Below are 57671 nucleotides of genomic sequence, written 5' to 3' on the forward strand. Positions count from 1 at the left end.
CATACGGGTGATATTATCACAGCTTTTTTCTTCAAGTACCTATTCTTTTAAACAGATCATTGAAGCCAATCTCTTTTCCCAATTGACCATTGAGCAGCTTGCGGAACAGAATAATCTGAGTGTTTCTTCATTTAAAAGAGAGTTTGCCAAATTATATCAGGATACACCTGCCAGTTATATCAAAAATAAGAAGCTCGAAAAGGCGGCAGAGCTCCTTTTAGTTTCCGATCAGCGTGTTTCCGAAATTGCCTTTAACTGTGGATTTAACGACCTCGCAACATTTACAAAGAGTTTTAGTGACAAATACCACATATCGCCAACAAATTATCGTCGACAGCTTAAAAGCAACTAAAAACCAATGGTGACTTGTATATAGTATTCCATTTTGATCGAGGGGACCAAGTTTTCTCCAATAAGATTGTAGTCCTGTTTTTTGAACTAAAACATCAAATCTTTGAACGAAATCAAAAAACCATTTTCCTTATTCTATTGCAACTTTGTAGTGTTTCATTAAAGGGTAGTTATTCCATGGACTGTACCGTGAAAGCGTGACAACGACCTTACATTACAGGAACATTTATTTGAAATTATCAACGTTAAAAATAGAAAAAATGAATTTATCAGGTTTAGGAGTTTTCCACACAGTTATTGGTCTTACAGCACTTTTAGGCGCTGTATTAGGATTTATCAGCTATGGTAAGATCAATCTTACAATATTATCGGGGAAGTTATATTTTTATGCGACAGCCATCACTTCTCTTACGGCATTAGGAATTTCGAAACAGGGCGGCTTCAATGCTGGACATGTTTTTTCACTCTTCATCTTGGTTCTTGTCACGGTAGCCTATTGGCTACACGCAACGAAGAAAAGTAGTACGAAGTCTCAGTATTTTGAGAATTTTCTATGGTCATTTAGTTTCTTCTTGTCGCTGGTGCCTACTGTTAATGAGACCTTTACCAGAGTTCCGGTCGGACATCCCTTGGCAAAGGATATAAATGATCCAATTATTGGACAGACCCTTCTTGTCCTCTTTGTGCTTTTTATTATTGCGGTCATTTTTCAATACTTCAAACAAAAGAAAATTAACACTGAATTGGGGTCAGAACTAAAAAATCGAATCCAGTAGATCTATTTGATCCGGGCCGTTCCCGAACGATCATCTTTAGCGCCTTTCGATTCATGTGATGCTGTAATCTAGTTGTACACTATTTAAAATATGACAAACTAATCTTTTGCTTTTATTGTTAGATCTTGTAGAAGTTTAACAACATAATCATTTTGAAATATATGCTTAATTACGATTGTCTAAAGAATTTAAAGATGTGCAATGGAAAAAATAATTCAACGGGATTACTTCTCGCAATGGTGGCGGGTGCAGCAGTTGGTACATTGGTCGGTCTATTAGTGGCACCGAATAGTGGAAAAAAAACGCGGAAAAAAATCAAGGAAAAAACAAGAGACCTCAATGAACAGGCAAAACACACATTCGAAGAAGTAGCCGATAAAGTGAAAGAAGAGTATGATCATGTGTCATCCTCGATTAGCGAAACAGCAGGCCATGTGGCTGATAAGGTCTCAAATGAATTTGATAAGTATAAAGATCAAATAAGTGAAAAGACCGCCGAAGAAACGAAAGCGATTAAAGATACAATTAAAGATCATAAAGAAAAATAAGCTTTGTTGATTCAAACAGCAGACCGGATAATACTATTGCTTGGTCTGCTGTTTATTTTTTGATCTCCGCCCCTAAAATTATAATGTCCATACCTAGATGGACCGTTTTACTGAATCCAACGGCCATTCGATGGTCACGGTTAGCTTTCACTAACTTAGTGAAAGCCCGCTCGAAATTCCAGGGGCGAAAGTTTGGTTTTTGTTTTAAACAAGATCGCCACGGATTACCTGAGCACCTAAATTGGTGATTATTTCTGCTGATTTTTCTGAGCGTGCTAAACCAAATACTTGATGTCCCGCATCGATCATTTCTTGAACAACTGCTGAACCTATGAAGCCCGAAGCTCCAGTTATAAATACTTTCATAATCTTTTTTTTCTTGAGACAAAGTTCTGTGTAAAGTTGACGGCAGATGTATCCAAATGTCAGAATGTTGTAGCCATCTTTCAGAAAATCGATGATCTCGTATTTTGCAAGCCGCTGTACCGTTCAAAAAAGATCCTCTGCCACGAAATAAATACAGTATTCACGAAATAAGTAGGGTGTTAAAGCTTCGGGATGATCAGTCAAACTGTCCCATATACAAACGATAGTATTTACCTTTTTGCTTTAGCAATTCTGTATGCGAACCGAACTCTGCGATTCTCCCTTTTTCGATCAGACAGATGACGTCGGCATTCTTGATGGTCGAGAGTCTATGGGCAATGACGAAGCTTGTTTTGTCTTGCATTAACCGGTCAATACCTTCCTGAATAGCGATTTCAGTTCGTGTATCGATCGAGCTGGTCGCTTCATCCAATATTAAGATTGGCGTATTGGCTATAGTTGCTCGGGCGATGTTAATTAACTGCCGTTGTCCCTGACTCAGATTGGCTCCATCATTGGTCAATTCGGTTTTATATCCTTGTGGCAATTGCATGATAAAGCTATCCGCTGCGGCAAGCTTCGCTGCCGCTATCACTTCATCGTCTGTTGAGCTGAGCCGGCCATACCGGATGTTTTCCATAACCGTATCGGTAAACAAATGGGTGTCCTGAAATACAATAGATAGTTTTTTACGCAGTTCATTGCGATCCAGCTTAAAAATCGATGTCTTATCTAGCAGAATATCCCCGGATAGCAAAGGGTAGAAGCGAGGCAGCAAATTGATAATTGTCGACTTGCCGGCACCAGTTTTACCCACAAAAGCGATCTTTTGACCTGGTTTTACGTCGATGTCGATATCAAATAAAACCTGTTTTTCGGGTACATAACCAAAATTTACATGCGATAGTGTCACTTGGCCCTGCACCGGTGCCGGCATTGGCTGCGGATCGACGGTTTCACTTTCAGGAGCCGTGTCAATAACGGCAAAAATACGTTCTGCGCCCGCCAACGCTGCCTGTAGACTATTGTATTGACTGGAAATCTCATTGACAGGCCGTCCAAATTGCCGTGCATACTGTAAAAATGCAGTTAATCCACCTAAATCGAATCCACGTGTGATCACTAGAATACCACCTGCGATGGTAGTCAGCGCGTAGTTAATGGTGCTCATATTCGCCATCAAAGGCATCATCATGCCAGAATAAAACTGTGCCTTTGTTGCTTTTTCCCGGAGCACTTGATTAAGCTGTTCAAATTGTTCGATGGCGGCGTTTTCGTGCCCGAAGACCTTCACCACTTTTTGTCCGCTGATCATTTCCTCTACATAGCCATTGGCATTGCCGAGTGCAGCTTGGTTGGCGGCAAAAAAACGCTTGCTTTTGTTGATGATCAGTTTCGCCAGATATAACATAAGGGGGATCATGATCAATGCAATAATAGATAGGATAGGGCTGATATACAGCATGAGGGCGAGTGTCCCCAACAAGGTAATTGAGCTGATTAAAAGTTGTGTAATGCTATTATTTAGGGCGTCGCTTACGGTATCCATGTCATTGGTGAAGCGACTCATCAGATCACCATGTTGATGGGTATCGTAAAACTGCAAAGGTAGGTACTGCATGCGGTCGAACAGCTCATTTCGGAGGTTGGAAATCGTTTTCTGTGCAACTTTTATGGTCAGCCGGTATTGCAACATGTTGAAAATTCCTGTAGCGATATAAATTCCGATCATGACGAGGGCGATATGTCCTAGACCAACAATATCTTTTTTAAGTACATAATTGTTGATTGCAGGCCGTAAAAGGTAGTTGCCCGCTAGTGTTCCCGCAGTTCCCAGCAAAAGTGAAATTAAAATCAGCAGGAGCATCAGCCGTTGCGAAGACAGGTAGCGCATCAATCGCCATAGAGCCCTAAATCCCTGTTGAGGCTTTTCATTTTTAATGCGTCTTGAACTTCCGGGACCGGGTAAACTCACGGGGATGGATTTGTTTGAGGTACTCATTAGGCTTCTTCTTTTTGCAGGTGTTGGGACTGATAAATTTCCTGATAGATGGTATTTGTTTGCAGAAGTACCTCGTGTGATCCGGAACCGACAATGCGGCCTTCTTCCATGACCAATATCTGGTCGGCGTGCATGACGCTTGAAATACGCTGTGCAATAATCAATTGTGTGGTATCCTGCAGATAATTTTTTAAACCTTCACGTATTTTCCGGTCGGTGTAGATGTCCACAGCACTTGTGCTGTCGTCCATAATTAAGATTTTAGGTTTCTTCAATAAAGCCCTGGCAATACATATGCGTTGTTTTTGTCCTCCCGAAACATTGACGCCTCCTTGTCCTAGTAGCGTGTGATATCCGGCGGGGAAGGAGCGTATAAAATCGTCTGCACAGGCATTCCTGGCAGCAGCATAAATATCCTCATCCGTTGCCTGCTCATTTCCCCATTTGAGATTTTCTAAAATAGTTCCTGAAAAAAGTTGATTTTGCTGCAAGACAATCGCAATCTCGCCGCGCAGTTCCTGTAGTTGGTAATTTCTGACATCGATGCCATCGACCAACACGCTACCTTCAGACACATCATACAGTCGTGGGATTAATTGTACCAACGTGCTCTTTCCGGAACCTGTGCCACCTATGATAGCTAAGGTACGCGCAGGCCTCACGTCGAAGCTAATCGTGTCGAGGTTGGGTTTTTCGCTTTGCTTGTTGTACCGGAAAGTGACTTGCTGAAATGCGATTCGTCCTGCTGTGATAGCGTATTTGTTTTGGAAACCTTCCACCGTATCCGATAAGGAAGGCTGTTTCTCTAAAACTTCTTCAATTCTATCACCCGAAGCGATTGCCCTTGAAATCATCATGAAAGTCAATGAGAGCAACATCAAAGAAATAAGGATCTGCGTGATATAACTTAGAAAGGACATCAGTCCACCAAGCGCAAGCGTTCCGGTCATTACTTTCTGTCCGCCAAACCAGGTCACGGCAACAAGCGACAAGCCCATCACCAATTGCATAACAGGCATAATAAGGACAACGATGCTTGAAGCTTTGGTCGCAACATCCATCAGGTCGAAATTGACTTTGTCGAATTTCTTTTTCTCAAAATCCTGGCGGACAAAAGCTTTTACCACCCGCACATTGAGTAGATTTTCCTGCACAACACTATTGACACGATCGACCGCCTGCTGCATCTTGATAAAAAAGGGGAGCCCTTTGCGTAATAATATGAAAATGCTTAAGGCTAATATAGGCAACGCAATGGCCATCACGATGGACAGATCCTTATTTATAGAAACCGCAAAGATAATGGCAAAAACCATCATAAGAGGTGCCCTTAGGAGCATACGCAGGCACATCATCATGACTTGCTGCATCATATTGGTGTCGTTGGTGAGCCGCGTAGTAAGCGACGCCGAACTGAAATAATCGGTATCCGCAAAAGCAAAAGATTGTATTTTTCGAAACAGGGCAGTCCGGAGATTCGTCGTAAAACCCACAGATGCATGTGCAGAGTAATAGATGTTGCACAAATTGGCAACGATGGCAACGATGGCTAACCCGATCATGGCCAATCCAATTTTCAAAATGTAGTTTATATCTTTATGCAAGATTCCGTCATCGACAATAATAGACATTAGACGAGGTTGTACAATTTCGCAAAACACATCAATTACAACGAAAAAGGGAATAATCAAAAAAGCCTTTCTAAATGACTTGGTATAAGGGGTAAACGTGGAAAGCTTCATCTACTTGTATATCCATTAAATCATTTAGTCCAGTTTGTATGCCTGAACGCTGTTACTCCTAACGGTAGGCACATAAAGCATACCCGAAGATTTGTCGTAACCGATATCGGCAGCATTTATCTTCTTGTCCCGTGTATCAAGCAATACCGTATTGGAGCCGTCAGGTTTGACATGATAGATCAGTCCTTGCCAGCCCGAAATTACAAATTCGTGGGATTTAATTTGTACGACACCGTCCAATCCACCTTCCATACCTTTCGATATTACAGTGGTTTTTTTATCCTGATCTATCTTAACAAGAGCACCATCCGATAACACATACAAGTCTTTGCCGACAGCCAGCAGTCCGTTTGCACCTTTGAGATTTTCGGCATATAGCATAGGAGCTTCATTTTCAATGCGATATACTTTTCCAAGTCGCGTATCACTCACATAAACAATACCCTTTGAGTCAACTGTAATGTCATTGAGCAGCTCAGCACCATCGATGGTAATTCTTTTAACGATGCTTGCTTTATCTATATCGATGACGGCAATCGATTTAGCGAATGCTTCCGCTGCATAGAGCCGGTTTTTGTAGATTCCTATGCCCAAAACAGCATTTAATCCTGTCACCCAATCTTTTTTGATAAATTTTCCGTCCATATCCAGTTTACTGATGAATGCCGTTGTGTTAGGTTCGAAGGCAATCGTATTTGAAACATAGAGTACTTTGTTTTTGGCATCTACCCAAACGGACTCTGGAGATCTTAGGGTAGTGTCCGATTGCCATTGAGGCGTTAAAGACTTCTGTCCAAACAGGACTTGTACAAACATGATAAGGGTTAATGTTAACGTAATTTTCATAAAAAATCGGATTGGTGTTTATATTAGTTTAATTTATTCGAGTTAAAAAACGACTACTCAAATGAACTTTTGGTCTTCTGTTAAAGAATAAATAGTTGTAGTCAAAAAAACCGACCATTGAGCTCCTTTAATATACAGCATTTAGATCTGATTGGGTTTTCTTTTTTCGAAAGAAAACCCAATCAGATCGCTTAGATCAATACTTCTTTATAGATAAATTGCTGTAATATTTCTTTTCAATATACGGCAAAATTGCTTTAGGCCCACCAATATATTTATAAATAATTTTTCGTTTCATACCGATTTATAGAAGCTATTAATTTCTTGTTAATAGTTCATTAATGGTACCTCATAACTTTGATTTCGAGAATAAGCCCAATAAAATTTTTGGCCTTTCAAAACAGCGAAGCAGTATGGGCACCAGCATTGAAATAAACCAATATGTATAAACCAGTTTCAACCATTTATAAAAAAAATCACTTGATTATGAGTATTAAAAAGCAAACAAAATTATGTGCGGTCTTCTTGTTGGCAACTTTGCTGGCGTCCTGTTCGAAGAGCGAAAAGATGATGGAGCAACCGCTCCCGAAAGAGGAGGCCAAAAAGGCAAATGGCAATAATGGAGTTTCCGCGACAGGCGATGTTGTTGGCCAGATTACTGTGGGATACCAGGGCTGGTTTTCCTGCGCTGGCGACAATTCTCCCATGGGAACACATTGGTGGCACTGGACCGAGGCCTGGCAACAGACGCCGTCCCAGGGTAATTTCCATATTCCTTCTTGGCCCGACAATAGTGAATACCAAAAAAAATACAACAGCAATTTACCGGCGTTGGGCAATGGTTCACCTGCGTCTTTGTTTTCTTCATTTGACGATCAGACAGTCAATGTCCAGGTTAAATGGATGAAGGATTATGGTATCCACACGGCGGCATTGCAGCGATTTAATCCCACAGGGATAGAAGGTCCCATTCGCAATGCCATTACCGCTAAAGTTAAAACTGCCGCCGAGCAACACGGTGTCAAATTTTATATCATGTATGATGTGTCGGCCTGGGTTAATATGCAGGCTGAGATAAAAAATGATTGGCTAAATCTAATGAAACAATATACTCAGTCTCCAGCCTATGCCAAACAGAATGGCAAGCCTGTGGTCGGTATTTGGGGATTTGGTTTTAATGACAACAACCACCCCTGGTCGGCGGCCGTCTGTCTGGATGTGATCCAGTGGTTTCGCGACCAAGGCTGTTATGTCATGGGCGGCACGCCAACACATTGGAGGCTGGCACAAGCAGGGGGAGATTCGAGGCAGGGCTACATCGACGTTTACAAAGCATTTGATATGTTGTCGCCTTGGATGGTAGGACGTATCGGAACCATTGCAGACGTGGATCATTATGCACAGCATATCCAAAATGCTGATCTACAGTTTTGTAATTTAAATAACATAGACTATCAGCCCTGTGTATTGCCGGGCTCACTGCAGGAGGGGCAAAGAAAACATGGTGATTTTATGTGGCGACAATTCTATAATCTGACTTCGCTCGGTGTCAAGAGTATGTATGTGTCTATGTTTGATGAGTACAACGAATCCAATCAGATCGCGAAGACTGCTGCAACCCAACAGGATGTTCCGGTTGGGCTGGGGATTAAATCCATGGATGAAGATGGGACTGCTTGTTCTTCGGATTACTATCTCCGGATCACAATGGACGGTGGAAAGATGCTAAAGGGACAGATACCGCTGAACCCAAATAGACCAACCTCCCCACAATAAGTCAACTTTTAACGAACACAATTGGTTTATATAGTTTAATAGTGCGGCCGAATCTTCGTTATGAAGATTCGGTTTTTTATAGGGTTTTATTATCCGATCAGAAAAGCACTTTTCATTTTCAATTCAGACTTTCTTTAGTAACTTTAATCTATGATGAACGTTGCGCTTACCGTTTATAAAACTTCGCAGCATACGTTTTGTCTTGTACAGCGTTGGTCGGCAAGGTTGTCATGTACCATCCTTGGTCCTAGGTCCAAGGGTATTCATCGACCTAAATTCAGACGATGTTGGGGTGGTTTCGTGTAGCTATAGATTGTCATGTTTCAAAAAAAAATAAAAAAAATGCTCTTTATAATTTTATTCATCGTGGCGGTAGTCGCCGCAGGTGTAGCCTATTATTTATTCACCAATGGTAATGTTAAAGTAGATATGGCCTTGAAGTCAGCTACGCTATATGATTTTAAAGTGAAGGGGTTGGATGGCTCGTCCATCGATTTTGCGCAGTTTAAAGGTAAAAAGATACTTGTTGTAAACACCGCTTCTAAATGTGGATTTACACCACAGTACGAGGGACTCGAACGCTTGTATAAAAGATTTAGTGATAAGTTGGTCATTGTAGGTTTTCCATCAAATGATTTTTTAGACCAAGAACCTGGTAAAGATGCCGAAATAGCTGCTTTTTGTCAACGGAATTACGGCGTAACTTTTCCGATGGCAGCAAAGATTGATGTTAAAGGAAAGCGGCAAGCGCCTATTTATCAGTGGTTAACAAATAGAAGCTTGAACGGCGTAGAAAGTTCTGCTGTCCTGTGGAATTTTCAGAAATATCTGATCGATGAAAATGGAAGGCTTATCAAGCATTTTCCTCCAAAAACAGATCCCGAAGATCCAGCAATTGTAGCGCTGATCGATTAGTTAGACAGCGTTCATTCAACTTTCTTTAAACAGTTGAAAGTCCGCGGTAGTGGCTGGCTGCAGAATGGGAGAAATTCTTTTTTAACTTATTTCTTCACCGCCACTTGCTTACCTGCAGTACTTTTTCATCCAGCTGCGCAGCCAATGATTTCACCCGCGCTTTTAAGATCAATTTTCTACCAGCAATTGTTCGGGTAAAAATTAATTCACAATTCCCTACATGTGCTTCCCACTGCACGGTATCCGATTGAAGAAAAAGTTCACAAAACCGTTGTATCCATTGGTTACGGATTGCACGTGTCGGTGCGAGAATTAGCGTTGGTTTATTGATGCGTATAGCAACTTCAAGTCCCAGGACCGTCTTACCTGAGCCGGGAGGCGCCACGACATGTAAATGACAATCTTTAAGATGCTCCTGTAATTTCTCAAGTACCCGCAATTGGTACTTACTCCATGGATATTTGAATTTAATTGGTTTAGGGTACTCAGTCAATAGATTCGGATAATTTAAAATTTACACCATATTGCAGCGCAATATACCAATTTAGTTGCAAATACGATTTGGCGGAAAGGCTTGTGAAATTACCTCTATTGACCTCGAATGTAGGCGACGATATGGAGGCTTTGTTTTCTTTAAGTTAAATATTGGGTATGCTTGCCGAAGGGAAAAAACAGTGGTTTTATCCACTATAGAGATACTTTTATAGTGCGTTTAAAGCACTTTTAAGGCACTAACCCCTTGTACCCGAACAGTGAAATGTCCGTGCTTTATCTGTGCTTAGCATGTGCTTCATCTGTGCTTGATCTGTACAGCCTCCAAAAATGGGCTCTTTTTAAGCCCTTAATTCTAGCGGATGGTTAATTAAAAGTTAAAAATAAGCAAGGTGGATTTTGGCGCCGTTTTTATCTGCTGTTAGGCTTATTGGAAGGCATAATAATTACTATTCGCCGAGATTGACTTTATATTCGTGTATCAGTGCCAGAAAATAATTTGATATCTTTGTAAGCGTACTTGAAGGAGTTATCAATGCATAAACAAAACGTTATTTCGGTTATATTATTCATAAAACCAAGAAATCAGCAACAGCAATTGTAAAATACGAAGTAATATGGGAAAAATTATATTCAGATTTTGGTTGGTTAATGTATTGATAAGTGTCGCGCTATTTGTACTGTACCGACTTGTTATCGCAGAGACGGATACGGCTGCTACGGGATTTCTCGAGACAATCATCGTTATTCTGGATATTATTGTCAATTTGGGTTTTTCAACAATTTATCTTTTCGCGGTGATTTTATGTTCCTTACTATTTTTTCTAAATCATATCGAAAAAATTCGCCGTAATAAAGGATTATCGTTTTTGACATTTTCGGGAATACCGGCTGTTTGCCTGATCTTACTGATCATTTATATTTTGGTTGGATTTTATAAATATCATATGGTTCTTGACCCGTTAAAAATGCTGCTTCTGTTCTCCGTTATTTATCTAGCCAGCACCATCTTAGAATTTATCCTATTCCGGAAAATAATAGAAAAACAGCAGGCTGACCCGAAAGTTCAGCAATAAACCGCATTATTATGTTATCCCTTCCTGGCGTATCTACTGTCCTTTACAAAAAAACGCAGGGGTAGGACTGCGTGCTCCTGAGCATAAGCGATACCGATTCGTGCTGCTTTTCCGATTTGTGCTGAACTGTATTTTATTCCCTGATCTACAATCCATATGCTATCACCGGTCAATAATGCGCTATTAAATGAGGCGTCAATTCCCAAAGCTTTAGCTGTAGATCCCGGTCCGTTGGAGAAGGAGGGTTTTTCGGGTCGCACAGGTCTCCGCAATGCCATTACGTCAATGCCAACCAACGGTTCAATCCCTCTAATTAGAACGCATTGGGGATCGTCTGCTCCAGAAGTCACAATATTCAACAGATGGTGAATACCATAACAGAGGTATACATAGGCGACGCCACCTTCCTTGTACATCGGCTCGGTTCTCGATGTTCTCTTTCCGTTAAATGCATGGGATGCTTTATCCATAATGCCAAAGTAAGCTTCGGTCTCGACAATTCTACCCGCTGTTACCAGGCCATCTTTTTGCGTATAGAGAACTTTTCCTAACAAATCTTCCGCCAGGAATATGGTATTTGTATTAGTGTAATAAGATTGATGTAGTTTAACCATTTTTTATCCTTCTAACTGTCAACGATTATGTTCGTCGCATGACGGTGATTAAATATAGAGAAAATCATTTGATTCGCTATTCATTAGCCAATCAAATGATTTCAGGGCTTATATTCAGCAGCAGATGAAAAGCCTGTTTATCTTAATTTTCGTGTTTCCTTAGCAGATGTTATTGGTAAGACGGCACAGTTTGACAAACAATAAGTACAGTGTATGCTGTGTGGATTATTTTAAAAAGCTATTCAGATAACCTAAAATGCTACCAGTTTGGCCTATCAGGCTGACGTGGCTTTGTCCTGGGATAATAGCTAATTGGGATTTCGGCATTTGTCCAAAGTCACCAACTACTTCACCGCCCAATAATTGATATGTTTTTACCAGCTCGATCTTGTCTAGACCGTCGTTGTCTCCAGCAATCAAGAGTACAGGTGAAGATATTTTGGCAATATTTGCGTCTCCCAGATCATATGGTTGCTGTGCCAATGAGATCATTTGTTCCAAAAATTTTGTCCACTTTGTTTTGTCGGGAGCAACGGTTTCATAGGCTTGCTGCATCGGACTATTTTCAAATAATGCTGGTTTCATGTTCTGGAAGGCTTTGTTAATTTCCGGCATCCATCCCTTACTTTTATAGGTAGCAGAAATAATGACTAATTCATCTAAGCGCTTCGGATACTGGATGGCAAATTGGTAGACTACTGCCCCTCCAAAGCTGTAGCCAAGCACTGCAGCATGTTCAATTTTCAGATAATCCATCACTTTGGCAACATCAGCTGCAAGTATGGCGTGGTCAAATTTTCTATCAGAATAGGGTGAATGGCCATGGCCCTGCAACTCAATGGCGATGACTTTCCTGTTTTTTGACAGTTCGGGTATGAGCTGACTCCAGTTTGTGCTGATGGTCATAAAAGCGCCGTGTAATAATACAATCGGTTTTCCAGTACCATAAACTTCATAATATACCTTGCTGTCCTTAAGGTGTACTAAACCTTGAGCCGAGGGTTTAATTTGGGCATAAGATTGCATAACAGTAATCATCATAATGATATAAAGTAATGATTTAAAAATAGTATTGGTTTTGATACGTGTGTTCATAACGAATTTATTTAAAATGTACATGACAAATATCATTACGATTTCCCAGGAAAATACTGTGGAAATACGACAAATATAGGGGCGATTGCGTCAGAAACGCGAGCAGACAATTCGGTAAAAAAAAGATCGGAGCGCGATAATACCGAGGGGAGGATTTCGTATCGTTGGGGCAGTTGAGGTGTAATTAAAAAAGACAGGGACCAATATCCTATACCAGCCCCTGTGTTTTGCTATTATTTCAACTTATCTTTTACACTTTTAGCATGATCTAGGTGGTTTCTAAGTGTTGGTAGAGTTTTATCTACAAACGCTTTCAGCTCGGTATCTTTAAGATTTTTACTAGCGTCCTCAAACAGCTTGATATCCTTTTCATGGTCTTTAACCATATCTTCGATATACGATTTATCGAAGTCTCCGGGCGACTTTTTGGACAATTCATCCTTCAAATTTTGCTCATCTGTACCCAAGGTGGCTGGTAGCGTGATATTTTTTGCTTGTGCAAGTGTTGCAAGTTCATCATTTGCTTTGGAATGATCTCTAATCATCATTTCGCCGAAGGCTTTTACATCCAGATGCTGGCCTTTTTCCTTTGCCAGTTTTCCAAGTTCTACCTCAGCCATGCCACCGTTCGCTGCTTCAGTAACGAATTTTGCATCGTCTTCACTGACAGCAACAGGCGTCGTTGCCGTATTATTATCGTCTATGTTTTCTGGTGCTTTTGTTTCGTTGATACTGTCCGCTGTTTTTTTGCTGTCGTTATTTGCATTGCCGCAACTTTGGACAGCAACAATAGAAAATGCAATTGCTAGGGTCAAAAATATTCTTTTCATGATCTTATGAGTTTTGATTTCTAGATAAACAGTGGTCAAAACAGTATCGTTTCAAAAAAATGACCAACGCAACTATCTCATATTACATTCACGTGTTTTTTAGCTTCAAAAATTTAATAGTGATACCCAGCTGACCCAGGTGGTAAAAATCGTGATGGATAAGGCCTGTCAGGAGGTATTTGAGGTTATGCGGGAAATCAGGATTCGCATGTTTATAGGGTTGTTCGAGGAAGGAATCGTCTTTGCCGTTGAGAAAGTGAATAACGTGTCGCTGACTATCCCAGAAATCTTCCAACAGCTTTTTCCAGCCTGTTGTCTTCAGTTCGTCATTCGTTCGCCAATTCCTAGCTTCGTTCATTTCGAGTCCCCGTGGATTTCCCTTCAAACGGCTCAGAACCTCCTTACGCCATTCAATGAGATGCGACATCAGTTCCGCTACACTGTGCATTTCTGGGATAGGACGCTCATAAACAGATGATTCGGTCACCGTAGCTAATTTTTTTTCAAAATTTTCATCGATCCATAGATCGGCGTGCTCCACATCCTTTAATTGCTGAATGATATCTTTTATCAGAATAGTGCTCATAATGACTTAGTTTTAAAATGATTAAGTTTGAGATTTTAGAAAGTAAACCGAACTATACAGGAATTAGTTTTAACCAATTGTGTATTCGTTTAAAATGCTAACCTCGTACTGAAGAATTTCAGCTAGCAACGCTGGAATAGTTGCGGAGTGAAAAGGTTCTAGTTAGGATGTAATCAGTAGACAAACTATTATTTGCTGAATCTTGTCCTTCTATCGAGATTCCCTAGGAAAGGCAATCGCTTTATGATCCGGGCTCATACCCGCGTTTTATGGTCTCGAACAATCGTATTGAAATGGCTGATCAAAGATCCACAGCACGTCTGTCTATCAACGAATTAATGAAACAGGCTAAATTGTTAGAATCCGAAGGCAAATTGGAGGATGCTGTCAAAAACTATCATACAGTTATCGCAAAGGATAAGCTGCATACCGCTGCATATAATCGGCTCATGATTGTATATCATAGGCAGAAAATGTACAAGAAAGAGCTAAGTACCATAAAGAAGGCACTCGCTGCCTATGAAAATGATCTGTTGAAAGATCAGCGCAAATGGAAGAAGCTGAACGGTGGGTCAGCGGACTTAAGTCAGCGTTTGGCCAAAGTACTGGGATTAATGCAGGAGGATGGCCTTCCAAGATATGAAGAACCGCAAGTCATGGCCTGGAGAAAGCGTTTGGGAAGGATAGAGCAATCTATCAAAAAGGCAAAAGGTGTAAAGACCTAGACGCTTTAAATTTGTTATAAAATCGTAAACGAAATTGTAGATGCTACTGTTCACTATAAAACTCATTAGTTTTAATAAGTCGATATTGAGCCGAAACCCATTTTAGAAATGACGATGAAATACATATTCTGCACGGTTGAAACACCCAAAAATTCAAATGCTAAATACAACTATGAGCCAAAATGTGGCGGATTTGTTCTAGCAAAATACCTTCCTTTGGGCTCAGTTTTCCCCTATGATTTCGGTTTTATCCCGGGCACGGTAGGAGAGGATGGTGACCCTTTGGATATTATCGTTATTTCGGAACAAGGGACGTTTCCTGGCTGTATATTGAAATGCAGAATAATTGGTGCAATTAAGGCGATACAGCAGAATAAAGATGGCGAAACTGTAGAAAATGACCGGTTTTTGGTTGTGCCAGAGGCTTCAGCCGTCTTTGGTCACATTCATCGTGTCGCCCAATTGCCTGAAACCGTGCTCGATGAACTGCAACAGTTCTTCATAAATTATAATAAACAGGAAGGCAAAAATTTCCAGCCTTTGAAAATTCTAAGTGCTAAAGATGCATGTAAGGCAATAGAAAAAGCAAAAAGTAACAGTCAGCCCATCAAAAAAATTGAACTTTTTCTTCCACTCTACGATGCGTCGGGAACACCCTTCTCCGCTCAACTATTTCAGGATATTAGGAAGCAGCTCATTAAAGACTTTGGCGGGATAACAGCTTATACGCGTGCCCCTGCAATTGGTATATGGATCGATCCTAAAAAACAGCCAATTAAAGACGAGAATGTGGTTTATGAAATCATGGTTGCTGAAATCGACCATGCCTACTGGAAACAATTCAAGAAAAAACTCGAATTACAATTTGCCCAGAAAGAGTTAGTTATTAGACAAAGTGAGGTCGGGCTGCTCTAGTCGGTATATTAATACTGTAGATCTGCTGGAATGTAGACCTAGTAGGCTTATAGATTTATTTAGTTTGAAGCGTAGGTGAACGGAAAATCAAAATAGAAAATAGATCCCTTATCCTTGGCGCTTTGAACGTGTATCTGTGAACCATGTTTTCGCAGGATTTCTGCGACCAAATATAGGCCGATGCCAAATCCAGATATGTTAGAAGTATTTAGGTTATCCACCCGATAGAATGATTTAAAAATATTTTTTTGATGTTTGGGCTCGATTCCAATCCCTTCATCCTGAACATATATACGTACTTTTTCGCCTATTATCTGCGTGCCAATAATAATCGTTCCGCCGTGGGGAGAGTATTTTATGGCATTGTTAAGTAAGTTGGCAAAAACCTGATCCATTTTGGGCCAGTCGGCTAAAATATGAACGGTAGGATCGCAACGCAGTTCAATGCTGTGCCGATTCGTTTCCAAATCATTAATACAGTCCCGCATTAATTTGTCAAGCTGAAAAATGGTTTGGTGAAGTTGCAATTTTCCTTCGTCTACCTCCGTTATACTTAGAAAATCCGCAATCATGAGCATCATTTTTCTTACTTGGGATTCGATCTTAGTTCCTATCTGGGCACTTTTTTCACCAAATATAGTTGCATGCTGTTGCATCATCTGCGCACTCATCAAAACTGTGGTGAGCGGTGTTTTGAGTTCGTGGCTTGCTACGGATATAAACGTATTTTTTCGCTTCTCTTCCTGCTTTTTTTCGCTGATATCCCGTGCAATTTTTGATACACCAATGATCTCGCCGAGATCGTTTTTTATGGGGGATATCGTCAGCGACAAATCGACCAATTTGCCTGATTTTGTCTGCCGAACAGTTTCAAAATGCTTGATGGAATGTCCCATGCGCATTCGCCCCAGGATATAATCTTCTTCAGAATGCCTATCTCGTGGAATTAATTTTAGGATGGACTGACCGATCATTTCCGCATTTGAATAGCCAAAAAGATTCGTCGCAGCGTCGTTCCAGCTGGTTATAATACCGTCTAGTGTCTTTCCGATAATCGCATCGTAGGATGAGTTAACAATGGCTGCGAGTTCGGCACTTTTTTCTGTCGCTTTTTTCTGATCTGTCACATCCATAAGCGCTCCGATAATCCTGCGCGATTCTTTGCTGCCGCTAAAGAAAGCCGATCCCGTGATTTTTACAAAGGCAATCCCATGTGTGATAGGTCTTATAATGCGGCAGGTAAACTCAAAATGGCCGTCCATTTTATTTTCGCTCAGCCCTCTCATTTGCTGGAAAATAGCGGGTTGATCCTCCGGATGGATGAGCGTTATCATCGCTTCTTTCTTTTGGATTGGGGCAGAAAGTTCTAAAATTTCTTGAGCCTGTGGGGAAAGTTGAACTATTCCTTTCGCAGCGTCCCAATCCCAGGTCCCAAGTCCGGTAGAGGCGATGGCAAGGAGAAGTCGCTCTTCCTTCTCCTGCAGGATTGCTGTGAGTTTATCTCTTCTTTTTTCTGCAAATACGGCTTCCGTAATATCTTTGGTAAAACACATCGAATGGACAAATTCGTCATCCTTCATCAAAGCACTGGAATTTATAACAACATGCTTTATATCTCCATTTTTGCACCTCAGACTTGCTGGATAATCCTCCACACGTTGATTATTTAAAAGCATGTGTAGGATTTTCGAAATGGTATCCTGATCTGTGTGAAAGTCTGCAATGGGGAAACCAATATATTCTTCCTTACGATAACCAAGAAGGTCAAGTTCAGCTTGATTGGCCCAAATAATAACCCCTTCCTGGTTAACCCAATGTAGTGCTAGAGATGCACTGTCGATAAAGTCAGTTAGTTCAGTAATCCGGTTGTTGAGCTCGAGATTTTCAATTCGTAATTGTTCTATTTGTTCGGAGCTGTTCATAAAGATGTCGTATGGTGTTATAAAGACAATTATATGGATATAAAACTACTTTAAAAAAGGTAAAAGTACGGGTCATCTTAATGATAAATAACAAAAATCGCGCTAAACCATGTTTGAAGCTATTTAAAGCAAACAAAAATTGGGTGACGGCAGTTTGAAAATAATAGTATCGAATAATTTTAAGTATAATATTTCATGGCGGACAGCAAAAAATAGAGGCTATTATATCATGGACAATAATAAAACATCAATTTACAGTGCCCTTGCTGCCAATCTACTGATAGCGCTGACCAAATTTATCGCCGAATCTTTTACCAACAGTTCTTCTATGATTTCTGAAGGAATTCATTCCACAGTTGATACGGCTAATCAGCTGTTGATATTATATGGATTGAAACGTAGTAAAAAGGCGCCCGACCAGTCTCATCCTTTTGGTTATGGAAAAGAGCTTTATTTTTGGTCCTTTGTGGTTTCTATTCTCATATTCGGTTTGGGTGGAGCGCTGTCCATCTATCAGGGAGTGATGCATATACGGGAGCCCGAATTGATGAAAGATCCTTTCTGGAATTATATCGTCTTGATTCTCTCGCTTATTTTTGAGGGTACTTCTTTTAGCAGTGGCGGGACTATTGATTGTCATGATCCTCATGTCGCTAAGCCATTCCCTGCAGATTCCCGAATTGGATGGATTAGCTTCTGTAATTGTTGGGGTGCTGTTGGTTTTTGTTTCGTTTATTCTCGCCAGGGAAAGTCGGAGCTTGCTGTCTACCTATCAGTCTCCTGAAGACGTTATATTGATGCTTATCATTGATTTTAAGGATGATCTTGATACAGAATATATTACCGAAGCAATTACCCGCATCCGTACACCCATTAAAACCGAATTTTAATTTATCCATTATGTCATTATCCAACCAGAATAAATATTAAACGCCAATTAACCTTGATAGCTATTTTAATAGCAGCGGCTTCGTTTTGAAAGTGAGCTTTTGCAAGGACATCGCGGGGGGCTTATGCCAAGATTGCAAAGAACACAGCGTTGGCTAGCACAGTAAAATGTAGCGTTGGGCTATCTTTAGGATGGATAACCGAGTTTCGGAACTTTATCGAAAAATTATGTAAGAAGTAGAAGAATGACAATGTAAACGTGTAAGTTTGTAGATCACCAATATTAAATTTAAGGTTATGCTATATTTAGGAATTTTGGTCTTTTTTGGACTTATTACATTATTTGCTTCATTTTATACGGTAAAGCAAGAGTCTGCGGCCGTGATAGAAAGGCTGGGTAAATTTTTAAAAGTAAGTCATGCCGGTTTGCATTTAAAAATTCCATTTTTGGATCAGATCGCTAAGCGGCTGAATCTTAGGATAAAGCAATTGGATGTCATAATTGATACCAAAACATTGGATAATGTTTTCATTAAGATGAAAGTTTCTGTTCAGTATCAGGTAATCAGAGATAATGTAAAAGACGCGTATTATCGTCTGGAGAATCCCGAAAATCAGATTACATCGTATGTTTTTGATGTTGTGCGTGCTGAAGTTCCAAAAACAAAATTAGATGATGTTTTTGTAAGAAAAGACGATATTGCCATTGCTGTAAAAAGTGAATTGCAGGATGCGATGCAAAGCTACGGTTACGATATTATCAAAGCATTGGTGACAGATATTGATCCTGATGAACAGGTGAAACATGCTATGAACAGAATCAACGCTGCTGAACGCGAGAAAACTGCCGCAGAATATGAGTCTGAGGCACAAAGAATACGAATTGTTGCCGTTGCAAAAGCTGAAGCAGAATCTAAAAAATTACAGGGGCAGGGGATTGCAGACCAGCGAAGAGAGATTGCGAAGGGACTGGAAGAATCGGTAAAAATGCTGAATGCGGCCAATATCAATGCACAGGAAGCTTCTGCCTTAATTGTCGTGACGCAACATTATGATACGCTGAATGCCATTGGAGCAAATAGCAGAAGCAATTTGGTCTTGCTTCCAAATTCACCAACAGCAGCAAGCACTATGCTGAATGATTTGGTAGTTTCAATGGCCGCAGCACAAAAAATTGATGGGCATACTAGTGCGCAATTGCCTGAAATTCCTAAAGATAGCAGTCGGCAGGAATAAAACAAAGGTAGCGTGGTATAAGCGCTACCCTTGTTTTATTGTTTCATTAGTATCCCGGGTTTTGGATCAGATTGGGTTCGACTTGAAAGCTACTTTCGTGGAAAGGCCAGAGGTATTGATGTTTCAAAAATTTTCTATCTTCAATTTTAAGCACCTCAGATTTCTCGTCCGCACTTTGTCGCATATGACCTAATGCAGGTTGATTAAGAACTACTTCTGCTGTTTTCCATCGAAGAATATCACTATAGCGCAGCCCCTCACCGGCAAATTCGACTCTTCGTTCATTGCGAATTAAGTCAATCCATTCTTGTTGAGATCTCACCGTGAGATTGACATCTGCTACATTCATATCGAGTCCTGCACGTTGTCGAATCTGATTGATACAGCTTTTCGCTAATTCATCTACGTTATTCAGCATAATTTTGGCTTCGGCATAGGTCAATAACACTTCTGCGTAGCGTGCCAAAGGAAAGTACATATTACCTCCCGTCCGAAATGCATCAGCTTCATCGACAAATTTCTTAAACCAATAGCCCGATCGGCTGCTTCGTAAGTTTTGATAATAGAATAGACTCTTTGAATCATAAATATCTATTTTTTCTTTGTTGAATAGGTCGCCCTGCCCAAAAATACTTGCTGTGTAACGTGGATCGCGATTTAATTTGGGGTTGAGCTCATATTCCTGCTTGCTGTGTAAGGGGCATTTGTCAATCGAACGTCCTTGTAGTGTCCAATAACTATCAACCAAAGACTTCAAAGGAACGACATAAGATTGCCCATTTCCGGTCTTATATTGTGGGGCAAGATGCTGAAAGGAATTTGTAGCAGAATTATTGTGGCTTTCCATGTCAAATTTGATGATAAACTCCTTATTGGTCTTGTCTGCTTGATAATTGAATAGGCTAGCATATTGGGGGTGAAGTTGATATTTGCCACTGTCCATTATTTCCTTCGCAAGGGTTGCGGCAAGCTCATAGCGTCCATTGTAAAGAGCATATCGCATGACCAACGTTTTGAAGGAGTATTTGTTGAACATATAGGCGTTTGTGGTACCTTCATTTTCAGGGAGCCTGTTTGCCACATCTTGGCTCATTTCAAATAGTTTGTTCAGTATTTCAGCTTTCGGCGTTACTGGAGGTATTGCTTCTTCAAGTGTAACCGGGACTAGGACAAAAGGTACGTCACCCCAAACTTCAGTGATCCTGAAATAATGCCAGATACGTAGTGCTTCTAGGATTGCTTTATATTTTTGTCTTATCGACTCATTTTCCACATAGGGAATGTCAATATTCGCGAGGTAAGTATTGATCCGCCCCACGTGTTTATTATATAATGTCCAATAGTACTCAGCCAAACGTGCGTTGCTTGTCATATTGCCATTGGCAATGATCATATGGTGGTCTGTCTCTATTCTAGCATAGGCGTTATCGCTACGACCATCTAACATATAGAAGAGCAGGCGACGTTCTCCTGGTCCCATAAAAACATCCAAATAACTACTGTAGACTACCCGACGTAAATCTTCTTCGGTATTGAAGAACTCGTCGAAGGATGTTGCGGTAGGATCTCGTTTATCAAGAAATTTTTCGCAGCTACTTAACGTTGCTAGCGCAATTATCAAGGTTAAAATTTTCTTTTTCATTAGCATAGTTTTAAAAAATACTCGCACTCAGTCCAACACTGTAGGTTGCCATACGTGGATAATTTCCGTTCCCATCATTTGTTCCAGGACTATCGACATCAATACGTTCGGGGTCAAGACCTTCCCATTTCGTGAACGTGAATACATCCTGCGCATTAACATATATTCTAAAATTTTTGATGCTTTTGCCGATTTTAGGAAATGTATAACCAAGCTGAAGAGACTTGATACGGAAAAAGGCAGCATTGCTAAGCCAAACATCACTGAGTAGGGTATTGGGGCTTGGCCCCGTCCAAAGACGTGGAAAACGGCTATTCGGATTGTCGGGGCTCCAATGGTTTGCTACATATTCGACACGTGGTGCGCCGAGGTCGTTACTGTTTCCATCAACATACACCGGATAGGCCTCTTGGCCGATCAAGCGGCCCGTGCGCTTTCCGATCCCCTGACCCAATGCTGAGAAATCCCAGCCTTTATAGCGAAAGTCCAGATTTATAGCATAGTTATAATGGGGAAGAGGGTCTGCCAGATAGCTGCGGTCCTCATCGTTGATTATACCATCCTGATTTTTATCCACGTAGCGGATATCACCAGGTTTTGAATTTGGCATTTTAGCGGGCGTTGCGTCAACTTCCGCCTGCGTTTGGAAATAGCCATCAGACTGGAAGCCATAATAATTGTTGATTGGGACACCTTTGTACCAGATTCGGTTATTATCGCCTTTAAAGATCAATCTATCGTTTTCATTGTAGCCCGCCTTGAGCATTCGGTTGCGGTTATCAAAAAGCATTCCACCAATCGTATACGAAAAATCGTCCTTTTTGTCGGACCAGCTTGCTGACAGCTCCCAACCATTATTTTCCACGGCACCGATGTTGACCGCAGATTCCAGACTATTTGATCCCGTGAGCGGAGGCACGGCAAATTGGTCATAAATAAGATCGTATGAATTTTTATGATAAAGCTCTGCCGTAAAGGATAGTCTATTTTTTAATGCATTGACGTCTAGGCCCAGGTTCCATTGCTTCTGTTTCTCCCAGGAGAAATTTGGATTGGGAACACGTATTGTCCAGCCCCAGGTATTAACAGATTCCTGCCAGAGGTATGGCGCTACATTTTCGTTTCCGATAAGTCCATAGGAAGCTCGTATCTTAATGTTATTAACTGTTCCCGATTCGAGAATAGGTTTAAAAAAATGTTCGTTATGTAAGTTCCAGGCGAAAGCTCCCGAGGGAAAAAATCCCCAGCGATGACCGGGGGCAAACTTGCTACTCCCGTCTGAACGTCCAGTCAACTCTAAAATATAGCGGTTGTTAAAGGAATAATTTAATTTACCGAAAAAAGAAGCTTTGCTGATTTCTCTAAAATCGGTGAAGGTGTAATTCATGACTTCTGAACCTGCGGTTAGATAGATCTTGTCTTTGTGCTGGCGGAGCTCTTTGTTAAAGTTAATCAGCATCCGAGCGGTGAGCTGGCTTTCACTAACACCTTGCGAGGCATTGACATCATTTCCCCAAATTGCTGCCGGAGCACCATTTTCATCAAAGAACTTATAGGTCAACCTTTTTTGTTTATTGGCCGATTTGTTAATCATGTAGGAGACATTTCCCTCAATATTGAAATTGCTGTTGATGTTATATTTGGGACGTAAATTGATGGTACTACGATCATACATATTGTTTTTTGTACCACCGTGTTTTATTGAAGCAATTGGGTTGATGTTATTATGCAGGATATAGTGTTCGGGGAGGTCAGAATCATAAAAAATTTGTTGCGTTGGGTTCAGGCGCCAGGCCTGTTTATAAAGGCCGTGCCCATCATCGTTTGCCAAAAGACGATCTACCTGTAGACGGTGCGCATAGAAATCGGCCATTAATACAAATTTGTCGGCAATGTTGATATTTGTATTGAAACGTGCCGAAAACTTTTGAGTACCTTCAATCTTATTGAGGCCATTTTCTTTTATATGGCCAAGCATTAAATTAAAAGTACCAACCCCACCACCGCCAGATATACTTGCGTTATTATTCATTGCTGTCGACGTTCGTTCCATGACTTGATCGAGCCAATTGACTTCTTTTAATTCTCCGGAAGCATATTTGTTTATTGTTTCTTCGGGGTAGATCGCAGATTGTCCCTGTTGGATTAAGGTTTCGTTCCGCAATTTCATAAAATCAACGGCTCCGACAAATTTTGGAAGATCAATGGGTTTATTGACTGCAAACCAGTTGTTGGTAACGACTTTAAACTGTCCTGTCTGTCCGCGTTCTGTTTCGATGATGATAACGCCATTTGCGCCACGGGAACCATACATGGAAGCGGATGCGGCATCTTTTAAGACGGTAATGCTTTTAACTTGATTCGGGTCAATATCATGTATGCTCTGTTCCATACCGTCTACGATGACCAAAGGATCTGCATTTTGTAAGGTACTGATTCCGCGAATAGAGATGGTACCCGGAACACTTCCCGGCATACTGTTTCCGCGCATCATTGTGACTCCTGGGATCGTTCCTGAAAAAGCATCCTGCATTTTAAAAATTGGACGATTTTTTATTTTCTCCATATCCATTTGTGATACGGAAGATGCAACGTGCTTTTTGTCTACTTCGGAGAAGCCGACGACCACCACTTCATCAAGCCCCACTTCATCTGCATCCATAATAACATTTAGCTCCGGTTTATTGTTAATCGGGATTTCTAGCTGTTTGAATCCGACTGCACTAAAAATCAGGGTTCCTTTTTTGCCATCGGGGAGTGTCAGTTGGAACTCTCCTTTCGTATTCGACGAAGTTCCTGTATTGGAGCCTTTTAGCAGGATGCTTACAGCAGACAATAGATTTCCCTTGGTATCATGTACTTTTCCTTTTATGACTTGCTGCTGCAGATTGGATATGCCGGACGTACTTTGTTCTGGCAAAGAAATATCTTCATTTTTACGCTTGATAACAACAGTACCACGATGTAACATGTAATAGAAAGCGGTGCTTTTGAAAATTTTATCTAAAGCCTTATCGAGTGATACATCTGTGATTTCAACCGTTGCTTTTTCGTTTTTTAGTAATCCTTCTTTAAAGATAAAATGTATACCAGTCTGTTTGGTAATGCTTTCCAGGACAGTCTCAATCTTGGTATTTTGGGCATGTAAAGTTATCTGAGCGGAGCTTGAAGCGTAGGCGCCCATCATGGATGTCGCCAATAAGATTCCTGTCAGTTTCATTTTTAATAAATGGTTCAGAGTTTTCCCTTTGTCAACGGGACATAAGGTCCCTTTTGAATAAAATAAATTATTCATAAATTGGTATAGAATTAATGGTTTATGATCAGTGTTAATTCAATTTTGATGCAGGAGTATTTGCCGTACTTCTGCATTTTTATCATCTTAATTTAGGTTTTTCGCTTTTTTACATACAAAGTCCTCCTCAATAAGTTTATCTGTTTATAATTAGTTTATCTGTTTACAATTAGTTTATCATTGTCAATGGTAAATTTATAACCTGTCAAATCTTTTAGTACATTACAAAGTTCCGCCAGCGTTACATCTCTTTTCATGCTACCTTCATATCGTTCATTATTTAATGGGATCTTACAATCGACCTGAATTCCGTACCAACGGCTTAATTCATCAAGTATCTGTTGCATATCTTTATTTTTAAAATAGAAATATCCGTCTTTGAAGGCTGTGGCTTCAGCCTTACTGGCTAATGGAAAAGTCTTTAGCTTTTTATCGACAATTTCCGTTTCGCTGCCAGCATTCATATAGATTTCGTTTTCATCGTTGCTAACTTTAAGTTTTCCTTCTGTCAATGATACTCTCGTATTTGCATGATAGGAATTTACATTGAAAGCTGTTCCGATCGCCTGTATATTGATATGATTTGTTTCAACAATAAAGGGCCTATGTGCATCTTTTGCAACTTCAAAATAGGCTTCACCTTTTAGTGTCACTCTTCGCTCTTTTTTATCAAAATTTGCTTTATAGCTGAGCTCAGAGGCAGCATTTACCCACACTTTAGTCCCATCGCTAAGGGTTAATACCATGGTAGATCGTTTAGGAACTATTAAAGTATTTTTTAGGTTTTCTGCTAAGCTAGCGGGGTATATAAGCCGTCCTTCTTTTAATTCGATACCTTGCGCAAAATATTGGATTGCCTTTTTTTCGGTTAATCGTATTTCTTCTTTGCCCTCAATTTTTAAAACTGCACCTGCTCCTCCTGGAAGAACATCATTTTTATGTCCGTATATCTTGTCCGGAATTAAATAGTTTATAGGTTTTTCTTGCTGTTGTCTTTGCCATAACAGCGTTAGGACAAGTAATAGGGCGGCAGCAATCCCAATAGCCTTGTACCACGGTTTATTTAAGAAGAGATATTTCTTTCTTGATTGTAAAATTGTTTCCTTCGCCGTAAATTTACGCTGTGTGATGAGCCATTCTTGTTTTACATCAGTAGTGCGAAGATCAAAAGGAACATATATGTCGGTCTGTGATAACCGACGAGATAAGCTATCCCTTGCGCTTGGATATTTTTGTAAGAGATTTTTTAATTGGTTTTCTTTGTCGGATGGTAACTCACCATCCTTCAAAAGAAGAGCAATCAGTTCTGCTAATAGTATTTTGTCGGTTTCTATCATAATTCAGAAGCTAAATAACTTGAACGGTTGAAATGGGTGATCCGTTTATGGAAATAAGTGGAGGTTTAGTTATAAGGTACTGATTGTTAGAGTGTAAAAAATGTAAGAAGTAGGCTTAGAAATTTTCTTTTAAGCAGGTTTATCGCACGCATCCTTTGTGTTTTAACCGTGTTTACTGAAACATTGAGTTCCTGTGCGACCTCGTCATACTTCATTCCGTCCAGATAGATTAAACGGCAGATTCGTTGACAACCTTCGGGCAATTCATTGAGTTCCCGATGAAGAGCTCCAATCAGTTCGGCGTTTATTAAATTATCCAGAATATCATTGTCATCCGGCTGGTCAGGGTTAAATTGGCTCCGTACACGATCAAATACCACATTTCTTCGTTTGATATTCATCGCTATATTTTTTACAGCGCTATAAAGGAAGCTCTTAATGACGGGCTCTCCCTTTTGCAGTAAGTCCTGTCTGCCCATTAGAACGATAAATGCGTCCTGTACGATGTCTTTTGCAATTTCTTCGGAACCAACCCATGGAAATGCAAATACACTGAGTTGCAGAAAATATTTGTTAAAATAATATTCTGTGGATAACATTTCGTTTACTTTTTTTATTAAAATATAAATTTTAAAAGTGAAATAAAGAAAAATATTAGAGATTTTATGTAGGTAAAAACGTCTTAAAATTTTGAAGCTTTATAAAGCTGCTATTAAATGCTGTTTTTAGTTATAGTTTACTGTAATTTAATATAAATATGATATAACAGAGGTTTTTTTGTGTGAACATCTTGGTTTTCGGAATCTTTCATGTGTTGTTTCTATCGATTTTTTTTCAGAGGTAGGCTACTTTACAGTAAGGCTTTGTGCGTTTTTATCTCATAGCGATTTGCCCCATAATTTTAGTTATTCAGTGAACAAGCCCATTGCGAATAGTAACGGATCAGCTACGAATTCTAAGTGACCATTTACAGATATTTAATCATCATTTAAATAATTAAATGTGTCTTTATTTTTACCGTCATATACAAGGGTATGCCATCAAATCATACCATGGTTTAACAAGTAAATTTAAAAACAATGAAAAGATTAATGATGAGTTTGGTAGCAGTGGTTATGCTATCATCTGTTGCTTCGGCTAAGACAGCGACAACACCGGTCAATGGAAATGCATCTGTGAAAACAACTTCCCAGCGCCTGGCCAACAATACGCTCCGGGTAACCGAGGAAACCACGGAAACGAATGCAGCCTTTGTACGCTGTAATTTTAAGGTAAGCATATATAGCAGCGACGGCGTTTTGCTAGGCAGCGCAGTCTATACAGATTATGCTTCTTCAGCTGGCGGTTGTGCGGGTTTTTTTGCTGCAATGCATGACTGGGTTGCAAACAACTAACTTTTTATTCATTATCACAAAAAACAAAAGCGGGGCTTTGACCCCGTCTTTCTAAACTAAATTATCATGTGTAAATATTATATATTCTTTTTATTTCTGTTCCTTTCCAGATTATCTTCTGCACAGCGGCTTCATGCCGTATATGAATACATTCCATCGGCAATGGCTACTTTTAAAGAAGCGGTCTATTATGATGGAACAGTGAAGATTGCTGTTCGTGATTCGATGCCAATTCGTAAGCAAGAGCTTAACAAAGATGCCGACGATGAAGAAGTAGCATCTTCATTTTCGATAACAATCGGTTCTGGCAAGAGGTATAACAGGGTCGTGATCCATCAAAATAAGACTGACCAACAGTTAGAAACCCGTTCCATTCAAGGTGTTAACTATTTGGTGACGGACAAATTTCCGGCGCTGGTCTGGAATACGGATTACACCGATGTGGATACATTGGGCAAACATGTATGCCATAAGGCAACGGCCTCTTATCGAGGGACTACGTTGGTAGCTTATTATACGAATGATATTCCCGTGCCTGTTGGACCATCGAAATTTGGCGGCTTGCCAGGCCTTATCGTGATGCTCTATAACGAAAGTGCTAATCCGAACTATTGGTACTTGAAGGAGGTAAATTATCCCTATACTGGCGATATTCCCGTAAATGATAAATATATTCAGTCTTTACCCAAATTGAGCCTGGAAGAGTTTGTCAAGAAAGACGACCAATTCAATGAAGAGCAAATGCGCATTATGTACAGCAAAATGCCAATGATGGAAGGCGTAAGCGTTGAGAAGCAAAAAGTTAGGGGCAGTGTAGAGCAAGTGTATGAATGGGAACATCAATAAGCGGATAGCGGTCTTACTCAGCTTTTGTCTGTTGTGTATGGCCGTATATGGACAAGTTGCTATCCATGGAAGCGTCAGTACTGAAGGAAAACCTTTAGGAGGGGTGCGTATTGATTTACGGCGTGATGGCGATAACAAAATGCTGGCTTATACGTTTAGCGACGGTCAGGGGAAATATCATGTGCAAACGGCCCAAAGTGGATCATTTACGTTGCTATTCAAGGCGCTGAGCTTTAAGTCTGTTTCCCTTTCCATCACACCAATGCAGGTCGATACGCTAATTGATGTGCAGTTATCAGCTGGGGGAGTGGAACAATTGCAGGAAGTGATTGTCCACTCCAAAGGGGCTTATCGTCGGGGCAGAGATACCATTGAGCTTGCTGTGAAATCCTTTTTGCAGGGCGACGAGCGTACGGTAGAAGATCTACTTCGAAAGATCCCAGGTATTCAGGTGGGTACCGACGGCAGTATCAAAATAGGTAATAAAGAAGTGGAAAAAGTGATGGTGGAAGGGGATGATTTTTTCGAAAAGGGCTACCGCTTGCTGACGCAAAGCATGTCTGTTCGTCCCTTGGAAAAAATTCAGATATTGCAGCGGTATTCCAATAATAAGCAGCTGAAAGGTATCGAAAATTCGGACAAGATTGCACTAAATCTGCAACTTAAGGAGGAAAGTAGGGCACAGTGGCTTGGCTCTGTTGATGCGCAGGTGGTTCCCATAGGCCCCAAATATTATCAGGCGAGTGCTAACCTGATGAATTTTGGGAAGAAGAACAAATATTATCTCTTGGGTGCTGCTAACAATAACGGAGTGGATGCCGTAAGCAGCGTCAACCACCTCATTCAGTCTGGTTCTCCAGATGAACCAGGTCAGATTGGTGTAGGGGTAACAACACCCACTTTGATAGATAATACGCCAAATCTGCCTGGTTTTGATTATAAAAGAACCAATTTCAATAACGACAAGTTGTTGTCATTGAATACCATTTTAAATCCGACCCCACAGTTAAAAATCAAATGGCTGGGTTTTGCAAATCCTACTAAAAAATCATTTTACCGAAATACCGTGCAGAACTATCATTTGGAGGATATCCAATTTACCAACACGGAAGATTATCAGTTTACCAGAAACATCGACAACTACTTCACGAAACTGGAGCTGCAGTTGGAGCCCAATAAGCGTACACTGTTGAGCTATTCGGGTACACTTGGTTCTTTGAGGAAAAATGATTTGGGCGCATTATTGTTCAATGGTGTACAAAGTGAGGAACTGACCAAAAGCAAGGGGTATTTGACCAACCACAATCTGAGTTATAGCTACAAATTTTCGGAGCGGGATGTACTGGTCAGCTCTCTACGTTGGATAAACCAGCAATCGCCAGTAGATTACAGTATCGATCAATATTATTATAAAGACTTGTTTGGGGGGGAAGATATCCGTGCGGTAAAACAACATATTGAAAATAATCTACAGTATTTGGGTGCCACTACGCATTATGTAAGCCGAAAAAAAAATGGTGACTTCTTTGAGTTGGCTTTCAATATGGCCTATCAGCAGCAACAGCTTAATACCGAATTAGATTTGCTGTCAAATCCAGATGAGTTAGGGGGAAAAGCAGTCTCTCCCTCGGGATTTTCTAATGCGATGGACTTAAACGTATTCCAGACAAACTTTACTTCCAAGTACACTTTTAAACGAAATAAATGGGAATTAACACCTCGTTTGCAGGTAGGTCTCGTACAGAATAGGTTAACAGATTTTGGGAAAACCATGCCTAAAAATAACCTCTTGCTTTCGCCTGGATTATCGGGGAAATGGGTTGTCCACCCAAAAGGGCGCCTGGAAACCGACCTCTATTTTCAGCAACAGAATACCTCGCTTACCGAGCTCATTCCCCATTATTATACGACAGGAGTTCGAAACTTTATTCGAGGAATGGATAAGCTAGCCACGCTAAGCAGTTCTGGTGGCACGCTGATGTATACCTATGGCAGTATGACAGATCGTTTTTTTGCGAACCTCTCGGTCGGACATCAGATTTTGTTTGATTATGTGGGTACAGAAAGCAGTTTAGACCCCAATTTTAGCCTTGTGCAACAGGTATTGCTCAAAAATAAAAAGAGCAGCAATTACAAGGCGGATCTTAATTACTACCTGAAGGCTGTAGGAGGAAATTTTCGTTTGGACTTAGGTGCAAATACAGCAGATTACGAAACATTGGTGGTGGGCGTGGGCGATCGTCGCATCCATACAGAGACATACGATTATGGACTATCGTTTAGAAGTGCATGGAAATCCAGGTTGAATATTTACACAGGTTACGCCCTGCAGTCGGTTACTTATCGCTCAGATAGCAAAACTACACTACATAATAGTCGCGGGTTTCTGAATGTATTTTTGAATATGGGAAAAAACATACAGTGTAATCTAAAGAATGAATCCTATCGCTTTGGTAGTTTCCTTGGCCAGGATTCCAAGACCTATTATTTCTCGGATTTCTCCTTAGCTTATGAATTGCGGCAGCATAGGACAAGATTTACCATGACAGCAAAAAATATTTTCAATACTCGCTTTTTCAGAAATGCTGAATTGACAGACCTTTATAATACCAGCACCGAATATAAGCTTTTGCCTGGTTATATCAGTTTTGGGGTAGATTATAGCTTTTAAGTTTTTATTTTGAAACTAGGACAGCACTATCCCCAAAGCTGAAAATCCTATGCGGATAGCCAACACAATCGTTGCGGGTTGATTACAAGTTGATTTCGTCTGAAATTAGATCGTCAATAAAAACTCTTTGATCAATTCGGCAGTTTCGATAGGTTTTTCGGCAAGAATAAAATGGCCACAGTTTTCAATTTTTTTAAGTGTTAGATTACAGGTGATTTCCGGTAAAGAATGATGCAATAGGTCATAACCACTCGCACCAATCGCTAGGACTGGCATTTCTAATTTATCATAGCTCCCGTAATCTTTAATATCTTGTGGAATGGCCTGATACCATGCATTGGAACTACGAATGGCATCCTGGTTGTCATACGCTTTACTATACACCGATATATCAAATTGGCTTATGCTATCTTTATTAATCAGCAGGTTGTCGAATAACCAAGAGATGACGATTGACATGCGTCCCTCAAGCAACTTTTCTGGCAATTCTTTGACTTGGTTGAAAGCTAGCCACCAGGGATATAAATAACTGCTCCCTAAAATAGGTAACATCGGAAGCTGATACATGCTTGGGTCTGGATGTGGTGTATCCAGCAGTATCAATTTGCTTGTTGCTTGTGGATAATTACAAGCAAAACTAAAAGCGACATGTGCACCGATATCATGACCTGCAATACAAACGCTGTCGAAGCCTAAATGCTTGACTAATTCGTAGATATCCTTGGCCATGTTCTTTTTATCGTAACCATTTTCCGGTTTATCCGAGCTACCCATCCCTCTAATTTCAACAACAAATACTTGGTTGTCTTCTGCTAATATTGGCATGACATGATGGTAAGCCCACCATGTTTCTGGATAACCCGGAATAAGAATTATGGGGTCTCCTTTGCCCCCTTGAACATAATGGATTGATAGTCCATTTATTACAATAAAATTGTTTGTGAAGCCGGGTACAAGTTTAATAAGTTCTTTGTCGGAATATCCTATTTTCATTATAAAAGATAATTGATAGTTACCATTGATTTTCAATAGACAAATTTAAACTGTATTTTTACAACCCACAAGTATGAAGTATACTATATACTTTTATTATTTTTTTAAACTATTGATTATCAAGTGAAATTAATTAGTCAACTAGCGAAGGAAGCGAACATGCCTATTGGAACTATACGCTTTTATGAAAAGAGCGGACTCATTTCTGGCATGACAAAAAAGGAGGTAACTTCCAACAAGTACGTGTATTATGACGATGAAGTAACCGAAAAACTGAGGTTCATAAAGATGGCGAAAGCTGTAGGCTTTACCTTAGCTGAAATTAAACAGGTTATTGATGCATGGTATCAAAAAGAGCTGACTCAGGCAAGTAAAATGGAAGTGCTTGATCTTAAATTGCAACAGATACACACTAAGATAAAGGAACTTAAGCTAATGAAAAAACAAATTGTACGATGTAAAAGCAATATCGAAAATGGTTTAAGTCGATAACCTATAAAAAACTTTGCGAAAAAGAAAATGATGAAGGAATACAGCATTGCTATTGGACTGTCAATCGTATTGTGTCTAATTGCCTTTTTTATTAGAGATCGGTTTTTGGTGTTTTTTACCACCGAAATAATAGGTGAAAGCCCTTTGCTTAATAATAGTTGGCGCCTACCCGGTCAGGTTTTGCCAGCACTGATTTTTATTTTCTCTTTTGGGATTCTTCCTTTTCTGTATCTGTCAGTCAAAAATTATTGTAAAATATCTTCGGTAAGAAATCAATTGTTTACTATACTATTGATCTGCACGTCAGGATCTATATTTTGTGGAATACGCGTGATTTATTTAAAATTTAAAGTTGTTCAGATACGTGACCTATTAAAAAGGGCCGAGTTTGCTTCGGATAGTGATATACGTAGTGTTAGTTTTCAGGATATGCACCTGGAGTCTTATCTCTTGGCAGGTTTACTTGTTGGCTGGCTATTGTGTATGATTATTTTTAGAAAATCTACATATTCTAAACTTTAGCTTTTAAACCCACCCTAAATGTTTAACGAACGGGGCATTTCATACTACGAACTGCATGAAAGTGTAGAACATCCTGCGGTGTCGTCATAGCTTGAAGGACGCTTGACGGAAAATTCCGGAAATAATTCCTGGTAAGGATTTTCTAATGCTTGCGTTAGCTTCATTAACAGTGCTGTTTTTCCGGCACTAATTTCTTCAATACATTGGTAAAGAAGATAGTTCCGCAATATAAATTTGGGGTTTGTTTTTTTCATTAATTCCACGGACTCAGCTTTTGAAATAGCATTTGAATTCAGACGGGATCGATAGTTTTCCATGAAGTCTTTCAGTCTGCTGAGCTTTTCTTCATTTAAAGCGCTGTAAGCTACCGGGCTGAAATGTTCCTGTAAATCAGTTTCTGGTGTTGTTTTCTCCAGTTGATTGAAGAATAAGGTATGATCTAATGCGAGGTCCTGCATTAAGCTCTGCCAGTTATTAAAAAACACCTCATCCTCTTCTTTTAGTTCATCAAATCCGAATTTTTTGCAGAGCATTCTGTCATGAGTTTCCCAAAAATAAACGCCAAAATTATTTAGGGTGTTTTCAAGAAACTTTTCATCGTTGATGATGGGCTGGAGGGTATTTGCGAGTTTCCATAGATTCCATTGGGCAATCTGTGCCTGCTTTCCAAATGCATATCTTCTTCCCGGTAGATCCGTAGTATTCGGGGTGAAATTTAAATTATATTCATCCAGCATTGAATAGGGACCATAATCGATCGTTAGGCCTAAGATGGACATGTTGTCTGTATTCATTACCCCATGTACAAAACCTACTCTGAACCATTCTACCATTAAGTCTGCTGTGCGGATACATACATGTTCAAAAAGATCTTTGTATTTCTGCTGATCGGATGAAACAATTTCAGGGAAGTAATTTTCAATTGTAAAATCAAGCAGATCCTGTAATAACGTATGTTCACCCTGAGCAAACATCAGTTCAAAATGTCCAAAGCGAAGGAAGCTTTCGGCGGTTCTGATCACTACGGCTCCTTTTTCGTATTGTGGATTGCCGTTATACATGATATCGCGAAGAACATCTTCTCCTGTAAAGGCCAGGCTTAAAGCCCTGGTGGTAGGTATGCCTAAGTGATACATGGCTTCACTCATGAGGTATTCACGTACAGAAGACCGTAATACGGCTCTTCCGTCTGCACGCCTTGAATAGGGTGTTGCACCGGCTCCTTTCCATTGTATTTCGGTCTTCTTACCAGCAGCATTGGTAATTTCTCCCGCCAGAATGGCCCTGCCGTCGCCCAGTTGCCCGGCCCAATTACCAAATTGATGCCCGGCATAAGCTGTAGCGTAGGTCTGAATATTGTCGGGTAGGTGAGAGCCTACCAGAAAGTTAAGATCCTTTTCTTCAAATTTACCCAGCCCTATTTCCTCAGCAAGAGCTTCGTTAAAAGCAATCCGTTGAGGCTGTTCAAACCATGCAGGTTCAATCGTAGCAAATAGCACTTTTGGCGTGCCTCGCTGTGTAGGGTTATTGGAAAAATCTCCAGGGAATTTTTTGAGGAAAGGTTGTTTGATCTGTTCAATATTCATACAGCAAAGATATTAAATCTAAAAGATAAAGACCTTCCTTTTTTATACCTAGATGGTGTCTTAATAATGAGTACATAGATAGCCAAAATAAAGAGCCGATAGCTAATTATTGCAGTGAATGAACATTTTATGAAGACAAAGCCTGTCTAAAAGAATATAGCCTGCTGTTTTTATCTAGCACGATCGTAAGCCTTTTTCAAGAGATAACAGGCATAGGCAACATCTTGCTTATTGTGAAGATAAAAACTGATCCAGCCTGAATTTTTAAACACATGGTGGTCCTTAATTTTTCCCTCCATCATCAATGATTTTTTTAGCTCTTTATTTAATAAAATGTCCACTAAACCATTGCTATGGACATGTGCAAATTCCTTTCCCAAATAATTGAACGCAGTCCCACCATATTTATGTATCCCAATCGTCGTCCCGGGCATTCCTTTTACATTTTCTTCCAGGTCATCGATCCAATTTAGCAGTTCAGGCTTGGCAATGAACATCCAAAATCTCATGAGACTATCAAATAGAATGGCTAATAAGGGGATATCCTTTAAAAAGCCAACTCTTTTTACCACAAAAGAAAACATAGATTATCGCTCGCTTAAAAGTTTAATATGCTCCATGACTCGGAAATGGACATTCCTAGTGATACTTTCTGCCCAAAGGTCATAGTACCAAGTCGGGAAAACATGGAGATTATACCAACTGTTCCCAATAAGGGTAGTGGTACCATTTCCATTGTCTTTCAATATAAATTGACCTCTTTTGATATCGATATGTCCCATGATTTCAGGGTCTTTGGGTTGATCAATGATATCAAAAATTAAGTTTTCATTGACGTCAAATTTTACAATCTTCTCATCGAAAACATACCCGTTGCTAAAAATACATTTTCGGTTTGCGCCCAGTTTATGTTCACTTACCGTTGTAGCCATGGGGCTCGGCATTCCTATACTAAAAAGCCAATAGTTTTCCTTCTGAGATATGGGATCGAAGGCGACCACGTGTTGCCATACTTGCGTTGGACTCGCATGAATTAAGATCTCATCGGAGACCATATTTTCATGATGGTGATCAGTCAGGGAGTCGACAATAAAAATTCCAAGTAAGAGGCTAACAATGCTTATATTCAATTTTTGATTACTCTTTTTAAACATTGACCTTCCAATAAAGGCACCTGCGATAACAAAGCCAAAGATAAGAGGTGAAACAATTAAGAGGCAAATAATGCCCTCACCTAGGAATATAAAGCTGAGTAAGATAGCCATAAGGCCACCCAAGATAGAACATGCGGTTATTTGTTTACCTCTCATGTCAGTATCTTTCCAACACCAAGCCATGATAATACCCATCAACAGTGGAATAATCACAAACTCAGAAAAAACAAGTACCCCTGCATCCTTGGGCAGCAATGAAGATTGCATACCAATAATTAGAAATGCAAAAATGTTGGCGATTAGAATTCCCTGAACTGTTTTAGAACTTCGTACTTTATAAAACGTTTGTTTCAAACTCATGATACTTGATTTTTATGTTCATAAACCGGTTGTGCTAAAACTTTGTGTGGCTAAGGTATTAAATAATTCGCTATTTAATAAATTGTGGAATGCTGATAAATATGATGCTATTCAATTGAAGCTGATCAAAATGTTACAAATACAAAAATGCCGTTGCGTTGGATGTATCCTACTGCTGAATTCGATACAAATCGCGAAAAAGTTGATGAAGCAAGTCAACGACAATGTGTTGGAGTTGATAATGTGGATAAAATTATTTGGTTATTACAGAAATAAGTAAGAAACTCGCTTATATGATAATGGTAGAAACCGCTCTCGGCAAGAACGTTGCGGTAATACTTTCCAGTAGAAATAGACAACTCCAATGAAATTAAGAAAGATTATATTGCTTTTAGTGATAGCCCTTTTGGGGCATACACTCTTCGCTCAGGCAAAAAATGAGGTAAAAGTACTGCAGATCAACATTTGGCAGGAGGGGACTGTTGTGCCCAATGGGTTTCCTGCGATAGCAGACGAAATTATTGCCAAGCATGCAGATGTCGTTCTCTTTAGTGAAGTCCGCAATTACAAGGGAACAGATTTTATTCAGCGTATACTAACGGAACTCAAATCTAAAGGGGCAATCTATTTTGGCCAGTCCAGTGATGCAAAACTGGATGTCGGTTTTATTTCCAAATATCCGATTGAATCACAGCATGCGCTTTATGAAAAAGATAGTACCATGGGCGGTGTTTTAAAAAGTAAGATCAAGATTGGAAAGCGTTCTTTTGTATGCTATTCTTTACACTTGGACTACACAAATTACGCATGCTACTTGCCGCGTGGTTACGATGGTTTGACCTGGGAGAAGTTAGATCGTCCTGTTTCAGATGTAGGTACCATTATTGAGGCTAATCGGAAAAGCAAACGTGATGAAGCTATCCAAGATATCCTGAGCGACGTAGAAAAAGAGGATCAATCACAATCGTTTATTATTGCAGGTGATTTTAATGAGCCTTCACATTTGGATTGGACATTGGCTACAAAAGATCTTTTCGACCATCGTGGGGCAGTGGTTCCTTGGGACTGTTCGGTTTTATTAGAAAAAGCCGGATTTATAGATAGTTTCCGTCAATTATATCCCAACCCGGTCAGTCATCCTGGTTTTACCTATCCTGCTTTTAACAAGGATGTTCCCATTGGGAAATTGGCATGGGCACCCACAGCGGATGATCGAGATCGGATCGATTATGTTTATTACCGCAGCAAAAAACCGTTGAAACCAGTAAAAGCTAACATTGTCGGTCCTGTAGAAACCGTAAAGTATGGACAGAAGCAGGAAAAAGATAGTGAAGATAACTTCTTGCTGCCCGAAGGTGTGTGGCCAACCGATCATAAAGCGATGTTGGTTATGTTTAAATTCTAGAGCATTAATAGCCAAATGAAATATACCGAAAAGACTGTAAGTGCCTACGAATGATAATTTATCTGCAGCGAATTATAATTGGTTCGATTTTCAATTGGTTGTACTATTAAATTTGTGTTTAAAATGATAAGTTTATCATGAACAAATCAAGCTAATGAAAAAGATTAAAAGGTTCGTTTTAGTGGTTGTCGTTCTATGCGTAGTAGCCCTGGTTGTTGTGGTGATAACCAATAGCAATGTAACGGCTAAAACAGATTCGGTGATTTTCACTGAACTTAAGGATGTGCCAAGAACCAAGGTAGCCATCATTTTTGGCGCTGGCATCAATGGTGATCAGCCAAGTAGGTATTTGAAAGATAGACTCGATGCTGGGATTTCGTTGTACAAAAACCACAAAGTGGATAAAATATTGTTGTCGGGAGACAACGGAAGAGACGAGTACGATGAGCTTAGCGTAATGAAGTTGTACTGTCAGAAAAATGGCATCGATACCGCTAAAATTTACATTGACTATGCTGGGTTCGATAGCTACTCGACCATGTACCGGGCAAAATATATATTTAATGTTGATACGGCAATTTTGGTATCTCAAAAATATCATCTAAATAGATGTGTTTATCTGGGTGATAAATTAGGCATAAAATCATTCGGTTATAGTGCCGATCGAGGAGTTTACCCTGGATATAAATATTATGCATTTAGAGAAAAACTATCGGTAACGAAAGCGGTTTTGGATGTAATGAGAAATAGAAAACCAAAGTATTTAGGTAAGCAGGTGGATGTAAACGGAAAGTCGAATTATACGAAAGAATAATTTAGGAGATTTTACGGATTGATAGACCAATTATTATCGTAAAATTCAGCAACCTCCTAAGAACAACCAGGAATAAAAAAATTAAAGGCAATGTCTCCAGTAGCTTGCGGGAATCATGTTGAATAAGTATTTTCGTATATATTCCAATTTGATATGAAATTCCTTTTAACCTTTATTTTTTGTTCCTGGTTTTCTTTGTCACTATTTTCTCAGGTTGGGAAAGTAGGTGGGCAGAAAGATCAATTTAAAGCAATTGATTCTGTTCTCGGCCAAGTTTTAAAAGATCATCATGTGGCGGGTTTTGCCGTTGCTGTTGTAAAAGGCGATAAAATAATTTATAATAAGGGATTTGGCTATCGTGATTTCGCGAATAAAAAACCTGTTACACCGAATACGCTTTTTGCAATCGGTTCGAGCTCCAAAGCTTTTACCGCTTCATTGTTAGGTTTGTTGAGAGCGGATGGCAAACTGACATTTGAGGACAGAGCGGTATCTTTACTGCCTGCGTTACGGTTTTACAATGATGAGATGGATAATCAAATCGTGGTTAAAGACCTAATGGCGCATAGGACAGGCTTGTCCCGCTATGATTTATCTTGGTTTCTGTTCAATAGTAAAAATAGAGATAGTCTGATTTCACGGGTCAGATTTATGAAACCCAGTTCAGGCCTGCGCATGAAATGGTTCTATAATAACTTTATGTACCTTGCTCAAGGAATGATTGTGGAGCGATTGAGCGGTAAGACATGGGAACAAAATATACAGGAAAAGTTTTTTACTCCCCTAGAAATGACTCGTTCTAATACCGATCTCTTAGCATTTCAACGGGACAGCGATGCTTCTTTGCCCTATACACTTTCCAAAGATAACACGATAAAACTGATTGATTATTATAATATTAGTGGTATGGGGCCAGCAGGAAGCATAAATAGCAGTGCTAGTGACATGTCTAATTGGCTCAAGGTTTGGCTCAACCAAGGTTATTTCAATGGGAAAGAAATACTTCCTGCAAATTATATAAATGAGGCTGCGAGCTCCCAAATGGTGATGGATGCCGCTTTACCGGACAAACACAAAGATGTTTTCCTTTCCAATTATGGATTAGGCTGGATGATTGGCTCCTATAGAGGACATTATCAAGTAGAACATGGTGGAAATATTAACGGATTTTCTGCGAATGTGGCATTTTTTCCAACAGATACACTCGGAATTGTCGTATTAACCAATCAAAACGTGTCTAAGGTCCCTACGGTGGTCAGAAATTCTATAGCGGATATCCTTTTTGGCTTGGAACCAATCGATTGGAATGGTGAAAAAAAGGCTGAAATCGATTCGCTGCGTCATGTTAAAAAAGAAGAAGAAAAGTTGCCCATTCCAGCGACGAAACCTTCCCATTCCTTAAAACAGTACACTGGTTCTTTTGAGAATCCTGCATATGGAATTATTGAGGTAAGGCTTAAGGATAACAAGCTATACAGTGAACTCGGTTATGAGAAGGTTGTCCTTATCCACCGACATTATGATGTTTTTGACCCAAGGTCTGTCGATAAAAATGGTGTAGCAGATCCTGAACCAAGTAATCTTCTCTTTAACTTCTTTAGCGATGTGGACGGTCAGATTCAAGGTATAGGAATTCTGTTGGACGGTAGTGAAAAACCGGTTATGTTTGATCGTAAACACAGTCCTGTTACTGCATCGCAGTAACCGACCAATCGTATGGAGCAATAACATGAAAAGGAGGTGCCCCGATGGCACTCCTAAGCCAGCTGCCACAGAAAAGATTAGCTGTCAAATTGTATTTGACATACGAAAGCAGAAGATTGGGTGAATTTAAAAATGGGGACTTTAATGAATCTTAAGTATTTGAGATTTAATCCCTGATAATTTATAGACGCATTATGAGATATTCACCTGTAAAAATAATACTAATTGAGGTCGTACTTTTGATGGGGTGTAATTTCGATAGGGAAAAACAGTATTTTCTGGAATTCAGAGAAGAAAAGACAATAGCATCCATGCCCAATGATATTTATTTCAACGATCAAAAAATAGGAACGGTGGATCGGGTATTATTAAAATCAAAGGTTCCAACTTTCAAGGTGACCTTATCTGATCCAATACCTATACATTCAACTATTGAATTAACTGAAATGGATCTGCTTGGTAATCACAGATTATTATTGAAAAAGAGTAGTGCTGAAAGAATATATCATCATAATGACACCATTACAGGTTTTTTAAAATACATTAAACAAAAAAACATAGATCCAAAACTGCGGGATAGTATTTATAAATCAATTCGCGAGGGGAAGGGGATCCTTCAATTTGATACTGAGTAGTTTCCCCGCTTTGAATATTTAAGCTTTTATACCTATTTTTATTACTTGTATAAGGCGCTTATCTCCGTGATATCTCGGTAACCCAAGTGAAAAAATCAGATCTTATTGTAACCTAAATGACTTCTTTACCGAAGCTCTTATTGATTGGAAAATTCTTCTTATGGAGGGGAGGTCTTTATGATTATGTCCAGAACAGCATAGGCGCTCCGGATATAAAGGTAACCGAGTTAAATACTCGCAAAATCTAGCAGGATTGCTTTCGTCAAGTTATGGCTACTACGAATCAAGACAGGCACGTCTGAGCTTCAACTAATTAGGTTCATTTATGGCGCGAATAAGGATCAACGTAATCGCAAAGCGACTCTCGAAAGCGAATGCGGTCGGATACAATAAGATAGAGTCCGGCTATGTCGACTTTGTGTTTATACCTTTCGATATAAGAGCGTAATTGTGATGAGCGCTCAAATGATTAAATCCTGATCCTGGCGTATAGTTTACCAAGTGAGCGGAGAGCAATACTGTTTTTGCATTTTTTTAAAATTAATTATTATAGAGTTTTGTAAGTATAAACGGCAGATCATGAAAAAAAACACGTTTTTACTAATCGCTATATTCTTTTGGATACCCATTGTTGCTCAGGTTAGCAGCAAGGGCGAACAATATTCAATCGACAAAAAGGTAGAATATTATTTAGGGAGTATAGATATTGCAGGAATAAGCATCGGTGCCTCCTTCGATAGTCTGAGTAAAATTAGGAGCTATGCAAACAGGTTTCCCAACATAAGCAACCAAGCGCTGACTTATATCAATAATGGAAATAGGGTACAATTCAAAATTCGTACTAAACTACTTTCAGGCATAAAGAACTATCGCTTTGCTGTTGTCGATGATTTAAAAAATACGTTGTTATCCGGACGCTTAGAGGACCTGAACTTTAACAAACACGGCTTATTTGGTTATATAGCAGAATTGCCAATAACGGAGATCCGAAATAAGACCATTTCTGTAACCTTATATAACGAAAAAAATCCTTCAGAACAGGGAAGCGTGATTATATATAACACAGCGATCCCAAAAACTGATATTATCTTTCTTGGAAGGGAGCTAATTGATAGATCAAATAGATCTGCGGTTGAAATGAAAACAGATGCGTCGAAAATTATCTTGGACAATGATGTTACAGCTCTGAAGGTTGCAGTTAGAAAAAATGATTACAGTTCCATTTACTCGTTATTGGTAAAAGAAAAGGAAACTGGCAACATTGTATTTAAAAGTAATTCTTGGAATTACAGTTTTTACACTGTAGATGGAATAGAGCAACCGAATATTTCAATAGGTCGGGAGAATTTCAAAAATTCTGGAGAATATGAAATCATTATTCGACCACAATTAGAGAATATGACGGAGAAAGAGATGGAATCGTCTAGTTTTAGACAAAATGTCAAAATACAAATTGATAGAACTTTCTCTATGCAAGATATGATCATGTGGTCTCTATCATTAATTATTATCTTTAGCATTATAAGCTTTCTTCTAATTTATGTACTGCGTAGAAGAAATAGAAAAAAAATCCGAGAAGAGAGTTTAAATAAAAAAATATCGGAAACTAAACTGATCTCGATTCAGGCGCAACTCAATCCTCATTTTCTTTTCAATTCGCTCGCTAGCATTCAGAGTTTTATAAATAACAATGATGTGGACAATGCAAATAGGTATTTAAGCAAATTTGCCCGTCTCACCCGAAATGTGCTGGATAGTGAATCGGTAAATACACTCACGGATGAGCGCAATCTTTTAACCGATTATCTTCAGATGGAACAGCTACGATTTGGTTTTGAATATGCGATTGATGTTAAGGATCTTGATCCTAATAACATCGAAATACCAACAATGCTCCTACAACCATTGGTTGAAAATGCTATAAAACATGGGATATCAGAATTGAAGGAACGTGGAAAGGTTAGCTTATATTTTGAGAGGAGGGAGAGTGATATGATAATAACTATATTGGATAACGGTCGAGGGTATGATATAGCACATACACCATTCGGATTAGGAATCAGGTTAACCAATGAGCGTATACAGCTTTGGAATGAATTGCATCCAGAGACAAATATTTTCATAGATACAGAATCTAAAAGTACGGGGACATGCGTATCTTTAATTTTTAAAAACTGGTTATTATGATACGTGCTATTTTAGTGGACGATGAAATTTCAAATACCAAAAATTTAAAGGCGCTATTGGCTAAGTATTGTCCACATGTTGAAGTTGTGGCAATTGCAAATACGATTACTGAAGCAGCGAGCTTAATTAAAAATAATAGACCCAATTTGGTATTTCTTGATATAGAAATGGGGAGTCAGACAGGTTTTGACCTGCTTAAGGATTTTGAAACAATAGACTTTCAGGTGATTTTTGTTACAGCATACAACCAATATGGTATACAAGCCATAAAACATGCGGCATTAGATTATCTTCTAAAACCCATTGATATAGACGAGCTCAAATTGGCCGTTGAAAAGGCTTGCAAAAAAGTAAGTACAATAGTGCAGAATCCCGGGGTAGAATTTCTGATTCAGCAGTTGACATCGAAACAGAGGGTGCCTCAGAAGATAGCTCTTGCTTTTCAAAACGAAACTCGATACTTACTCATTAGCGATATTATACGTTGTGAAGCAGACGATACATATACCGTTTTTCACTTACTAAATGAAGAGAAAATAATTTCTTCAAAACCTTTAAGAGAATACAGCGAAATACTAATTCCACACAACTTTATTCGAACACACCAAAGTCACCTTATAAACCCTTTTTATATCCAAAGTTGGCTTAAGGAAGATGGCGGGACTTTACTATTGGCAAACCGTGAGAAAATACCAGTATCTAAACCAAACCGTGAGCGCGTAAAAAACGCTTTGGCACAATTGTAAAACAACTTGGACCTGCAAAAATGGGAAACGGGTATGCATGAATTACGCTCAGTATACGACAGTTTACCCCCGAATGAAAAAGCAAGTTGTCTTATTTGGGGCAAACATTACTCGCAGGAGGGTGCAGTCGAACTGATGAAGAGTACATATGGACTTCCGAACGCCTTTTGTTATCACGGTAGCTTCTATAACTGGGCACCGACAGGCCGTATGCCCCAAACGGCGATTGCCATTTGTTACAACGATACCAGTGACGATTTCTTTTGTCCTTTTTTCGAAAAAGTTGTTCCTGTGCGAAAATTATATAGTCCCTATGCAAGTAGCGAAGATTGGGTGCTGCTAACGATCTATCGCTGTAAAAAACCTAAGCAGGACTTTAACAAAATGAAAGATTTGTTTAAAAGTTGAATATTTGAATACGCATGCTGCTTACTTTATTTGACTGGGCTGCAAGAAGTATAAAATTGTATTAAGAAGGGGCTATATAACCTTTAGATAACCCCTCGCACGTTAAGTTTTTCGTTGCTATTGCGCTAAATCGATTGAATTTGTCTAATCATTTGGTTGGTAAATCCCCATTCGTTGTCGTACCAAGCCATCACTTTTACCAGATCGCCATCGACAACTCGAGTCATTTCTAGATCTACTGTCGCTGCAAATGGACTTTTGATAATATCGGTAGATACCAAGGGCTCGTCGGTTACCGTTAGCACCTTTTTATAGCGATCAGTTTTTGATTCTTCGATCAAGATTTGGTTGATCTCTTCGATTGTGGTGGACCTTTCTGCAATAAACGTAATATCGGAGATGGATCCTACTGGAACAGGTACCCTCACAGCTATACCGTCAAACTTTCCGGCGTATTGCGGAAGTGCTTTTGTCGTCGCTATTGCAGCCCCCGTGGCCGCGGGGGCAAGGTTAATGCCTGCAGCCCGTCCCATACGCGGTTCTTTTTTTGATGGAGCGTCGACCAGTGCCTGTGAAGCTGTATAACCGTGTGTGGTATTTAGTATGGCTTTTTTTATTCCCAGTCTCCTGCCCAATATTTCGATTACTGGACTTATATTGTTTGTCGTACAGCTTGCGCACGAAAAGACAGAAACCCTTCCATCTTCGGTATTTACCCCATGGACCACTGTCGGTGTATCTTTGGTAGGACCCGAGATGACGACAAATTTTGCTCCAGAGGTTAAATGTTTTTCAGCGTCCACTTTGTTCGTGAAAATACCCGTACTCTCTATAACGATATCCGCTTGGATATCTTTCCAAGGTAACTTTTCAATCTCCCTGATACTTGTATATTTAACCACCTTTCCATCGACCACAATTGTATCTCCTTCGATACGCACATCTTTTTCATATTTCCCATAGTTACTATCGTACTTAAGCAGATATGCGGCGTTTTCAATACTCATCAGATCATTAATTCCAACGACCTCAAGATCGGCAGTTTCTGTTATTATTTTTAAGGCAGCGCGTCCGATGCGACCAAATCCATTAATTGCTATCTTTTTCATCCTATTCCTTTTAAATCTGTTTATATTATTTCTTTTGTTTTTATATATAGACTAAGTTCTTTTTTTTCTCGAAAAAAAAGATTGACATGGATCAAGAATTTGCTTTAGCTACCGTTACCCCGTTAGTTTTCAAGGATTAGGGGGCGATTGCAGTTGATATGGGCCTATCGGTATTGAACTATGACAGAGTTCTGACCATAATGCGCAGATCAAAGGGAATACAGGCGGACTGTAAAGTTTTATTCCTTACTTCATTTTAAACTCCGTAGGTCTCATGTTGGTAAGCAGATAAAAGTTATTGCTGAAAGCCGCTATATTTGAATAACCAATTTCGTAGGCAATCTCAGTCATATTCAAATCTGTATCGTTGATTAATTCCATTGCCTTAATAATCCGTAGCATTTTTAAATACTGAACAAATGTAATGTGCAGTTTATGCTGGAATAGTCTGGTGAGACTACGAACACTCATTCCCGATTGCTGCGCAATCATTGCTAAGCTTAGATTTTCATTTAACCTATTTCTAAAACTGTCGATTATGGTATTGAGCCTTTGATCGTCTGTTGTTGGAAGTTGAATGGAGAATTTTTTGAGATTTTCTTTTGATAGTAGGCCTTTTAGCGTAATTAAAAATTCAAATTCCCACGAACCTTTGTAATAATTACCTTGCCACTTCTCACTAAAAGAAAGCATCTCTGCCAGCAGCTTACTCACCGGATAAATCCCCAACTCCTCATAAAAATTACCAACACTTTCCTCCGGAAAATAAATATTGATAATAGACAGGTCCTTGGTGTTGAACATCAGGTTGTGCCGATAATTTTTTGGTATCCAGATATAATGATTTGAGGGAATATAGAAATCCTTTTCGTCAGTCTGCAGATAAGCAATCCCCCCATAAACCAATAACAACTGAGCCTTCTTATGCTGGTGGGCAGGCAAACGTTGTTCCGTCTGCTGTCGCATCACCAGGATAGAATCAGGATTTTGATCAACAATATGTATGATTTGGCTCAGAATTTCCATATGGCCAAATTTAACAAATATTAGGCTAATTATATAAAATGATACTTCGCCATGCTTGATACTTTTGCTATGTAATAATAGTAAAGTCATTATGAAACATAAAATCATAACATCGCGCAAAGATTTTCAACTTGAAACACAGGACCAAAAGTCTGCTAATAAATTACATCATTCAGATGAAGGAAGTGACAGTGCACATATTTTCTGGTTTGCTTATGGGTATAACTATGCTTTTATGCCAATGGTAGATTTAACTTTTGCTTTTGATGAATTGAAAAAGATTGTAAAACCATGGCTAGTAAAAAGAAAGAAATATATAAACAAAACCGATGAAACAATATAAAATAGTCCCGATTTTGAGCTTATTGTTAACCCTATTTGTACAATCAGTCTATGCTCAAAATATAGCTAATGAGCTGGTATTAAGCTTGGAAGAAATTTGGAAAGTAGCCGAAACAAATAACCGTCAACTGAAACTATCCGATCTACATCTTCAGCAGAGCAATTTGGAAATATTGGAAGCGAAAGATCGTTTGTTGCCTGAGCTTTTTGTTGGTGGAGATGCAAAACTCAATTCCAAATTCCTGATCTATGACAATGGATTATTTTCTTCTCCGCAGGATGTGCCTGTAAAAGGTTATGGTTACAGCGTGGGTTACAACCTGAACGTCAATCTTTACAATGGTGGTAAGGACAAAAGAAACATCGCCATGAAAAAGGAAGAAGCGATACGTACACAATATGAAGTCGATCTGCAAAAACACAACATAAAATACAATGTTGCAGCTGTTTACTTTGATCTGTATAAGTTTCTGCATTTCCAGGATTTTCTTGCTGCAGAAATTGAAGCCGAAAAAAAACAATTGACACTGGTAGCAAGCTTGCATAAAAATGGCACCGTGCTAAAGAGCGATGTATTAAGAACCTCCGTGAAATTAGCGCAACTGGAACTCAGCCTTTCTGATATCGCGAAGAAGATTGAAATCGCTAAACAACGGCTCAATATCCTGATGGGGAAAGAAAATGATGCTGAGCTTGCAATAAAATACCAAGATACAATCGAGTTAAAGGCTATCACTCAAGGTGGTTATGAGGATTATCTAGACATCGCATTTAACAAATCGCCGGAATACAAGATAGCCTATAGCGCTGTCAAATTGAGCGAAATGAACGTCAAGCAGGTAAAAGCGACGCTGTTACCCAAAATCTCCTTGTATTCAACTTACAATTACACCTATCCGCAGATTTCATTTTATCCATATTCGAATGATCTATGGGGATTTGGTCAGACCGGGATCAAAGTCCAGTTTCCTATTGATAATCTATACAAAAGCAAGCATTCCATCGCTCATGCTCAAGCGATCAGTAATGAGGCAAGAGAAAAAGCAAATATTAAAAAAGAGGAGATCTACCTTGAGGTAAAAGAGGCTTATTTACAGCAAAAACAGGCCTTGGAAAGCATGGAAACAGCAGAGCAAAATATCATTAAAACCGCCGAAACTGCTCGTGTTATCAGAAGTAGCTACTTAAACCAGGAATCCCTTCTGACCGATCTTCTGGAAGCCGAAAATGCTTTGTTGGAAGCTAAATTTAATCTGACAACAGCACAAACAAACGTTAAACTTAAGCATATCAGGCTATTGGCAATTATCGGAATTCTTTAATACAAATATCATGAACAAAAATAAAACAGATAAAATTGTTGTAAGCCTAACCAAATGGCTCGGTATCACATTCTTCGTGGGAATTATTATTTGGGCAGCTGTTTATTTCTTCGAAGGACATCGCTATGAACAGACCAACGACGCTCAGATTGATGCCTATCTTTCCCCGATAAACGCAAAAGTAGGGGGCTATATCCGTAAAATATATTATAAGGACAATCAGCAGGTAAAAAAAGGCGATACCCTTGTAGTGATCGAACAGGACGAGTACGGGTTAAAGAGAGATGCTGCGTCAGCAGAACTCATGAGCGCGCAGGCCAAATTACCGATCTTGGCAGCAAGCGAGGAAACGCAGGTTAAAAGCATTGCCGTCATTAAGGCCCAGTTGGAAGGTGCTAAAGCACGATTGAACCAGCAGCAAAAAGAATTTGACCGCTATAAAAATCTACTGGCGGACGAATCGACCACACAACAAAAATTCGACAACATCAGTGCTACTTTATCCATCACCCAATCAGATTATAACCAGACCAAAGCTTCTTTACACGTCGCTGAATCCAAATTAAATGATTTCAGGGTACAGCACAATGCCATAAAGGCAGAAATAAAGATCAAAGAAGCACTTCTCAAAAGGCAAGAGTTGGATATTCGATATGCCGTTATCACAGCACCTTTTGATGGACAAATTGGGAAAAAGACCATTCAGGCGGGACAACTGATACAGCCCGGACAGACATTGGCATTCTTAGTGAACAGAGCCGAGGAAAAGTGGGTAATGGCAAATTTTAAGGAAACACAGATTGGGAAATTCAAAATCGGTCAAGCGGTATCTATTGAAGTCGATGCTTTTCCGAATGAAGAATTCAAAGGTACTATCGAGTCCCTTTCGCCAACCACAGGATCCCGGTATTCGCTGCTTCCGCCAGATAATGCTACCGGTAATTTTGTTAAAATCATCCAACGTATTCCTGTTCGGATTAAACTGATCGATATACCCGAAAAATTAACTAAGCTATCTGCCGGAATGAACGCAAATGTTTACATTTTAAAAAATTAACAATGCAAGTACACAAAATACCAATTTTTAAATCCTGGGTATCCGAATGGATGGCAAGGTCTGTCATATTTGCTATTCTCATGACGAGTCTGTTTAGTTTTGCCTTTTACGGAAGTCCAGGTGCCGCGATGGGCTTTTACGGAATACAAGCTACCGATGTACAATATGGTATGGTCGTTATCTATGGTTCAACCGTAGCTTTCCTGGCGCTGGATTTTAGAATTGTAAAGTATTTCGCACCACGGGAATATCTACTGCTGGCACTTGGGGTAAATGTGCTATGTGCTGTGGTTTGTTTTTATTTCAGAGATTGGATATTATTTGTTTTCTGTCAGTTTTTGCAGGGCATTACCTGTGCATTAATGTCGGGCATTGTGTTACAGCTTATTTTTCCAAGGTTACAGTCTGTACGTGCCCGTGTGATTGCTTATAGCCTCCTTTATGGCAGTATACAAATAGCGGTGCCATTTTATTCCATCTATATCAGTGTCATCCTTTATTTCTTTGACTTCAACTGGATATTCTACGGATTTGTTATTGTAGTCATTATGCTGACAAGTGTTGTTTTACTTACCATGAACGGTAAGGCCAGGTTTACCAGAAAAATACCACTGTATCAGGTGGATTGGATCGGCTATTTATTTTATGTGTCTTTTATCTTGATCGTAGGATACATCCTTGTGTACGGACGTCAACTGGGATGGTTTGATAGTTCATTAATCAGCACACTTTGTTTAGTTAATGTAATTATTCTTTCTCTTTTTATTAGCAGAGAACTAAAACTTAAGCGACCACTAATCAATTTACAGATTTTTAGGGCAAAGAATTTCGTTATTGGACTTTTGCTTCTTTTTACCTTTTATATTTTTAAAGGAAGTACTGGGCTAGCCTATGGTTATCTTGAAGTAATTTTAGGAAACCATCCATTGAGTACCATTCCCGTATGGATTGCTGTAATTGCTGGAACTACACTGAGTATGTTTATCACTTCTCGATTTGTCTTGATGGGGTATAACCTGATCAGGATGATTATTGTTGGTTTTGGGTTGATGGCGGTATATTATACCTATATGATACTATTTGTTTCTGTACAGGGTGAAACAACCGACTTCCTTCTGCCTATGTTTGTGTATGGCGCGGCAACAGGGGTGTTGTTTGTTCCGATTGTTTCATTTACCGCCGCGTCAGCACCTTCCAAAATTGCCATCAATGCCGCTCTGATTGGTATATTTTCAAGGTTCATAGGATTTACAGCTAGTCTGGCGCTTAACAACGAACTTCAATTATTTGCAAAATCATCCGTACGGGAAAAAGTTCGGGAATCACTCACGGAGACGAACCTTCAGTTGCCTATTACCTTATTGGATATTCAGGAACAATACGCAAATGCAGGCAGCGATATATATACGTCCAAAATAGTATCCTCAGGCTACTTGAATCAGATGGTAAGTCAGCAGATATTGGCTCGTGCTATTAGGGATTATTATGATCTGATGTTAACAGGTTTAATTTTTGTCATTCTTATTTTAGTACTCTTGCCTCAAATTCAAGATGTTGTTTTGAAACTAAGAAAGGGAAATGTTCCATATTAAGATATTGATATTTCAGAAATTATCATCGCGAAATATTCTCCAACTATGCGAAAAGAATCCGGGCGTTTAAATACGCATATTATGACACAGGTAAATGGAGAAATCCGAACAAAGGGAGCAACTTCTTTCAATAGTCGATTATTGTTAATTTTGCATGCAGGATTTGGTATGGGACCCCGAGCTTTTTAAGAACAGCAATAGAAGACACAATATGATAATATGACGGATGCACTAATAAAATATCTATTCTCGATAGGAACACTGTCAGCTGACGAAGTGAATTTTTCTGTTCAGTTCTTCAAACCACACGATTTGAAAAAGGGTGATTTTTTTATTCGTGCGGACGAACCCTGTCGTCATATTGGATTTATATCCAGTGGTGCGGTAAAAGCATATGCCGTCGACAAGGAGGGGAGAGAAAATATAACCTGTTTCAAATTTGAAAACGAGTTTGTAACTTCATTCCCAGAGTTTGTCGCTCAGGAAAAATCCAGAAGGAGTATCAGGGCTGTAGAAGATAGTATAATTCATCGGATAAACTATGCTGACTATCAATATCTGCTTGGTCGAGTGACTTCTTGGAACAAGGTTATACAAGCTGTGATGGAACGGGAATATATCCAAAAGGAACAATACCTCCTGAATTACAATAATAAGTCAGCGCTCGATAAATATCATCATGTTCTTTCGAATGAACCAAAGCTCGTTCAGCGCATAGCGACACAAGACCTCGCCTCATATCTGGGCATCACGCAGCGATCTCTTACAAGAGCGAAGGGACAAATACATCGCGCCAAAGTATTATAGGACAAATGTCCTTATTTATTTCTATAGAGTGCCATAGTTTTGCAAAAAAAAGCTATGTTACATCAAATTGCCCAAGAAGTTTTTCATGTACCATTGATGCCACGAAATAGTATCAACTGCTATATAGTAGAGGGTGTGTTGGTTGATTGTGGGATACGCAGTTCATATAATACGGTGAAGGGAGCCCTTCAGAAAATACCCGTCCATCAACATGTGCTTACGCATGCCCATGCAGACCATCAGGGCTGTAGTGATCAACTATGTGATGAATTTGAAATACCTTTACTTTGCCATGAAAATGAAATTTTTAGGACTGAAACAGGTATGGTAACTAATGACTATCCAAATCCCAAACATTGGTTAGCAAAACTTCAACAAAAATACTGGGCGGGGCAGGGCCACAAAGTCGATGGTACACTCGTTGAAAATGATAGCATTGGAAACTTTCGGGTCATAGAAACTCCAGGCCATTCAGCCGGTCATATTTCTTTATTCCGTGAGCGGGATGGTGTATTGATAATCGGGGATGCTGCTACAAATATGAACCTGCTCACTACAGTGCCTGGCCTAGGGCTCCCTCCAAAAATATTCACGTCGGATCAACAGCAAAACATCAGATCGCTCCAAAAGTTAGCAGGATTAAATCCTTCTATGATATGCTTTGGTCATGGCCCGGTCATGCGAAATACGGATCGAAAGTTTGAGCAATTTGCGGCCAAATGTGTATCGTGGTTTAATTCGTAAACTTCCAGTACAGACTCGTCAAGTAGGGAATTACAAATGAATAGACAGTATAAAACTCTTTTTTGAAATCCAGTTTTTGCGATGATTATCTAAAGATTAACATCCTGAAAATGGATATCTTCGTAGATTCAATATCGATTGGCCTTGAAGCCATATCAAGATATCGTATCCACTGTCATAACTGTCCCAAAGAAAGACTGGAAAAATCTTATTGCCTTAGAAGTTTTAAGTAACTTAATATTATTCCGCTGTGCTCGGCTTCGTGAAAGTTAGCGGCTTGAAGCGCTTGGATATGATTATTGATGGAGAAGCCAATTGGTAAGCTGAACGATTGGTATTCAACAAATATACCTGATGTTAAATCTTTACTAAGTTGGTTTACTGTATAAAGCAATAGATGTTTTATTTCATCAATGTCTGGCGTATTTTTCCACGTATGTGGTGCCGTTCCAATTTTGAATGCTTCCATAAATTCCTGCGATATATGCATTGGTAGTCCACTACGCATGTACATATGCCGCTGCTGAGAAGTGATACAGTGGCCAATTTGCCAGACGATATTATTGTTAAAGGTCTCTGGAATTTTAAATAATATGGTATTATCAACTGTTTCCATTACTTGTAATAACCTGATTCTGCTAGCCTTTAAAATTTCAAATTCAAATAATTCAGTTGTCATCGTATTGGTTAAGATTCTAGATCAGTTTAATAAAGTCTTATTGGAGCGAATAGATCAATTAATTCGATTAATGATTATGCCAATGCGATTTTTTGCCGAGTACAAGAAGTGCATCTCTGAAAGCTAGTGCCAGCTCCCTAGAAGGACCGACTCCAAAGTAATGAAGAAAGATCATGTGTGGATCATCTCCAAGCATATGGTTGTGGATTGCTACAATTTCGATAAGGTGTTTTCTTAAAGTACTGATAACTTGATTGACCTCATGGTCTAACATTGCGATGTCACCCGCAATATAGGCTTCGTTTTCGGATCCGGTAAATGACGCCCAACTGTTTAAACCGATCGATGATGTCATTTCGGCTCCCATTGCCATAATTTTTAAATCGGATCGTCCTACGGTATATTTGATTGTTGAGCCGTTTATCGCGGCCTCATGACCGATAATTTTATTTAATTCCGTAACATTAAATATCTTATCCCCGGGATCTTGTTTTTGATTCAGTGGTGCTGGTTGATTTCCAACAGCTATCTTAGTGTTTGAGATAGCTGCTGCGTATTTCTGAGCCAATTCGACTGGTTCCCCCATTCCGTGGATGTGCATATAAAAGATTCGGGGTTCTTCATAAAAGAAATGATTATGGATTGCCCCAACTTCCAGACCTGATTCAAGGGCAGCAGTAATAAGGGGATTTACTTCTTCCTGAAGTAGAACACAATCACTCATAAGCACAGCACTCTTTCCATCCATGGTCCTCTTTATCGCAGCCCATCCTCCAAAGCCAAAAGATATAGGAACATCCTTACCTTTGACGGTCACAGCTAGATCATTACGGGGAAAACTGGTATTATGTGTAACTTCTTTTGTATTATATTTTCCTTTCTTTCCTAAAGCCTTTTCAATTCCCTGGATTTCAGCCTCGGTTAGATCAGGCGTATTCGACGTGGTCGTAGAAAACGCACGAACTGTTTTAAGACCAACTAGTCCGCTGCCTGTTAGGAGCAATCCCATTTTCAATAGCGTTCTGCGTGACGTTAAGTTTCTAAAATTTTTCATCCTGATCTATTATATTTTGAAAATATTACTACGTATAAACAATAAACTATCCCTTGCAACAAATGAACACCACTATTGTTGTTCATTTGGGAATTTTAATCGATCACGATTCGATTTAGAATATATATCCGAATTGAAAAGCAGCAGCAATAGAAATTTTTTGTTCATTGCCAAATCGGACTGGGAAGGGAGTTGCTAGAAAAAGTTTTCCAGCCTGACCATGTGTTATGACCTTGCTTAATACCGGTGTAAGCCCATATCGTCCGGAAGTTTCAAATGCAGCCCTGGCGATAAATGTGAATTCCTTTCCGATGGGAAATAATACGCCCGGATGGAACAAGAAATTGCTCATTTTGCTGTTCCCGGATGCTACTTTAATGTAGGGAACCATTTCCAGTGAAAATCCCAAGTGTCCTTCTCTAAGTATATTGATACCTGTCGGCATACCTACCTGATAGCTATCTTTAAAATTTGGCGTTATCGTACCAGATGATAGGGAAGCAATGGGGTTTACTATACCAACATAAGCAACCAGTTTGCTCGGTTGTTGGGCTCTTAAATGTAATGATGATAAGAGTATAATAATGATCGCTGCACAAAAAGTTTTATGGTAAGAGGAGTGGTATCGGTTTGGTTTCATAATATCTGCTTTATAAAAGCAAGTATAACCAATACGTAACATCTCAAAATAGAATAAATTTTACTATTTTGTATATTCCTTACTTTTTAAAAGATTTCCTCCTATATTCTGAAGGATTACTTCCTGTAAATTTTTTAAAAATGCGCGTGAAATGACTTTGATCAGAAAAACCTGTCAGATAGGCTATTTCAGTAAGGGAAATTGAGCGGTCAGACATAAGTTCAATAGCTTTTTCTATTCTTTTTTTACGGATGTACTCACCATAATTTAAGTTTTCAAAATATTTTGAGAATTCGCGTGACAAATAGCTTGAACTAATATCCAGTTCTTCGGAAAGTTGATTTAAGCTTAATGTTGTATTTGTATCGATTTGATCCTGTATCATTTCCCGCAATAATGCGGTCCATTCTGGAGATTTTTCTTTTTGCTTATCATTTAAATGTTCGTGATAGATTTTAAGGAGCAAAACCTCAGTTGGCCCTTCATTGCTATGTTTCAGTCGGTAGAGGTGTTGAGCCCAGCTATAAAGGCCGTCATAAATGACCATTCCGATCTCCAAAAGCTGATTGTCGTCCTTGATATTGTAAGCTAGACCTGAAAAAATCGCCTCGAGACCTGCAGATTGTGGCATTAAATCATGTCTATCCGTGTCCGCACTACGAACAATTGCAGCAATTCGTTTTAATGCCGGATCGTTTAATTCATGTTTTTTAAGGAAATAGTCAAATGTACACTCGTCTGCATAATGACTGTATTCTACACCAGGAATATCAAACGGAATGGCCTTCGTTTGTTTAGCAATTTCAAAGACCGTATCTAGGGGGGGCATATATTATTTTTGCGTCCGGATTTATAAAACGCTTTATCAGCCATGGACAAGCAATCCTATCGATCTTTGGTCTTTCACGTGTAATCCAATCCATATCTTTCTTTTCGTCAAAATATTATGATTAAGATCAATAATTATTGTGTAAAAACAAAGGGAAGTATTTAATTTAAATCTTGAATTACTTGTTTAAAATTTAATTTCAATCGTTCGATAGCTTTCCAAAAAAAAGTATGGTATGGCGATCGCTTAACAAAATAGAGGTTAATCGATCGTCCAGATTTTTATAGATTTTTTTAATACATTTATTATAATAGCAATACGTTGTCTTTTTATTCTGTTTTAAAAAAATACTTTCTTTATTAGTGTGTTTTATTATATTAGAGTGAAACGCTTTGAAAGATTAAGAGGGAGGTAATGCTTCATTCAAAACATAGCTAATAGATATTTAAACCAAAATCTTATCATTATGATCCATACCAAGCTTAGTATACACTGTAAGATTTTGGTATTCTTTTTTTTTCTTTCGAGCTGCACAACAGTAAATATACCAATAGCTAACTTAAATAAGGTTTCTCCAGGGGCAATGAATCAATTGACAAATGATTCTTTAGGACTAAAGATTGACTTCTATGGGAACGCAAACTTTGGATCTAGGTATCTAGATTTAAAAGATGTCAGGTCTATTTTTCGAAAAAGAAAGATAAAATTTCCATCAAAAAATATTGTTTTTTGGGGTACATATGATGTGACAAGAAATCCAATGTATTTTGTCGGCAGTTTGGAAACTTCTTTAGATGTCTCAAAGTTCACTGCAGATACGTCTATGTATAAATGTGTTTATTATCGTAGTATCCAGAAAAATAGAGATAATATAATAAGTCGTGTAGCGATCCCATACCACAGAGATTCATTTCTTTTGGTCAGTGAAGTTAGGACGGAAATCACCGATATGCAAGAAAGTGTTAAAGATGTTTTAAATGGCATAAAAACGTCCTACAATTCTTTGGCTTACGGAGAGAAATTTGTCGAGCAGAAGCCCGTTCAAGAACCAGATTATTATAATCTAGCTGAATCAATTTTTAAAGATAAGGGATATGCGAATTATTTCTCTACAAGAGATACGCTGGAAAAACTTGTTCTGCAAAATGAAGATAGCCAATTTGCCAACGAGCTATTAAAATCATATCGTTCGTTTCTTGGTGAAAGTGTTCAATATGATAACGAAACTAAACAAGAACAACAGTCAGTCGAAAAAACTGCTATTACCATTGACCAACTGGTAGAGAAAATTAAGGAACATCGAGTGGTTATGTTTAATGAGAATCATTTACAACCACGTTGTCGTTTGTTAATCAATCTTTTACTGCCAAAACTTTACAAAGAAGGCTTTAATGTCCTTGCTTTAGAAGGTCTATCCGAAGATGATGACCGAATTAATAAGCTGGGATTTCCAAACGTTGAGAGCGGATTTTACACCAGGGATCCTAATATGGCGAATCTCATCAGAACAGCAAGAATTTACGGCTTAAAAGTAATAGGCTATGAAGATTTTGAAAACACAATCAATAGAGATCTACAGCAAGCTAAAAATCTGATTAGAAAAAGTGAAATCGTTACAAAAAATCAAGTTAAACTTATCGTATTAGCTGGCGGAGGACATATTGAAGAAGGAGATATGGGAGAAATCAAAAGTATGGCTCAATATTTTAAGAAACTAAGCAAAATTGACCCTTACACAATTAATCAAGTTAAGTTTTTATCAATTAACGATGTTAATGATTTGGTATATGTTATCGAGAGCAAGATATTGAATGGTTATGACTTGTATTTATCAAATAATCTGAATAGCGATAAAATAGTAATTGGAGCAAAAGATTTAAACCGCAGCTATAGTATACCGAATACTGATTCGACCAAATCAGGCACATCGGCCATTTACATTTATCATGAAAAGGAATATCAATTGGATAAAACAGCTATTCCAGTTTACTTGTCACTTTCTAAAAAGGATTCGCTACAGGTAGACCTTCCGAAAGGAGTATATAGATATGTCAAGCGAGATCATTATGGGGCTATAATTCATCAAGAAACTATTGCGGTAGAATGATTAAAACATCGCGCAGGATATAATTTTCGCTTATGTTATTTTTCGTTGTTAAAGGGACATGGGGGGTGAAGGTAAAACCATGTTCGAGAAGCTAACTACGCCTTTTTTTACAAAAAATAAAACGAAAGCAAATCAACCGTTGTTATAAGAATACTTTTCATAAATTAGGTTAATAACAGGTAGTAAAAACCTTGAGATCCCCCCTCAAGGTTTTTTGTCTTTATCTCACTGTTTTACTGAGCCATGCACAAACTTTCAAACACCTTGGTATTTATCATAAGCACATTAAAGTCGCAGCAGCTCCGGTTGGCACTAGTTGATCAGGTCTAGTTCTTTCAATTTTCCCAATATAAGTCGGACGACGGCAGAGGTTCTGCCAACATCACTGAGGGTTATCCATTCAAATGAATCGATTTCACTTGCTGCCTGTAGTGTGCCCGAATAATCCGCAAAATAGCAGGTCATCTTCAC

Annotated in this window: 54 protein-coding genes (2 of these 54 running past the window's edge); 28 read left to right on the top strand and 26 right to left on the bottom strand. The window is 39.2% G+C overall.

What is annotated here, in order from left to right; translation table 11 throughout:
- The 3 genes from B3600_RS22730 to B3600_RS22740 form a co-directional block, all read left to right on the top strand.
- Window positions 1-352, top strand: the 3' end of a protein-coding gene (locus B3600_RS22730) for an AraC family transcriptional regulator (RefSeq protein ID WP_286754486.1). Its footprint begins 461 nt before the window's first position; only the last 352 of its 813 coding nucleotides appear in the window; the start codon falls outside the window, past its left edge; the stop codon is at window positions 350-352.
- 259 nt (window positions 353-611) lie between these two features.
- A complete protein-coding gene (locus B3600_RS22735) occupies window positions 612-1127 on the top strand; it encodes a hypothetical protein (protein WP_286754487.1) in 516 nt (171 codons plus the stop codon).
- Between the two features lie 194 nt (window positions 1128-1321).
- Window positions 1322-1675 carry a YtxH domain-containing protein gene (locus tag B3600_RS22740; RefSeq protein ID WP_286754488.1) on the top strand — a complete coding sequence of 118 codons (354 nt, stop codon included), beginning with the start codon at window positions 1322-1324 and terminating at the stop codon, window positions 1673-1675.
- A gap of 204 nt (window positions 1676-1879) precedes the next feature.
- Here the strand turns inward: B3600_RS22740 and B3600_RS22745 are convergent, their stop codons facing one another.
- The 4 genes from B3600_RS22745 to B3600_RS22760 all read right to left on the bottom strand — a co-directional run bounded on the left by B3600_RS22745 (window position 1880) and on the right by B3600_RS22760 (window position 6631).
- The gene (locus B3600_RS22745) at window positions 1880-2041 is read right to left on the bottom strand and encodes an NAD-dependent epimerase/dehydratase family protein (protein WP_286754489.1); all 162 of its coding nucleotides are present in this window, start codon (window positions 2039-2041) and stop codon (window positions 1880-1882) included.
- 196 nt (window positions 2042-2237) lie between these two features.
- Window positions 2238-4043 (bottom strand): ABC transporter ATP-binding protein, encoded by a 1806-nt coding sequence (locus B3600_RS22750; protein WP_286754490.1) that lies wholly within the window; start codon window positions 4041-4043, stop codon window positions 2238-2240.
- The gene (locus B3600_RS22755; protein ID WP_286754491.1) at window positions 4043-5785 is read right to left on the bottom strand and encodes an ABC transporter ATP-binding protein; all 1743 of its coding nucleotides are present in this window, start codon (window positions 5783-5785) and stop codon (window positions 4043-4045) included. The genes B3600_RS22750 and B3600_RS22755 overlap by 1 nt, the downstream gene beginning before the upstream one ends.
- 24 nt (window positions 5786-5809) lie before the next feature.
- Window positions 5810-6631 (bottom strand): ATP-binding protein, encoded by an 822-nt coding sequence (locus B3600_RS22760; RefSeq protein ID WP_286754492.1) that lies wholly within the window; start codon window positions 6629-6631, stop codon window positions 5810-5812.
- 486 nt (window positions 6632-7117) lie between these two features.
- On the opposite strand from B3600_RS22760, the gene B3600_RS22765 reads away from it, so the two are divergent.
- Together B3600_RS22765 and B3600_RS22770 are read left to right on the top strand one after the other, a co-directional pair.
- A complete protein-coding gene (locus B3600_RS22765) occupies window positions 7118-8407 on the top strand; it encodes a glycoside hydrolase family 71/99-like protein (RefSeq protein WP_286754493.1) in 1290 nt (429 codons plus the stop codon).
- Window positions 8408-8749: 342 nt separating this feature from the next.
- Complete coding sequence (locus B3600_RS22770) at window positions 8750-9322, top strand: glutathione peroxidase (protein ID WP_286754494.1); 573 nt, start codon at window positions 8750-8752, stop codon at window positions 9320-9322.
- Window positions 9323-9416: 94 nt separating this feature from the next.
- Here the strand turns inward: B3600_RS22770 and B3600_RS22775 are convergent, their stop codons facing one another.
- A complete protein-coding gene (locus B3600_RS22775) occupies window positions 9417-9815 on the bottom strand; it encodes a DEAD/DEAH box helicase family protein (protein WP_286754495.1) in 399 nt (132 codons plus the stop codon).
- A gap of 616 nt (window positions 9816-10431) precedes the next feature.
- Between B3600_RS22775 and B3600_RS22780 the strand changes: the two genes are divergently transcribed.
- Window positions 10432-10890, top strand: a complete 459-nt coding sequence (locus B3600_RS22780) for a hypothetical protein (RefSeq protein WP_286754496.1) — start codon at window positions 10432-10434, stop codon at window positions 10888-10890.
- A 14-nt stretch (window positions 10891-10904) separates the two neighbouring features.
- Here B3600_RS22780 and B3600_RS22785 read toward each other — a convergent pair whose 3' ends face one another.
- From B3600_RS22785 to B3600_RS22800, 4 genes are all read right to left on the bottom strand, one after another.
- Window positions 10905-11504 (bottom strand): DNA-3-methyladenine glycosylase, encoded by a 600-nt coding sequence (locus tag B3600_RS22785; protein ID WP_286754497.1) that lies wholly within the window; start codon window positions 11502-11504, stop codon window positions 10905-10907.
- 225 nt (window positions 11505-11729) lie between these two features.
- A complete protein-coding gene (locus B3600_RS22790) occupies window positions 11730-12599 on the bottom strand; it encodes an alpha/beta fold hydrolase (protein WP_286754498.1) in 870 nt (289 codons plus the stop codon).
- 233 nt (window positions 12600-12832) lie between these two features.
- Complete coding sequence (locus B3600_RS22795; protein ID WP_070568583.1) at window positions 12833-13429, bottom strand: DUF4142 domain-containing protein; 597 nt, start codon at window positions 13427-13429, stop codon at window positions 12833-12835.
- Window positions 13430-13517: 88 nt separating this feature from the next.
- Entirely contained in the window at window positions 13518-14015 is a 498-nt protein-coding gene (locus B3600_RS22800) for a DinB family protein (RefSeq protein ID WP_286754499.1), read from the bottom strand.
- A gap of 293 nt (window positions 14016-14308) precedes the next feature.
- Between B3600_RS22800 and B3600_RS22805 the strand changes: the two genes are divergently transcribed.
- Together B3600_RS22805 and B3600_RS22810 are read left to right on the top strand one after the other, a co-directional pair.
- Window positions 14309-14740, top strand: a complete 432-nt coding sequence (locus B3600_RS22805) for a hypothetical protein (protein ID WP_286754500.1) — start codon at window positions 14309-14311, stop codon at window positions 14738-14740.
- A 114-nt stretch (window positions 14741-14854) separates the two neighbouring features.
- Entirely contained in the window at window positions 14855-15655 is an 801-nt protein-coding gene (locus B3600_RS22810) for an inorganic diphosphatase (protein WP_286754501.1), read from the top strand.
- Between the two features lie 59 nt (window positions 15656-15714).
- On the opposite strand, the gene B3600_RS22815 is transcribed toward B3600_RS22810, so the two are convergent.
- Window positions 15715-17577, bottom strand: a complete 1863-nt coding sequence (locus tag B3600_RS22815; protein WP_286754502.1) for a PAS domain-containing sensor histidine kinase — start codon at window positions 17575-17577, stop codon at window positions 15715-15717.
- A gap of 229 nt (window positions 17578-17806) precedes the next feature.
- Between B3600_RS22815 and B3600_RS22820 the strand changes: the two genes are divergently transcribed.
- Complete coding sequence (locus tag B3600_RS22820; RefSeq protein ID WP_286754503.1) at window positions 17807-18361, top strand: cation diffusion facilitator family transporter; 555 nt, start codon at window positions 17807-17809, stop codon at window positions 18359-18361.
- Window positions 18362-18762: 401 nt separating this feature from the next.
- On the top strand, window positions 18763-19701 hold the full coding sequence (locus B3600_RS22825) for an SPFH domain-containing protein (protein WP_070568567.1): 939 nt from the start codon (window positions 18763-18765) through the stop codon (window positions 19699-19701).
- Window positions 19702-19747: 46 nt separating this feature from the next.
- Here B3600_RS22825 and B3600_RS22830 read toward each other — a convergent pair whose 3' ends face one another.
- The 4 genes from B3600_RS22830 to B3600_RS22845 all read right to left on the bottom strand — a co-directional run bounded on the left by B3600_RS22830 (window position 19748) and on the right by B3600_RS22845 (window position 26574).
- A complete protein-coding gene (locus B3600_RS22830; protein WP_286754504.1) occupies window positions 19748-21343 on the bottom strand; it encodes a RagB/SusD family nutrient uptake outer membrane protein in 1596 nt (531 codons plus the stop codon).
- A 10-nt stretch (window positions 21344-21353) separates the two neighbouring features.
- Window positions 21354-24563, bottom strand: coding sequence for a SusC/RagA family TonB-linked outer membrane protein (locus B3600_RS22835; RefSeq protein WP_286754505.1), 3210 nt, complete (start codon window positions 24561-24563; stop codon window positions 21354-21356).
- A gap of 230 nt (window positions 24564-24793) precedes the next feature.
- A complete protein-coding gene (locus B3600_RS22840; protein WP_286754506.1) occupies window positions 24794-25975 on the bottom strand; it encodes a FecR family protein in 1182 nt (393 codons plus the stop codon).
- A gap of 86 nt (window positions 25976-26061) precedes the next feature.
- The gene (locus B3600_RS22845) at window positions 26062-26574 is read right to left on the bottom strand and encodes a sigma-70 family RNA polymerase sigma factor (RefSeq protein ID WP_070568551.1); all 513 of its coding nucleotides are present in this window, start codon (window positions 26572-26574) and stop codon (window positions 26062-26064) included.
- A gap of 480 nt (window positions 26575-27054) precedes the next feature.
- On the opposite strand from B3600_RS22845, the gene B3600_RS22850 reads away from it, so the two are divergent.
- From B3600_RS22850 to B3600_RS22860, 3 genes are all read left to right on the top strand, one after another.
- Window positions 27055-27369 (top strand): hypothetical protein, encoded by a 315-nt coding sequence (locus tag B3600_RS22850; RefSeq protein ID WP_146753046.1) that lies wholly within the window; start codon window positions 27055-27057, stop codon window positions 27367-27369.
- 66 nt (window positions 27370-27435) lie between these two features.
- The gene (locus tag B3600_RS22855; RefSeq protein WP_112374551.1) at window positions 27436-28215 is read left to right on the top strand and encodes a GLPGLI family protein; all 780 of its coding nucleotides are present in this window, start codon (window positions 27436-27438) and stop codon (window positions 28213-28215) included.
- The gene (locus B3600_RS22860; RefSeq protein WP_286754507.1) at window positions 28196-30886 is read left to right on the top strand and encodes a hypothetical protein; all 2691 of its coding nucleotides are present in this window, start codon (window positions 28196-28198) and stop codon (window positions 30884-30886) included. The genes B3600_RS22855 and B3600_RS22860 overlap by 20 nt, the downstream gene beginning before the upstream one ends.
- 105 nt (window positions 30887-30991) lie before the next feature.
- On the opposite strand, the gene B3600_RS22865 is transcribed toward B3600_RS22860, so the two are convergent.
- Window positions 30992-31879, bottom strand: coding sequence for an alpha/beta fold hydrolase (locus B3600_RS22865; protein WP_286754508.1), 888 nt, complete (start codon window positions 31877-31879; stop codon window positions 30992-30994).
- 123 nt (window positions 31880-32002) lie between these two features.
- On the opposite strand from B3600_RS22865, the gene B3600_RS22870 reads away from it, so the two are divergent.
- Window positions 32003-32371: a MerR family transcriptional regulator gene (locus B3600_RS22870; RefSeq protein ID WP_286754509.1), complete on the top strand. Its 369-nt coding sequence runs from the start codon at window positions 32003-32005 to the stop codon at window positions 32369-32371.
- Between the two features lie 566 nt (window positions 32372-32937).
- On the opposite strand, the gene B3600_RS22875 is transcribed toward B3600_RS22870, so the two are convergent.
- From B3600_RS22875 to B3600_RS22885, 3 genes are all read right to left on the bottom strand, one after another.
- Complete coding sequence (locus B3600_RS22875) at window positions 32938-34479, bottom strand: protein adenylyltransferase SelO (RefSeq protein ID WP_286754510.1); 1542 nt, start codon at window positions 34477-34479, stop codon at window positions 32938-32940.
- 170 nt (window positions 34480-34649) lie between these two features.
- Entirely contained in the window at window positions 34650-34988 is a 339-nt protein-coding gene (locus B3600_RS22880) for a luciferase family protein (RefSeq protein ID WP_286754511.1), read from the bottom strand.
- A 78-nt stretch (window positions 34989-35066) separates the two neighbouring features.
- Window positions 35067-35993: a hypothetical protein gene (locus B3600_RS22885; protein ID WP_070568525.1), complete on the bottom strand. Its 927-nt coding sequence runs from the start codon at window positions 35991-35993 to the stop codon at window positions 35067-35069.
- Window positions 35994-36357: 364 nt separating this feature from the next.
- Between B3600_RS22885 and B3600_RS22890 the strand changes: the two genes are divergently transcribed.
- The 7 genes from B3600_RS22890 (at window position 36358) to B3600_RS22920 (ending at window position 43892) form a co-directional block, all read left to right on the top strand.
- Entirely contained in the window at window positions 36358-37398 is a 1041-nt protein-coding gene (locus B3600_RS22890) for an endonuclease/exonuclease/phosphatase family protein (RefSeq protein WP_286754512.1), read from the top strand.
- A 154-nt stretch (window positions 37399-37552) separates the two neighbouring features.
- Complete coding sequence (locus tag B3600_RS22895; RefSeq protein ID WP_201303515.1) at window positions 37553-38212, top strand: SanA/YdcF family protein; 660 nt, start codon at window positions 37553-37555, stop codon at window positions 38210-38212.
- A 153-nt stretch (window positions 38213-38365) separates the two neighbouring features.
- The gene (locus B3600_RS22900) at window positions 38366-39916 is read left to right on the top strand and encodes a serine hydrolase (protein WP_286754513.1); all 1551 of its coding nucleotides are present in this window, start codon (window positions 38366-38368) and stop codon (window positions 39914-39916) included.
- 194 nt (window positions 39917-40110) lie between these two features.
- A complete protein-coding gene (locus B3600_RS22905; protein ID WP_286754514.1) occupies window positions 40111-40551 on the top strand; it encodes a hypothetical protein in 441 nt (146 codons plus the stop codon).
- Window positions 40552-41130: 579 nt separating this feature from the next.
- Window positions 41131-42738, top strand: a complete 1608-nt coding sequence (locus B3600_RS22910; protein ID WP_286754515.1) for a sensor histidine kinase — start codon at window positions 41131-41133, stop codon at window positions 42736-42738.
- Entirely contained in the window at window positions 42735-43484 is a 750-nt protein-coding gene (locus tag B3600_RS22915; RefSeq protein ID WP_070568500.1) for a LytR/AlgR family response regulator transcription factor, read from the top strand. Before B3600_RS22910 ends, B3600_RS22915 begins: the two co-directional genes overlap by 4 nt.
- Window positions 43485-43517: 33 nt before the next feature.
- Window positions 43518-43892: a hypothetical protein gene (locus B3600_RS22920; protein WP_286754516.1), complete on the top strand. Its 375-nt coding sequence runs from the start codon at window positions 43518-43520 to the stop codon at window positions 43890-43892.
- A 125-nt stretch (window positions 43893-44017) separates the two neighbouring features.
- On the opposite strand, the gene B3600_RS22925 is transcribed toward B3600_RS22920, so the two are convergent.
- Both B3600_RS22925 and B3600_RS22930 read right to left on the bottom strand, forming a co-directional pair.
- Window positions 44018-45001 carry a type I glyceraldehyde-3-phosphate dehydrogenase gene (locus B3600_RS22925; protein ID WP_286754517.1) on the bottom strand — a complete coding sequence of 328 codons (984 nt, stop codon included), beginning with the start codon at window positions 44999-45001 and terminating at the stop codon, window positions 44018-44020.
- Between the two features lie 246 nt (window positions 45002-45247).
- On the bottom strand, window positions 45248-46027 hold the full coding sequence (locus B3600_RS22930; RefSeq protein ID WP_112374816.1) for an AraC family transcriptional regulator: 780 nt from the start codon (window positions 46025-46027) through the stop codon (window positions 45248-45250).
- A 91-nt stretch (window positions 46028-46118) separates the two neighbouring features.
- On the opposite strand from B3600_RS22930, the gene B3600_RS22935 reads away from it, so the two are divergent.
- The 6 genes from B3600_RS22935 (at window position 46119) to B3600_RS22960 (ending at window position 51891) form a co-directional block, all read left to right on the top strand.
- A complete protein-coding gene (locus B3600_RS22935; protein WP_286754518.1) occupies window positions 46119-46370 on the top strand; it encodes a hypothetical protein in 252 nt (83 codons plus the stop codon).
- On the top strand, window positions 46357-47691 hold the full coding sequence (locus tag B3600_RS22940) for a TolC family protein (RefSeq protein ID WP_286754519.1): 1335 nt from the start codon (window positions 46357-46359) through the stop codon (window positions 47689-47691). Before B3600_RS22935 ends, B3600_RS22940 begins: the two co-directional genes overlap by 14 nt.
- A gap of 10 nt (window positions 47692-47701) precedes the next feature.
- Window positions 47702-48748 (top strand): HlyD family secretion protein, encoded by a 1047-nt coding sequence (locus B3600_RS22945; RefSeq protein ID WP_286754520.1) that lies wholly within the window; start codon window positions 47702-47704, stop codon window positions 48746-48748.
- A gap of 2 nt (window positions 48749-48750) precedes the next feature.
- Complete coding sequence (locus B3600_RS22950) at window positions 48751-50340, top strand: MFS transporter (RefSeq protein ID WP_286754521.1); 1590 nt, start codon at window positions 48751-48753, stop codon at window positions 50338-50340.
- Window positions 50341-50559: 219 nt separating this feature from the next.
- Window positions 50560-51147 carry a Crp/Fnr family transcriptional regulator gene (locus B3600_RS22955; RefSeq protein ID WP_286754522.1) on the top strand — a complete coding sequence of 196 codons (588 nt, stop codon included), beginning with the start codon at window positions 50560-50562 and terminating at the stop codon, window positions 51145-51147.
- Window positions 51148-51201: 54 nt separating this feature from the next.
- Window positions 51202-51891, top strand: coding sequence for an MBL fold metallo-hydrolase (locus tag B3600_RS22960; RefSeq protein ID WP_070568485.1), 690 nt, complete (start codon window positions 51202-51204; stop codon window positions 51889-51891).
- A 208-nt stretch (window positions 51892-52099) separates the two neighbouring features.
- Here B3600_RS22960 and B3600_RS22965 read toward each other — a convergent pair whose 3' ends face one another.
- The 5 genes from B3600_RS22965 to B3600_RS22985 all read right to left on the bottom strand — a co-directional run bounded on the left by B3600_RS22965 (window position 52100) and on the right by B3600_RS22985 (window position 55187).
- Window positions 52100-52570, bottom strand: a complete 471-nt coding sequence (locus tag B3600_RS22965) for a DinB family protein (protein WP_070568482.1) — start codon at window positions 52568-52570, stop codon at window positions 52100-52102.
- A gap of 67 nt (window positions 52571-52637) precedes the next feature.
- Window positions 52638-53624 carry a DUF1259 domain-containing protein gene (locus B3600_RS22970; protein ID WP_286754523.1) on the bottom strand — a complete coding sequence of 329 codons (987 nt, stop codon included), beginning with the start codon at window positions 53622-53624 and terminating at the stop codon, window positions 52638-52640.
- A 115-nt stretch (window positions 53625-53739) separates the two neighbouring features.
- Window positions 53740-54264, bottom strand: a complete 525-nt coding sequence (locus B3600_RS22975) for a hypothetical protein (protein WP_286754524.1) — start codon at window positions 54262-54264, stop codon at window positions 53740-53742.
- 79 nt (window positions 54265-54343) lie between these two features.
- The gene (locus B3600_RS22980) at window positions 54344-55093 is read right to left on the bottom strand and encodes a chromate resistance protein ChrB domain-containing protein (RefSeq protein WP_286754525.1); all 750 of its coding nucleotides are present in this window, start codon (window positions 55091-55093) and stop codon (window positions 54344-54346) included.
- Complete coding sequence (locus B3600_RS22985) at window positions 55068-55187, bottom strand: chromate resistance protein ChrB domain-containing protein (RefSeq protein ID WP_286754526.1); 120 nt, start codon at window positions 55185-55187, stop codon at window positions 55068-55070. The genes B3600_RS22980 and B3600_RS22985 overlap by 26 nt, the downstream gene beginning before the upstream one ends.
- Before the next feature lie 372 nt (window positions 55188-55559).
- On the opposite strand from B3600_RS22985, the gene B3600_RS22990 reads away from it, so the two are divergent.
- The gene (locus tag B3600_RS22990; RefSeq protein WP_286754527.1) at window positions 55560-57200 is read left to right on the top strand and encodes a hypothetical protein; all 1641 of its coding nucleotides are present in this window, start codon (window positions 55560-55562) and stop codon (window positions 57198-57200) included.
- 312 nt (window positions 57201-57512) lie between these two features.
- Here the strand turns inward: B3600_RS22990 and B3600_RS22995 are convergent, their stop codons facing one another.
- Window positions 57513-57671, bottom strand: the 3' portion of a protein-coding gene (locus B3600_RS22995) for an NUDIX hydrolase (protein ID WP_286754528.1). 246 nt of this gene lie beyond the right edge of the window; the window shows 159 of its 405 coding nt (coding positions 247-405); the start codon falls outside the window, past its right edge; the stop codon is at window positions 57513-57515.

The sequence above is a fragment of the Sphingobacterium sp. UBA2480 genome (assembly GCF_002341965.1).
Lineage (GTDB): Bacteria > Bacteroidota > Bacteroidia > Sphingobacteriales > Sphingobacteriaceae > Sphingobacterium > Sphingobacterium multivorum.

Bases quoted from the DNA above. Each gene is read 5' to 3' on its own strand.
- B3600_RS22875 (WP_286754510.1), bottom strand. From the start codon at position 34,479: ATGAATATTGAACAGATCAAACAACCTTTCCTCAAAAAATTCCCTGGA.
- B3600_RS22845 (WP_070568551.1), bottom strand. From the start codon at position 26,574: ATGTTATCCACAGAATATTATTTTAACAAATATTTTCTGCAACTCAGT.
- B3600_RS22750 (WP_286754490.1), bottom strand. From the start codon at position 4,043: ATGAGTACCTCAAACAAATCCATCCCCGTGAGTTTACCCGGTCCCGGA.
- B3600_RS22880 (WP_286754511.1), bottom strand. From the start codon at position 34,988: ATGAGATTTTGGATGTTCATTGCCAAGCCTGAACTGCTAAATTGGATC.
- B3600_RS22820 (WP_286754503.1), top strand. From the start codon at position 17,807: ATGGACAATAATAAAACATCAATTTACAGTGCCCTTGCTGCCAATCTA.
- B3600_RS22965 (WP_070568482.1), bottom strand. From the start codon at position 52,570: ATGACAACTGAATTATTTGAATTTGAAATTTTAAAGGCTAGCAGAATC.
- B3600_RS22805 (WP_286754500.1), top strand. From the start codon at position 14,309: ATGGCTGATCAAAGATCCACAGCACGTCTGTCTATCAACGAATTAATG.
- B3600_RS22945 (WP_286754520.1), top strand. From the start codon at position 47,702: ATGAACAAAAATAAAACAGATAAAATTGTTGTAAGCCTAACCAAATGG.
- B3600_RS22740 (WP_286754488.1), top strand. From the start codon at position 1,322: ATGTGCAATGGAAAAAATAATTCAACGGGATTACTTCTCGCAATGGTG.
- B3600_RS22760 (WP_286754492.1), bottom strand. From the start codon at position 6,631: ATGAAAATTACGTTAACATTAACCCTTATCATGTTTGTACAAGTCCTG.
- B3600_RS22970 (WP_286754523.1), bottom strand. From the start codon at position 53,624: ATGAAAAATTTTAGAAACTTAACGTCACGCAGAACGCTATTGAAAATG.
- B3600_RS22815 (WP_286754502.1), bottom strand. From the start codon at position 17,577: ATGAACAGCTCCGAACAAATAGAACAATTACGAATTGAAAATCTCGAG.
- B3600_RS22860 (WP_286754507.1), top strand. From the start codon at position 28,196: ATGAATGGGAACATCAATAAGCGGATAGCGGTCTTACTCAGCTTTTGT.
- B3600_RS22920 (WP_286754516.1), top strand. From the start codon at position 43,518: ATGCATGAATTACGCTCAGTATACGACAGTTTACCCCCGAATGAAAAA.
- B3600_RS22990 (WP_286754527.1), top strand. From the start codon at position 55,560: ATGATCCATACCAAGCTTAGTATACACTGTAAGATTTTGGTATTCTTT.
- B3600_RS22955 (WP_286754522.1), top strand. From the start codon at position 50,560: ATGACGGATGCACTAATAAAATATCTATTCTCGATAGGAACACTGTCA.
- B3600_RS22765 (WP_286754493.1), top strand. From the start codon at position 7,118: ATGAGTATTAAAAAGCAAACAAAATTATGTGCGGTCTTCTTGTTGGCA.
- B3600_RS22840 (WP_286754506.1), bottom strand. From the start codon at position 25,975: ATGATAGAAACCGACAAAATACTATTAGCAGAACTGATTGCTCTTCTT.
- B3600_RS22745 (WP_286754489.1), bottom strand. From the start codon at position 2,041: ATGAAAGTATTTATAACTGGAGCTTCGGGCTTCATAGGTTCAGCAGTT.
- B3600_RS22910 (WP_286754515.1), top strand. From the start codon at position 41,131: ATGAAAAAAAACACGTTTTTACTAATCGCTATATTCTTTTGGATACCC.
- B3600_RS22975 (WP_286754524.1), bottom strand. From the start codon at position 54,264: ATGAAACCAAACCGATACCACTCCTCTTACCATAAAACTTTTTGTGCA.
- B3600_RS22885 (WP_070568525.1), bottom strand. From the start codon at position 35,993: ATGAGTTTGAAACAAACGTTTTATAAAGTACGAAGTTCTAAAACAGTT.
- B3600_RS22770 (WP_286754494.1), top strand. From the start codon at position 8,750: ATGCTCTTTATAATTTTATTCATCGTGGCGGTAGTCGCCGCAGGTGTA.
- B3600_RS22785 (WP_286754497.1), bottom strand. From the start codon at position 11,504: ATGGTTAAACTACATCAATCTTATTACACTAATACAAATACCATATTC.
- B3600_RS22825 (WP_070568567.1), top strand. From the start codon at position 18,763: ATGCTATATTTAGGAATTTTGGTCTTTTTTGGACTTATTACATTATTT.
- B3600_RS22930 (WP_112374816.1), bottom strand. From the start codon at position 46,027: ATGGAAATTCTGAGCCAAATCATACATATTGTTGATCAAAATCCTGAT.
- B3600_RS22915 (WP_070568500.1), top strand. From the start codon at position 42,735: ATGATACGTGCTATTTTAGTGGACGATGAAATTTCAAATACCAAAAAT.
- B3600_RS22925 (WP_286754517.1), bottom strand. From the start codon at position 45,001: ATGAAAAAGATAGCAATTAATGGATTTGGTCGCATCGGACGCGCTGCC.
- B3600_RS22800 (WP_286754499.1), bottom strand. From the start codon at position 14,015: ATGAGCACTATTCTGATAAAAGATATCATTCAGCAATTAAAGGATGTG.
- B3600_RS22810 (WP_286754501.1), top strand. From the start codon at position 14,855: ATGAAATACATATTCTGCACGGTTGAAACACCCAAAAATTCAAATGCT.
- B3600_RS22895 (WP_201303515.1), top strand. From the start codon at position 37,553: ATGAAAAAGATTAAAAGGTTCGTTTTAGTGGTTGTCGTTCTATGCGTA.
- B3600_RS22985 (WP_286754526.1), bottom strand. From the start codon at position 55,187: ATGGATTGGATTACACGTGAAAGACCAAAGATCGATAGGATTGCTTGT.
- B3600_RS22935 (WP_286754518.1), top strand. From the start codon at position 46,119: ATGAAACATAAAATCATAACATCGCGCAAAGATTTTCAACTTGAAACA.
- B3600_RS22980 (WP_286754525.1), bottom strand. From the start codon at position 55,093: ATGCCCCCCCTAGATACGGTCTTTGAAATTGCTAAACAAACGAAGGCC.
- B3600_RS22780 (WP_286754496.1), top strand. From the start codon at position 10,432: ATGGGAAAAATTATATTCAGATTTTGGTTGGTTAATGTATTGATAAGT.
- B3600_RS22735 (WP_286754487.1), top strand. From the start codon at position 612: ATGAATTTATCAGGTTTAGGAGTTTTCCACACAGTTATTGGTCTTACA.
- B3600_RS22850 (WP_146753046.1), top strand. From the start codon at position 27,055: ATGAAAAGATTAATGATGAGTTTGGTAGCAGTGGTTATGCTATCATCT.
- B3600_RS22960 (WP_070568485.1), top strand. From the start codon at position 51,202: ATGTTACATCAAATTGCCCAAGAAGTTTTTCATGTACCATTGATGCCA.
- B3600_RS22865 (WP_286754508.1), bottom strand. From the start codon at position 31,879: ATGAAAATAGGATATTCCGACAAAGAACTTATTAAACTTGTACCCGGC.
- B3600_RS22900 (WP_286754513.1), top strand. From the start codon at position 38,366: ATGAAATTCCTTTTAACCTTTATTTTTTGTTCCTGGTTTTCTTTGTCA.
- B3600_RS22755 (WP_286754491.1), bottom strand. From the start codon at position 5,785: ATGAAGCTTTCCACGTTTACCCCTTATACCAAGTCATTTAGAAAGGCT.
- B3600_RS22855 (WP_112374551.1), top strand. From the start codon at position 27,436: ATGTGTAAATATTATATATTCTTTTTATTTCTGTTCCTTTCCAGATTA.
- B3600_RS22890 (WP_286754512.1), top strand. From the start codon at position 36,358: ATGAAATTAAGAAAGATTATATTGCTTTTAGTGATAGCCCTTTTGGGG.
- B3600_RS22940 (WP_286754519.1), top strand. From the start codon at position 46,357: ATGAAACAATATAAAATAGTCCCGATTTTGAGCTTATTGTTAACCCTA.
- B3600_RS22795 (WP_070568583.1), bottom strand. From the start codon at position 13,429: ATGAAAAGAATATTTTTGACCCTAGCAATTGCATTTTCTATTGTTGCT.
- B3600_RS22790 (WP_286754498.1), bottom strand. From the start codon at position 12,599: ATGAACACACGTATCAAAACCAATACTATTTTTAAATCATTACTTTAT.
- B3600_RS22830 (WP_286754504.1), bottom strand. From the start codon at position 21,343: ATGAAAAAGAAAATTTTAACCTTGATAATTGCGCTAGCAACGTTAAGT.
- B3600_RS22950 (WP_286754521.1), top strand. From the start codon at position 48,751: ATGCAAGTACACAAAATACCAATTTTTAAATCCTGGGTATCCGAATGG.
- B3600_RS22835 (WP_286754505.1), bottom strand. From the start codon at position 24,563: ATGAAACTGACAGGAATCTTATTGGCGACATCCATGATGGGCGCCTAC.
- B3600_RS22905 (WP_286754514.1), top strand. From the start codon at position 40,111: ATGAGATATTCACCTGTAAAAATAATACTAATTGAGGTCGTACTTTTG.